The following is a 56,171-nucleotide window of genomic DNA, read 5'->3' on the forward strand; positions in this document are numbered from 1 at the left end:
CCGAGAAGGCCACTTCGCCGTAGCCGTTGATCTCGTCGTCGATCCCCGCGTCGGCGGTGAACGTGGTGCAGCGCCCGCCGAGATAGACCTCGATGTCGGAGTCGGCGTGAGAACCGATCCCCTTCTCGTACGTCTTCCCGGCGAGAGAGAGGGTGTGTCCGTCGGTCGCACCCGACTCGCCGTTGCTGCGGTCGCGCTCGGCCGGCCCGTAGCCGTTGGTCGACTTCAGCCAGACGAGATCGCTCGCCCAGCTGTCCGCGGTCGGGGGCTGGGGCATCACCCCGGCCGCGAACCGCTGGACGGTGGTACGGGCTTCACCCGCCGCCCGGTAGCGGGCGACCGCGGTGATCCGGGCCTCCCCGGCCACGGCGTCCTTCGCCGGAGTGACCGTCAGCTCGACCCGTCGGGTGGTGCCTGCCGGGATCCGGTCCACGGTCTTCGCCGGGGTGACCTGCCACCCCTCGGGGACGTCCAGGGTGACCGCTGCGTCCGTCACATCGGCGCTGCCCGCGGCGACATCGACGGCCACGGTTCCCTCGACTCCCGCCCCGACCTCCTGCGCGTCCGGAGCGGAGACGGCGGCGTTGGTGGACGCCTTCCTGCCGCCGACGGCGCTGGTGCCCTCCAGCTTCAGGCTGAACTTCCGGTCCGTGCTCAGCGGTGCGGTCTTGATCTTCACCACACCGCCGCGGTCGTCCTGGTCGTACCACCAGCCCTGCTTCGCGGTCCTGTACGCGGCCGCGGAACTCAGCCGGGGCAGTGGGCCGTTCAGCTTGACGGCCCTCGGTGCCGACCCGGTGTGCACGCTGAACTCGTACGGTCGCCGGCTCTGCTTGCCGGTGAAGTCCCCCTTGCTCTCACCGATGTTCACGGTGATGTCGCCCGCGCCCCGGGCGGGTGCGTCGACGTCCGCCCGCTGGGTGGCGTACTTGCCGTCGCGGTGCCGGCGGGTGACGCCGTCGTCCTCGTACAGCGTGAAGGAGGACTTGCCCTGCGGGTAGACGTCCCAGGCCAGCGGGGAGTCGCTCGTGCGGTCCTGGTAGGAGCGGATGCCCGGCCACATCGGCACGCTGGCCCCGGCCTTCACGAAGAGCGGGAGGGTGTCGAGCGGGGCACTGTAGTGGTCGACGGTGGTCGGCCCCTCGTACGTCCGGCCGCTCCAGTAGTCGATCCAGGTGCCCTTCGGCAGATAGATCCCGTCGCGCCGGGTGCTGTCCTGGTAGACGGGTGCGACGAGGAAGTCCTCGCCCGACATGAACTCGTACTTCGCCGCGTCCGTCGCCGCCCTGGGGTCGTCCGGGTATTCCAGGACGAGCGGGCGGACCATGCCGACACCGGTCTTGGTCGCCTCGTGTGCGTACGAGTACTGGTACGGCAGCAGCGACTCCTTGAGTTTGAGGTAGTCGCGGTTGATGGTGGTGTACGGCTCGCCGTACCGGTAGGGCTGCTTGTCACTGGCCGCCCAGCCGTCCATGGTCATCGTGGTGCCGAGGAACATCTTCCACTGCAGGTCACGGCTGTACGTCTTGGCGCTGCCGCCGAAGATGCCGTCCACGTCGCCGGTGGTGTAGGCGAGGCCGGACATCGTGGCGCCCGCGTAGGTCGGGATCTGCCAGCGGATGTAGTCCCAGGTGCCGTACTGGTCACCGGACCACTGGACGCCGCAGCGTTGCGCCCCCGACCAGCTCTCGGGAGCATAGGTGAAACCGCGGGCGTCGCTGTTGTCCTCGATGCCCTTGTACGCGTCCTTGCAGCCGTCGAGAGCGAACTTGTAACCCGAGCCGACCCACGCGACGTCGAGCTTGGCCACCCGCTGACCTGCCTTGACCTGGTCGGCGATCTTGTCGATGCCGTCCTCGGTCCACAGCCCGAGCTGCATGCCGCGTTCCTGGAGGCCCTTGGAGGTCTCGGCGAGGTCCTCGTAACCGCAGCCGTAGCCGTCGTTGACGAGCATCCAGCCGTTCGGCATGTCGTGCTCGACGTAGCCGTCGGCGATCCTCAGGGCGTCCAGGGTGCGGCGCTCGCCGCGGTTGGCGTTGTGCAGATAGCAGTCGGCGTCGCCGATCTCCATTCCGTACACGGGCGGCAGGAAGGGCTTGCCGGTGAGCTTCGTGTACTGGCCGATGACGTCCTTGGCGTCGTCGCCGGCGAAGTAGTAGGCGTCGAAGCGCTGTTCCTGTGCGCTGGTGCTCACCGGGTCGGTGAACGCGTACGTGTTGGGTGCGTACGTGTTGCGGAAGACACCGTATCCGGCCGAGGAGAGGTAGAACGGCACGGAGTTGGGGTGGCCCCCGTCGTCCCAGTTGTAGTCGACGCCGACCTCGACGGTCTGGCCGCGGTGCGAGGTGTTGCCGCGGCCGTTCTGCATCCCGGCGCCGTAGAACTGCTCGTCGGCGCCGCGGGCCAGGGTCTGGGTGGTCCGCTTCCCGTCCCAGCTCAGTCCCTTGGCCTCGGACCAGACGAGGCTGCCGTCGGCCCGCCGGAGTTCGAAGCGCAGCGGCGACTTGTAGGCACGCAGGGTGATGCTGCCGGTGGAGAGTTCGTAGCGGTCGCTGCGCTCCTTCCACCGGGTGTGCGGCGGGGCGCCCTGCGGCAGGACTATGTCGTCGCCGGTCGGGTCGGTGAACGTGCCGTCCGGGGCCAGTTCGATACGGAAGGTCTCGGCGGATACGAAGCTGACACGGGCCTCGGCGGTGCCGGCTTCGAGGTGGTAGACGGGCCCGTCGGCAAGGAAGCCGGTGACATCACCGACCGTCGTGGCGTCGGGCTCGGCCGACTCGGCCTGTGCGCTGCCAGGCCCCGCGAAGACGGCGACCAGTCCCAGCAGAGCTGCAACTGCCGCCACTCTGATGCGCGTTGATGATTGCATAGAGCGCTTTTAGCGCAGTCTCAAGCATTTGACCATGGACAAAACAGAACCGGCCCCGAACTTCGTGGAGAAGTCCAAGGCCGGTCACCGGACGGAAACAGACGGGTTGTTACAAGGCGTTAGAGCGCGACACCCAGCAGCGCGTCGACGGTACGCGAGACGAGGCCGGGCGCCCCCTCGTCCGTACCGCCCTCGGCGTTCTGACGCTCGGCCCAGCGGTCCACGGCGGCCAGGGCGGCCGGGGCGTCCAGGTCGTCGGCGAGGGCCTCGCGGACCTCCTCGACCAGGGCGTCGGCGGACAGTCCGTCGGGCCGGGAGACGGCGGAACGCCACCGTCCGAGCCGCTCGACGGCGTCGGCGAGCACCTGATCGGTCCACTCCCAGTCCGACCGGTAGTGGTGCGAGAGGAGGGCCAGCCGGATCGCGGCCGGATCCACACCGTCCCGGCGCAGCGCCGATACGAAGACCAGGTTGCCCCGGGACTTCGACATCTTCTCGCCGTCCAGGGCCACCATCCCGGCGTGCACGTACGCCTTTGCGAACGGGTGCTCGCCGGTCAGCACCTGGGCGTGCGAAGCACCCATCTCGTGGTGCGGGAAGGCGAGGTCGGACCCGCCTCCCTGGACGTCGAAGCCCATGCCCAGGTGGTCCAGGGCGATGGCCACGCACTCGATGTGCCAGCCGGGCCGGCCCAGGCCGAGCGAGGCACCGTCCCAGCTCGGCTCGCCCTCGCGGGCGGCCATCCACAGCATCGGGTCGAGCGGGTTCTTCTTGCCCGGGCGCTCAGGGTCGCCGCCGCGCTCCGCGGAGAGCAGCCGCATCGCCTCGGCGTCCAGGTTGGACACCTCGCCGAAGTGCGGGTCGGCCTCGACGGAGAAGTACACATCGCCGTCGAGCTCGTAGGCGGCGCCGGCGTCCCGGAGGCGTTCGACGAGCGGCACGATGCCGGGTATCGCCTCCACCGCGCCGATGTAGTGCTCCGGCGGAAGCATGCGCAGGGCGGTCATGTCCTCGCGGAAGAGGGCCGTCTCGCGTTCGGCGAGCTCGGTCCAGTCCTGGCCGTCGCGCACAGCCCGCTCCAGCAGCGGATCGTCCACGTCAGTCACATTCTGGACATAGTGAACCTGCCGCTTGGTGTCGAGCCACACGCGCTGAACGAGGTCGAACGCGTTGTAGGTCGCCGCATGACCCATATGGGTCGCGTCGTACGGCGTGATGCCGCAGACGTAGATGCGGGCGACGGGACCGGGGTCAAGAGTGATCCGTCCGCCGGTCGCGGTGTCGTGGATCCGAAGGTCGCGGCCCTTGCCAGGCAGGGCGGGGACCTCAGAAGCGGGCCAGGCATGCATGTCATGAGCGTAACCGGACGTTGCTTCCGGATACGAACCGGATACCGGATCCTGGCCGGAGAGGCGGTCTTGCGTGTGCCGGATGTGCTGTCCCCGCGCCGCGCTTTCCCGAGCCGGAGCACGGCCCACGGCCCCCTGAAGGACGTCCTCGGGCGCCGGCCGCGACGAAAAATATGTCCTCGATCGCCGGACGGCCTCGGGTGTGGCCGTTTCAGCCCGACCGCCAATTCCAGCCAGTCCCGTACCAGCCCCTCCGGCGCCCGCCCCGAGGAGCGGGGCCCGGGGCGGAGCCCCCAGGAACCCAACCCGTCCGGCGCTTGAGGACACCGGGGTCCAGATGGTGGGGCCCGGAACGGTCCAGCCCGTCCGGCGCTCGACCACACCGGAGCCCGGGCGGAGCCCCGGTTCCAGGTGGGTAGGGCAAGAACAACGTCTCGTCCGTCACACCGGCGGCCACGGTATGGACGGCCACCCCCCACTCGGCTCCGGATGCCGCCCCGCCCCCCGCAGCCCGTCCACTCTCCCCCGCAACGCATCGATCTCCACCGCGGTGATCAGCTCCGCCAGTCGAGTGACCAGCGTCGTCCCCGGCACGAGTTCCTCCGCCAACCGCCCCAGCACCTCGACGGCCTCGGCCGTCAGCGGCTCGCCCGCCCACCCCCACAGGAGCGTCCGCAGTTTGTCGTCCGCGTTGAATGTCACACCGTGGTCGATGCCGTACAGCCGTCCGCCGGGCGCGGGCAGCAGGTGTCCGCCCTTGCGGTCACCGTTGTTGATCACCGCGTCGAGCACCGCCAGTCTCCGCAGCCGCGGATCGTCCGCGTGCACCAGCAGGGCCGTCTCCCCCTCGCCCACCTCGGCGAGGGCGACGGCCTTCCACCCGTCCGCCGGCTCCTCGTCCTCGACGAGCGCCAGCAGCGGTGAGTCGCCGTCCGCCGATTCCCCGGCAGGGGCCTCGATCCACAGCTGGCACATGCCCTCCCCGTACGGCCCGTCCCTCAGCACGGTCGGCGGCACCAGCCCCCACCCCATCGCCTCGGAGATCTCGTACGCGGCCACCTCCCGCTGGGCGAGCGTGCCGTCGGGGAAGTCCCAGAGCGGCTGTTCCCCGGCGACGGGCTTGTAGACGCAGGTCCGCTCCTCGCCCTCGTACGCGACGGTGCAGTAGAGCACCGCGTTGGACGCCCCGCGGACCTGGCCGAGGACGGTGAGCTGCCCCTTGGTGAGCAGGTCGACCAGCTCGGTGTCCGTCAGGCTCCCCGGCGGTATCCGTTCTGGCGCGGGCATACATGTCCTTCCGGGTCGAGCGGCAGGCTGCACAGCGGGCACGGCGGACGGCCGGCGTTGACGACGTCCAGGGCGCGCTTGGCGAACGCGCGGGCCTGCGCGCCGCTGAGCCGGACCCGGAGCATCGGCGGACCGTTCTCCTCGTCCTGCAGCATCCGCTCCTCGGCCTCCGCGAGATCGTCGTCGGAGTCCGCGTCCAGCTCGACCAGGGCCTGTGCCTCGACGATCATGCGCTGCTCCTCGCCGTCCCAGGCGAGTGCCATGGTGCCGACCCGGAACTCCTCCTCGACGGGCACGTCGAGCGGCGCGGTGTCGGTGACATCCATAGGTGCCACGGCGGGCACCGGTGAGTTCCCTCCGGTCCGCCGGACCACCTCGTCGAGGAGTTCGTCGATCCGTTCGGCGAGTGCGGCGACCTGGGTCTTCTCCAAGGCCACGCTGGTGACACGTCCGCCTGAGGAGGCCTGCAGGAAGAACGTACGACGTCCAGGCAGCCCGACCGTACCGGCCACGAAACGGTCCGGGGGGTCGTAGAGGAACACCTGACGGGACACGTCCTGTCTCCCTTGAGTATTGACGGCAAATGAGGGGCGGCCGGGGTCCGGGAATTCAGTCCCCCGGAGAGGCGCCTACGGCGCGTCCACCCTACTGCGCGAAGCGATCACGGCGCCCCAGCGCCGCCCCCGACCGTCGCATCCGTATCCGCGTCGGGGCCTGCACTCTGTTCGCGCGGCTCCAGCGAGGCGAAGTCGCCGGTGTCGCCGAGCCGCAGCAGGAAGGGCCGCAGCCGGGTGTACCGGATCGCGGTGACCGAGCAGGGTTCGGCCTGGATCCGCTGGAAGAGGTCGAGGTGCATCCCGAGTGCGTCGGCGACGAGGGACTTGATGATGTCGCCGTGCGAGCACATGACATACACGGCTCCCTCGCCGTGCTCGGCCTCGATCCGGGCGTTCCAGTCCCGTACCGCGCCGACGGCACGCGTCTGCATGGCGCGCATCGACTCCCCGCCGGGGAACGCCGCTGCCGAGGGGTGCTGCTGCACGACGGCCATCAGCGGCTCGTCGGTGAGTTCCGCGAGCTTGCGCCCCGACCAGTCGCCGTAGTCGCACTCGCTGATCCGCTCCTCGGTGTGCAGCGGCAGCCAGGGCCGGGCGTCGAGCAGCGGCTGCAGCGTCTCCAAGCACCGCTGCAGGGGGCTGCTGACGACGGCGGCGAGGGTCAGTGAGGCGAGTCGCCCGGGCAGCGCGGCGGCCTGCGCGGCGCCGCGCTCGTCGAGCGCGACACCGGGGGTCCGGCCCGCGAGCACCCCGGCCGTGTTGGCGGTGGAGCGTCCGTGGCGTACGAGGATCAGGGTCGGCATACGGGCCAGCGTAGGCCGACGTTCCACGAAAGGTGCGCCGGGGCCCGGAGCAGGGAAGAATGCACGCCGTGATTGTGGACTGTGCCATCTACCGGGACGGGCGTCGTACCGACGGACCCGCCGACTTCTCCGATGCCCTCGACGAGGCACGGGCCACCGGGGACGCTTTTCTCTGGATCGGACTGCACGAGCCCACGGAGAAGGAGTTCGACCTCGTCAGCAGCGAGTTCGGGCTGCACCCGCTGGCCGTGGAGGACGCGCTGTGCGCGCACCAGCGGCCCAAGCTGGAGGTGTACGACGACTCTCTCTTCGCTGTCATCAAGCCGGTGGTGTACGAGCCGGAGGGCGACACTGTCACCACCGACGAGCTGATGCTCTTCATAGGCGATTCGTTCGTCGTGACGGTCCGGCACGGGGAGAGTGCGCCGCTCGCCGAGGTACGCCGCCGGCTGGAGGCCGAACCGGAGGTCCTCAGGCACGGGCCGACCGCGGTGCTGTACGCGGTCAGCGACGCCGTTGTCGACCACTACATAGATGTGGCGGCCGAGCTCCAGATCGACCTGGAGGAGCTGGAGACCGAGGTGTTCGCACCGAGCGGCAGCGTGGACACCAAGAACACCGCTTCGCGCATCTACACCTTCAAGCGGCAGGTGCTGGAGTTCCGCCGGGCCACCGGCCCGTTGGGCGCGCCCATGAGCCGGCTGGCGGGCGCCAGTGTGCCGTTCGTCGACGAGCACTCGCAGCCGTTCTTCCGGGACGTGAGCGACCATCTGACCCGCGCCAACGAGCATGTGGAGGGGCTGGACCGGCTGCTCTCCGACATCCTTGCCGCACATCTGGCGCAGACGGGGCTGCGGCAGAACGACGACATGCGGAAGATCTCGGCCTGGGCGGCCATGGCTGCCGTTCCGACCATGGTGGCGGGGATCTACGGCATGAACTTCGACCACATGCCCGAGCTGCACTGGGTGTGGACGTATCCGACGGTGATCGTGCTGATGGGCTGTGCGGTGTTCGGCCTGTACCGCATGTTCAAGCGCCGCGGCTGGCTCTGAGGTGACGACAGAACCCACGACGCGGACCGACGGCTCCGACTGCGCGGCTCAGGCGTACTCGGGCGCCGGGACCGTCGGGCCGCCCAGCGCGTCGGGCCGCTCGGGCGCTGCCAGGCTGACCATGCGCCGCCAGCCGACGAGGCGTTCGTACGCGTAGAGGCCGCGGATCGCGGCGCCCAGCACCGCTGCCTTTGTCCTGGGCCAGCCCAGGATGCGTCCCATGTGGTCCATCACGGCGAGGCTGACGTCGCGGTACACACGGATCTCGGTGAGCGCGCACTCCCGCAGGATGCGCTGGATCGTACGTCCGTGCCCGGACCGGGCGAGGCGGAGCAACTCCTCGTGGCAGTAGGACAGGTGGTTGTCCTCGTCGTTCGAGATCATCTTCACCGCGCGGCCCAGGTCCGGGTGGTCGGCGAAGTACCTGAGAAGCAGTGCCATCTGTTCGGAGGCGCGCTGCTCGGTGACTCTGCTGTGCGCGAGATACGTGATGATGTCCTGCTCGGTGAGCGGTTCGTCGCACCTCAGCTGCTCGTGGGCGAGACCGATGCCGTACTGCTCCAGGAGCCTCGTGTAGTCGGTCTCGTACGGCACCTCGACCGGCCGAAGCCCGCGCCTCTTCAGCAGGGCGTCGAAGATCCGGCCGTGCTTGTCCTCGTCGGCGCCGTGCCGGGCGATCTTGGGGACCAGGGCGCGCTGACTCTCGGGGGCGAGGGCCGCGATGCGACCGTTCTCCCAGCCGCCCTGCGACTCTCCGCCTGCGGCGATGGAGCAGAAGAGCCGGAACGACTCGTCGTTGTCGAGGATCTCCTGGAACAGGTTCTTTGCCGAGAGCATCGCTGGCGCCTCCGTGCCGGTGACCGCAGAAGGAAAGTCAAATGCGGTACGGGGGAGTCGGCAACCGGAGTCCGGTTCGACAGGGCCGAACGGGCGGAGCGTAACCGATGACGGCGTGGCGCGTTGTGCTGCGTGACGGCCGTGGCGGGGAAGACCCCCGAGCCCCCACCACGGCCGTAGTGCTGTCCGCTCAGTTGGTTACGCGAGACCGGACAGCTCCAGGGCGTCCGTACCGGCACGCAGGGCGGCGAGCCGCTCGTCGAGTGTGAAGCCGGCCGGGGCGAGGGTCAGCGTGGTGACACCGGCGGCGGCGTAGGCCCGCATCCGCTCGGCGATCCGCTCGACCGAACCGAGCAGCGTGGTCTGGTCGATCAGCTGGTGCGGCACGGCCGCCGCGGCGCCGTTCTTGTCGCCGGACAGGTACTTGTCCTGGATCTCGGCGGCTTCCTTCTCGTACCCCATGCGCTGGGCGAGCTGGTTGTAGAAGTTCTGCTTGCGGCTCCCCATGCCGCCGACGTACAGCGCGGTGTACGGGCGGAACATGTCGGCGAGCCCGTTGATGTCGTCGCCGACGGCCAGCGGCAGCGTCGGGCAGACGTCGAAGCCCTCCATGGTCTTCCCGGCCTTCTCGCGGCCCGCCCGCAGGTGCTTCACGGCGGTGTCCTCGAGGTGCTCGGCGGACGGGAAGATCAGCAGCGCACCGTCGGCGATCTCGCCGGTCTGCTCCAGGTTCTTGGGGCCGATCGCGGCGATGTACAGCGGAATGTGCTCGCGCTGCGGGTGCACGGTCAGCTTGATGGGCTTGCCCGGGCCGTCCGGGAGCGGGAGCGTCCAGTGCTCGCCCTCGTACGAGAGCCGCTCGCGGGACATCGCCCGGCGGACGATCTCCACGTACTCACGGGTGCGGGCCAGCGGCTTGTCGAACTTGACGCCGTACCAGCCTTCGGAGACCTGCGGTCCCGACACACCGAGACCGAGGCGGAACCTGCCGCCGGAGAGCGAGTCGAGGGTGGCGGCGGTCATCGCCGTCATGGCCGGCTGGCGGGCCGGGATCTGCATGATGGCGGAGCCGACGTCGATGGACTCGGTCTGGGCTGCCACCCAGGTCAGTACGGTCGGGGCGTCGGAGCCGTACGCCTCGGCCGCCCAGCAGACGTCGTAGCCGAGCAGATCGGCCTCCTGGGCGACGGCGAGGTTGTCGCCGTCCATTCCCGCGCCCCAGTAACCGAGATTGATGCCGAGCCGCATAGCCGCTCCCCTTACTGATCAGTAACGTCCCTGTGCCGGGGACTCTAGCGCGCGGCAACGGTATACGGCAGGGGCGACTTGGCCCTGGTTGTCCACAGGCTTCCGCCGAGTGGGGCTCTGGCCAGTAATCTCAGCGCCCATGGAGCAGAGGCATCTCGGCCGCACCGGCCTTCGAGTGTCCAGGATCGGGCTCGGCACCCTCACCTGGGGCCGGGACACCGACGAGCACGACGCTGCCGAACAGCTGAAGGTCTTCTGGGAGGCGGGCGGCACCCTGGTCGACACAGCCGATGTGTACGGCGGCGGCGAGGCCGAGTACCTGCTGGGGCGGCTCGTCGAGGGGCTGGTGCCTCGGCACGATCTGGTCATCGCCACGAAAGCGGGCAGCGTGGCCGATCCGTACCGCCGTTTCAACGGCTCGCGCGGGCATCTGCTCGCCGCACTGGACGCCTCGCTGGAGCGGCTCGGTACGGATTACGTGGACTTGTGGCAGGTGCATGCCTTCGACCCGGTGACTCCGCTGGAGGAGACCCTTCAGGCGGTCGACCTGGCGGTGTCGACCGGCCGCGCCCGGTACGCGGGGGTGTCCAACTTCTGCGGCTGGCAACTGGCCAAGGCTGCGACCTGGCAGCTCTCCTCGCCCGGGGTGCGCACCCGGCTGGCCAGTACGCAGATGGAGTACTCACTGCTGCAGCGGGGCGTGGAGCGCGAGGTGCTGCCGGCCGCGCTCGATCTGGGCGTGGGGCTGCTGCCGTCGTCCCCGCTGGGCCGCGGGGTGCTGACCGGCAAGTACCGGACGGGCACTCCGGCGGACTCGCGCGGTGCCTCGGAGCTGCTGGCCCCGTTCGTCGAGCCGTATCTCGACGACCCGGCGAGCCGCATCGTGGACGCGGTGGCGACGGCGGCCGACGGCCTGGCCACGACGGCCCTGCAGGTGGCGCTCGCCTGGGTCCGGGACCGGCCGGGAGTGGTGGCCCCGATCGTCGGCGCACGCAACGCACACCAGCTCACGGAGGCATTGTCAGTGGAGGCGCTTAGTCTTCCTGACGAGATCTGCCAGGCGCTCGACGATGTGTCGGCGCCCGTGCACCGCTATCCCGACCAGGACTGGAGCACGCTGTGACTGCGCTTCCCCGGGGGGAGACCCCCGGCCCTTCGGCCGCCGCCGACGACGACACCGTTGTCGCGGACACCGCTGCCGCCGCACCCGACCCGTCCGCCGAGGACACGGGAGGCGACCCGAGCGGGGCGGCCACGGATCCTGAGGCGGAGGAGACGGACGCGTCCGGCGCAGCTGACTCCACCGGCACGGCCGACGGCGAGGCGGCCGCCGCGCTCTCCGAGGCCGAGGCCGAACTCGCTGCCCAGCGTGAGTTGCGGGAGCGGATCGAGAAGCGCAAGGCCGAGAAGGGCGGTCCCATCGCGGCCGGCGCCAAGCTGAGCGGGCCGGCCGCCGATCTGCTGGCGGCGGTGCGCGCCGTGGAGAGCGGCGAGAAGCCCGGTGCGGCGTTCTTCGACGCGCCCGCGCCGGCCCCTCGCCGGGCCGCTCCCGCACCCGCACCGCTACGCCCCCGTGCATCCGAGCCGGTCAGGGCTCCGCAGGGCGCCTCCGCGGAGGCCGTGGCCGCGGTGTCGGCCGTGCTGGCCGAGGGCGGGGCACCGGAGACTCTGGCGGGCCCGGCGGCACGGACGCTCGGCGCTCAGGCCGCCGACGTGCTGCGTGAGGACCCGTGGCAGCTGCTGGCCGTCGCCGGGGTCCGGCCTGAGCAGGCCGACGGCTTCGCGCGGGCGCTGCTGGGCGCCGCCTGCGGCCCGGACGACGAGCGGCGGACGGCGGCGCTGGTCGGCTGGCTGCTGGAGCGCGCCGCGCTGCAGGGGCATACCGCGCTGGACGCCTCTGTCGTGCGGGCCGCGCTCGCGGAGCATGCGGTGACCGACCCCGAGGCAGCCGTGCAGCACGCTGTCGCCGAGGGTGTCGTGCTGGTCTTCCAGGAGGGTCCGGGGGAGCCGGCCGACGAGGAGGCGGAGGATCTCACGGAATCCGGCGAGGAGGCCGAGGACAGCGCCGGGCAGGAGCCGCCGCAGGTGCTGCTCGGCCTCGACCGGTACGCGCTCGCCGAGGAGAGTCTCGCCGACGGTATGGCGCGGCTGGTCAACGCCTGTGAGAAGGATGCCGACTGGTCGGAGGCCGCCGCGGCCGCCGGTTCCCCCTCGGCGGCTGAGCTGATCCGCACCGTCGCGGCCGGTGGTCTCGTCGCGCACACCGGCGGTGAGACGGCCAGGGCCGAACCCGCCGCGCTGATCACCGCCGCCCGCTCCCTCGGGCTGCAGGCCGTCGGCGCCACCCACAGCGTGGACGGCAGGAGGCGGCTGGCCGAAGCACTCGGCGACCCGTCGGCGGCCGTCACCCTCGCCGGACTGCTCGCCGGCGCGGAGGGCCCCGGCCGGGACGAGGACGGGGCGATCGCCGTCGACCTGCTGGTCGTGCTGGACGCCCCGCAGCTGGATGTCGAGACGGCCGCGATCCTGGTGGAGTCCCTCGCCGACGGCACCCGGCTGGTGCTGAGCGGCGATCCGGGAGTGCTGGGCTCGGCGGGTGCGGGCCGGGTGTTCGCGGATGTGCTGGCCGCCCGCGCGTGCCCGCAGGTGGCCTCCCGTACGCCGGATCCCGGTCCGATCGGCGAGCTGGTCTCCGGGATCGGCATCGGCGAGCTGAACCAGGTGGAGGCGCCCGGCAAGGAGGTGGTGATCGTCCCCGTGCACGACGCGGGCGAGGCGGTGCACCGCACCGTGCAGCTGGTCGCCGATTCGGTGCCGCGCGCCATCGGCGTACCGTCGGCGGACACACAGGTGATCACCGTCGGGCACGGCGGACCGGCGGGCACCCGGGCGCTCAACGCAGCGCTCAAGCAGCGGCTGAACGCCGGCCCGGGACGGTTCGGCGGCTTCGACCCGGGCGACCGGGTCGTGCACATCCCGACGCCCGGCAGGGCGGTCGCGGGCGTGGTCGTCTCGGCCGACTCCGAGGGGCTGCATCTGGACTGCGCGGGCACGCCGGTCGTCGTACCGCAGGAGCGGGTGGAGTCGTCGGTACGCCACGGCTGGGCCCTCAGCGCTCACCAGGCGGCCGGGATGCGGTGGCCGGCGGTCGTCGTCGTGCTGCCCGGTGACGCCGCGCAGGGGCTGAGCCGGGCGTGGGTGTACACCGCGTTCAGCCGTGGGGAGCGGCATCTGTCCGTGGTGCACGGGGTTGACCAGGCGCTGCCGCGCGCGGTGGCCGAGTCCCCGTCCCAGGACCGCACGACCCGGCTGCGCGCCCTGCTGGAGGCACTGCCGACGGCCACGGTCTAGGCGACCGGACGGCCGGAGGACCGCACACCACGTCGGTCCTCCGGCCCCGTCGGCAACAGGATCAGGAGCTGTCGGTCGCCAGGTCGTCCAGCTCCTCGTCGAGGTCGTCCTCGTCGAAGACGGAGCTGACGTCGAAGCGGCAGACCACCAGCTGCGGGTCGGCCTCGTCGAAGGGGGCGCTGAGCCACTCCCCCGCCTCGGGCAGCTCCTCGGCCGCCGAGACCCAGAGGGTGGAGTCGCCCTCCTCCAGACCGAACTCCTGGTGCCGGGAGGCGATCTCGTCCGGTTCGTACTCGCCGAAGAGCACACCGAGCGCCGCATGGACACTGGTGCCGGCCGCGGTGCCGGTCCCACTGCCGCCGACGCCCGGATCAGCGTCGACGATCCGCTGCGCCTGTGCGAGCAGCCGGGGCGGCTCCACCACCGCGTAGTCGCGGCGGATCAGCACGCTGAGCGCGTTCGGCTCCTCGGGGCCGGCGTACGGCGGCATGGAGTCGTCGACGCCGGGGATCTCGAAGGGGGTGACCTCGTCGTAGCGGTCGTAGAGGAGTTCGTCGTAGACCTCGGCCGCAGCGGCCAGTGCGTTGAACGCGTCGTAGACGGCCGGGTCGTCGTCCCCGGACCGGCGCTCGACCGCCTCGAGGTGATGGTCGAGCGCGGCTTTGACGGCATCGGCGGCGGCGCGTACCTCGGCAGCGGTGGGCTGCGCAGCATCAGACATAGTGCAGACGCTATCCGTACACAGGCTCTGCCCGCACAATAGATGCGATGCCGGAATACGAATTTGTCGACGTGTACGTGCCGCGCGGGGTGTCCCGGAAGGAGACAGCCCGCCTGCTGACCGACCATGCCGAGTACGGGCACTGGGAGTTGGACCGACTGACGCTGCGCCGTGACGGCAGCCGCAGGGTGCGGCTTCGCCGGCGGATCATCCGCCAGCTACGGGCCACCTGGTGACACGGGAGCGGGCCCCGCATCCGCGGGGCCCGCTCGTTTCGTTCCGCCTGTGCCCGTTCGTCCTGCCGCTACGCGGACATGCGGGAGCGGCGGTACAGCACCGTGCCCGCGCCCGCCAGCAGCAGGCCCGCGCTCGCCGGGACGAGCAGGTCGAGCCCGCCCGCGCCGGTGTGTGCGAGCTCGACCGCCTGGGGCTCGGGTGCATTCGGGGTGCTCGGCACTCCGAACCCCGTGAGCCCCATCGGCGGGGTGGGCTTGCCCGGGGTGACCTGCCTGACCGGCGGCGGCGCGACGTCCGGGTCGTTCTCGCAGCTGTTGCCGGAGGACGGGCTGAGGAGTCCGCCGATGGTGATGCTGTTCCCGCAGGCGTTCACGGGGATGTCGATGGGCGCCTGGACGGTGTTGCCCGAGAGGATGCCGGGCGAGCCCTGCGCGTACCCCTCAGCGGTCGCCCCGTCCGTGCTGCCGCTGCCGACGGCCCGGTGCTTGCCGGTTCCCGGCCCGAGGTCGACTGCCGACGGGTCCTGGGCCCTGTGGTTCGATGCCCGGCTGCCCGATGCGGGGGCGGACGAGCCGTGTCGGCTCGCAGTCGCACTTCCCGCAGCGCTTCCCGAACCGCTTCCGCAAGCGTTTCCGGCTGCGGGATTGAGCAGTCCGACGACACTCACGGAGTTGCCACATGCATTGACCGGTACGTGGACCGGGATCTCGATCGAATTCCCTGACAGCACCCCCGGGGAATTCGATGCGTCGCCGGTCGCTCCCGCGTCGGCGTGCGCATAGCCACCACTCAGCGCGAGCACTCCGCCCGCTGCCGCCATGGTGATCAGGCCTTTACGCGTGACCTGTCGCATAGGTTGTTCCTGCCTTCTGCCTTCCGGAAAACCCCCGGACTCGACCGTGCGGGGGGCGGAGTGCCTGGTCGGCCTCGGAGTGCATGGCGTGCACCCCGAGGCCGACCGGGCTCAGACCCTTACGGGTTGATGCACATCAGCCGTTGACGCAGCCGTTGCCGAAGGCGGGGTTGAGCAGCCCGATCACGGAGATCGTGTTGCCGCACACGTTCACCGGCACGTGCACGGGAACCTGGATCGTGTTGCCCGAGATCACACCGGGGCTCCCGACAGCGGCACCCTGCGCGCCCGAGTCGGCGACGGCCATGCCCGCACCCGCGAGCACCAGACCGCCAGTGACTGCCGCAGCAGCGACGACCTTCTTGATCATTATTCCTCCTAGTTGGCAATGCGGCCCCAGCCGCGGACCGCATCACCTGTAACGAGGAGGAAGTAATGGGGCTACGAGCGTATGGTTCCTTTCACTCGTTCCGGTCACATACGCACACGCTGGCGATTACCGGCGTGATGATTCAGCAGTTGTCGATGAAACGGTCGAGCACCCGCACGCCGAATTTCAGACCGTCGACCGGAACTCGCTCGTCCACACCGTGGAACATGCCTGCGAAGTCGAGCTCCGGCGGCAGCTTCAGCGGCGCGAATCCGAAGCAGCGGATGCCGAGGTCGTCGAAGGACTTGGCGTCGGTGCCACCGGAGAGCATGTACGGGACGGCGCGGGCGATCGGGTCCTCCGCCTTCAGTGCGACCTGCATGGCATCGACCAGGGAGCCGTCGAAGCTGGTCTCCAGCGCCTTGTCGCCGTGCACGTCCTCGCGCCTCACCCGCGGGCCGAGGATCCGGTCCAGGTCTGCCAGGAACTCGTCCTCGAAGCCGGGCAGGAAGCGGCCGTCGACATGGGCGACGGCCTGGCCCGGGATCACGTTCACCTTGTACCCGGCGCCCAGCATGGTCGGGGCGGCCGAGTTGCGCAGGGTGGCGCCGATCATCTTGGCGATGCCGCCCAGCTTGGCAAGCGTGGCGTCCATGTCCTCCGGGTCGAGCGGGGTGCCGAGCGCGTCGGACAGCTCGTCCAGGAAGGACCGTACGGTCTTGGTCACCCTGACCGGCCAATTGTGCCGTCCGAGCCGCCCGACGGCCTCGCAGAGCTCGGTGATCGCGTTGTCGTTGTTGGTCATCGAGCCGTGCCCGGCGGTGCCGTCCACGGTGAGCTTCATCCAGTGCATGCCCTTCTGGGCCGTCTCGACGAGATAGAGCCGCAGCTTCTCGTTGACCGTGAAGGAGAAGCCGCCGACCTCACCGATCGCCTCGCTGACGCCGTCGAAGAGGTCCGGGTGCTTGTCGACGAGATACCGCGCACCGTACGTACCACCGGCCTCCTCGTCGGCCAGGAACGCCAGCACGATGTCGCGCGGGGGCTTGCGGCCGCTGCGCATCCGGTCGCGGACGACCGCCAGGGTCATCGCGTCCATGTCCTTCATGTCGACCGCGCCGCGCCCCCACACGCAGCCGTCCGCGATCTCACCCGAGAACGGGTCGTGCGTCCAGTCCTGGGCATTCGCCGGCACGACGTCGGTGTGGCCGTGGATGAGCAGCGCGGGCCTCGACGGGTCCTCGCCCTCGATCCGGGCCACGGTAGAGGCACGGCCCTTGTGGGATTCGAAGATCTTCGGCTCGAGCCCGACCTCGGCGAGCTGCTCGGCGATGTACTCGGCGGCCACCCGTTCACCCGGGCCCGAGTGGTCTCCGTAGTTGCTGGTGTCGATCCGGATCAGCTCGCGGCAGAGGTCCACGACCTCGTCCTCGCCGGACGGGCTGCCGACCGTGTTCGTCTCGCTCACACTGCTTCCTTCCACTGTCACCCTGGTGCTCCCGCCCATCCTCCCGCGCCGGGCCCGCTCACCCAAGGCCGCCCGTCCCCCCGTCATGCGCCGTTCGCACGGCCAGTGGCGTGATCGAGCACCCCCGAATGTTTGCTATTGTTTTCCACGTCGGAACGGGCACGGCCCGCGAGACAGACACCTTGTCCGGGTGGCGGAATGGCAGACGCGCTAGCTTGAGGTGCTAGTGCCCTTTATCGGGCGTGGGGGTTCAAGTCCCCCCTCGGACACCAGCGGTCTTCCGGCTTTGCGCAGGAAGACCGAGCAGAGGCGGATCGAGTACCCACTCGATCCGCCTCTTCTTTTCGTGGCCCTACGCCGGTCTCACCATGGCCCCGGAGCGGGTGGCACAGCGGGGCGATCGGTGGAGGCGGGAGCCAGCAGGACGGCGAGGTCACCCGGTCCGGGCAGCGGACGGTTCGCCTCGGTGACCGGATCGAGCCGGCCGTCGCCCCGGACCAGGAACAGCACGTCCCAGCCGGCCGGTGCGGCCTGATCTGCGGGTCTTGTCACGATGGACGCCCCCTTCTCGTACCTCCGGGTCAGTGCCATCCCGGTCAGCTCCGTGCTGAACAGGACCTCGCCCCCGATGAACGGGGCCACCACACCGACGCTCTCGCGCGGAGAACCGACGCGATGGACGGATCCCTCCACGCTGCCGCGCAGGACGGTGGCCGCCAGCGCGTTGAAATCGTCCTCGGCGGTCAGGAGGAACACCGCCGTGATGCCCTCCAGCTCGGCGCCCTCCCCGGTGGCGGCAGCCAGCAGCTCCCCCGGCGCGAGTTCGAGTCCCGCCTGTCGGATGCGCTCACGCTGCTGGTCCAGGCCGGCCCACATCAGCACCTGCAGCCCCGCCGCTCCCAACGCTCGCCCGAGGTCCACCACCCATGGCTCGCCGCCGACCAGCAGCGGACGTGAGCGGGACGGTCTGACGACGCCGAGGCGCCTGGCGACCGCCGATGCCGTCAGCCCGTACAGCGTCACCGTGGCTACGATGACGACGAAGGTGGTGGGGAGAATCTTCGAAGCGCCGCCGATCCCCTTCGCGACCAGGGTGGCGGAGAACGTCGAGGCGGTCGCCGCCGCGACGATGCCGCGCGGTGCCAACCAGCCGATGAAGCCCCGCTCGCCCCTCGTCAGGTCCGTGCCGAGCGTCGACACGATCGCGACCAGTGGCCTGACCACGAGCACCAGGACAACGGTGAGGCCCAACGCGGGAAGCACCACGTGCCGCAGCGACTGCGGGGTGACTGTGGCCGAGATGGAGATGAAGAGCAGGCCGAGAATCAGGCTGACCAGAGTCTCGAAGAAAGGCCGGCATTCCGGGACGTCGAAACCCGGGTGGTTGGCGACTGCCAAACCCATCATCACGGCGGCGATGAGTCCGGAGTCCTCGCGCACGACGTCGCAGCAGGCCGCCACCGCGATCACCGCGGCGAGCTGGGCCGTGGTCCCGAGGATCTCGCCGGGCCGGAGCCGGCGGAACACCACCCACAGCAGCGCGGTTCCGACGATGCCGCCCGCCACCCCGACCCCGACGCTGCCGAGGAAGTTCAGCGCTCCGCTGCCGAGGTGACGACCGGTGCTCGCCGAGATGAAATGGAAGACGAGCGCCCCCAGGATGCCGCCGACCGGGTCGATGAGGGAGCCCTCCCAGACCAGGATGTGCTGCGGCCGTTCCTTGGGCCGGACGAAGCTGAGGAGCGGCCCGACCACGGTCGGTCCGGAGACCACGAGGATCGCGCCCAGCATGACGGCCGCCCGCCGGTCCATACCCAGCAGCGGCATGGCGAGGAGTGTGCCGAGCACCCAGGTGATCAGGACCCCGATCCAGATCAGCCTGATGACGACGCGGCGGAGATGGCCCTTCAGTTTTCTGAGATCGAGCCCGAGGCCCGCGTCGTAGAGGATCACCGCGACAGCGAGCGACACGAGAGGGGAGAACGCCGGACCCAGCAGCCGGTACGGGTCGAGCTCGTCCACCAGCGCACCGGCGGCGAACCCTACCGGCAGCAGCACGATGAGTGCCGGGATACGCAGCCGGCCTGCCAGGACCTGCGATCCGACGGCGAGCACCAGGGTCAGTCCCACGCCCATGAGGACCTGATCCGTCGTCATGCAGCGCCTCCGCGGTGCCGGATCGTCCGACCGGCCGGTGGACGCTCCTGACACCGGCGCCCCGGCGGACCGGGCGGCATCGAGCATCGCCGCGCCACCGTCACTCCTGCCACGGGGTGATCCCCCAGCGGACCGTGTGCTCCTCACCGGGCCGCAGAGTGACAAGTCCCGTGCCGCTGCGGAACGCGTCCGGAGGGCACGACATCGGCTCGATGGCGACGGAGCGGCGCCGCTCCCCTTCGGGCAGGGTGTCACCGGTGTACAGCTGGACGTGATCGGCGCCCTCGCCGAGCCATACGTCGGTACCCCAGGCGCCGGACGAATGGGCGAGGCTCACCACGGCCCGCCCGCGCGCATCCCGGTCGAGGTCGCAGAACGGGGTGTCCAGCAGCTGGGTCCCGATGGCTCGAGGCGTACGGAAGTCGTACGGAGTGTCCTGGACCGGTTCGGCGGCCACCGGCAGCCCCCGCTCGCCCGTGCGCAGCCGTGTCCGCGCCGGTACGGTCAGCAGCGCGTCGTCCACGGTCCCGGTGCCGACCGTGAGGTAGGGGTGCTGGCCGACCCCGTAGGGTGCGGCGTTCTCGCCGAGGTTGCGTGCGATGACGGCCACACCGAGGCCCTCGTCATCCAGGGTGTACTCGGCGCGGACCCGGAGGTGGAAGGGGTAGCCGGGCTGGGGCCACAGGGAGACATCGAGCACCGCTCGGTCCTCCTGCGCCTCGACGATCCGCCACGACGTCCAGCGGAGCAGGCCGTGGATGGCGTTTCCGTTCACCGGTTCGGTCAGAGGCAGTTGTTGGTCCTGCCCGTCCCAGCGGTAGCGGCCGTCCTGGATCCGGTTGGGCCACGGCACGAGGAGCTGACCGCGCCCGCCGGTGATCCGGTCGTCCGGCGCGAATCCGTCGAGTACGAGCCGGTCGCCCACGGCGTAGTGGCGCAGGGCCGCTCCGAGTTCGACGACGACCGCGCTCCGGTCCCCATGACGGAGGGTCAGTTGTCGGCCGGTCCGGCTTTCGTGCACGCGTGGCCTCCTCGGTCTGCTCGAAGGCGGACGGCCCGCAAGTCCGGGCTGGGTGGCGGCCGGGCCGTCGGCCGCCTCTCGGGAGCGTGCGGACAACGACCTGGCGAGTCAAGCGGGACACGAGCGTCCTGCTCCGATGGCCGGGCAAGTTCGCCCACGGGGGGCATGCGTGGCGGTCCACGGCCCGGTCGTCCGTCCACTGCACCAGGGCCAGGTGTGGTCGAGCGGTCATGCCGTGGCACCGGCCGGGCGGCCCGACGCCGGTACTCCGTGCAGGCCAGGCGCGGGAATCCGTTCTGTCGGACAGTGGTGGGTGGGCTCGGGGCTTCCTACCACCGGAGCCACTATGAACGAACGCTATCCGCTGATCGCCGAGCACGGGCTGGTCGGCGATCCGCAGACCGCCGCGGCGCTCGGGCGGTCGGCGGACCCGGCGGAGACCCCCGCCGGGTCCGTCTCCCGGCGAGGCGCGGCCCGGGCTGCCGGCGGGGGTCAGCCTCCGGTGGCGAAGCCGGGGAAGAGTGTCATTCCACCGTCCACGTACAGCGTGGCGCCCACGACGTAGTCGAGCAGATCGGATGCCACCGCGACGACGGCGTTGGCGATGTCCTCCGGCTCCCCGACCCGGCGGTACGGGATCAGCCGCAGGAGGTCGGACTCGGCCTCGGGGGTGTCCCAGGCACTCGTGTTGATGGGGGTGCGGATGGCGCCTGGCGCAACGGCGTTCACCCGGATTCCCTGGGGGGCCAGCTCCTGTGCGAGGGTCTCCATCATCATGCCCACGCCGCCTTTGGAGGAGGCGTAGTTCACATGGCCCGCCCAGGGGATGATCTGGTGGACCGAGCTCATGCAGACGATTTTTCCGGCGGACCGGGAGACCTCCGGCACGACGCCGCGCCGCACGAACTCCTTGGCGGACTCCCGCGCGCAGAGGAACTGGCCGGTGAGGTTGACGTCGATGACCTTCTGCCACTGGGCGAGCGTCATCTCCACACTCGGCGCATCCCGCTGGAGACCCGCGTTGGCCACCATGATGTCGATGGTGCCGAACTCCTCGACCATGCGGGCGACCATGCCGACGACCTGGGCCTCGTCGGAGACATCGGCCTGGTGGGCGTAGGCACGGACTCCGAAGCCCTTGATCTCCGCGACGACCTGCTCGGCCTCGTCCTCACCGACGACGTAGTTGACCACGACGTCCGCACCGGCCCGTCCGAGTGCGATCGCGGTCGCCCTGCCGATACCTGAATTGGCCCCGGTCACCAGCGCCTTCTGCCCTGCGACGAGCCGCGCGGACATCGCACCCCGGACCTCACCGGTACTTCCAGCCACCACGACTTCTCCTTCGCCACTCAGGCGGCCCGTCGGCAGACATGGCCGCCGCGGGCCGCTGGACCGGCGGTCGCTTGCGGGAGGGGCGTCACGGCGTCACCGCTCCGTCCTGCCGGGAGCAGAAGCGAGCCCTTCCGCACCGCACCACCTTCCCCAGGAAGGGAACACCGAGCGCGGCGAGCGGCCCGGACCCGGCGCGCAGAGCGGTCCGGGCCGGGCGGGAATGTCACACAACCGGACCAAGGCCCCCCCGGGACGCCTGGCGCCGCCGGCCGCGCAGGCGCGGTCCCGTCCGGAGCCGGCCTGCCGCGCGCCGACGCCTCGCGCACGCCGGGCGGCTGTGGCCGCTCCTCAGTCCGACGCCGCTCTCCGCCCCCTTGTTGAAACGGTTCATCCCTGGCTAACGTCCAGCAGCGAAGCGGGCGTTGCCGAGCAAGGAGAATCATGAGCCGTAAGGACAGCCACTCTCTCCCCTGGTACATGGACGTGTCCCCCGGATCGGGCGGACTGCCACCCCGGTCCTGGTACGCCGGGTCGGACGCACCGCGGATGTCGTTGAACGGGGAGTGGCGGTTCCGGCTCGCCCCGACCGCGACCGCCGAGGACATGTCGTTCGCACGGTCCGGGTTCGACGCGTCCGGCTGGGAGACGGTCGCGGTGCCCGGGCACTGGGTGCTGCAAGGGGCCGGCGGAGCGCCCGCGTACACCAATGTCGTCTACCCGTTCCCGGTCGACCCGCCGCACGTGCCGACCGAGAACCCGACCGGTGACCACCTGCGGACCTTCGATCTTCCCGACGGATGGCCGGCGGGCGCCGACGTCGTGCTGCGCTTCGACGGGGTGGAGTCCGCCGCCCGGGTCTGGCTCAACGGCGAGGAGCTGGGGGATTTCAAGGGGTCGCGACTGCCGCACGAGTTCGCGGTCGGCGCCATCGTGCGGCCCGAGGGCAACGTCCTGGCCGTCCGTGTGCATCAGTGGTCGTCCGGGAGCTATCTCGAGGACCAGGACCAGTGGTGGCTGCCGGGGATCTTCCGGGACGTCACGCTGCTGCACCGGCCGCAGGATGCGCCCCGGGACTTCTTCGTGCACGCGGGCTACGACCACCTCGCCGGGGCCGGCACCCTGCGGGTGGAGTGCGACGGGGCCGGGGGCCGGGTGGTCGTGCCCGAGCTGGGGGTCGACGTCGCGACCGGTGAGGCGGTGACCGTGCCGGTCGAGCCGTGGACCGCCGAGACGCCCCGGCTGTACGACGGCGAGCTGGTGACACCGGGCGAGCGGATTCCGTTGCGGATCGGCTTCCGGACCGTCGTCGTCGAGGACGGGATCGTCCAGGTCAATGGTCGGCGCGTGCTGTTCCGTGGCGTGAACCGGCACGAGTTCCACCCGGAGACCGGGCGCGCTGTGGACGCGGAGACCATGCGGCGCGATCTGGTACTGATGAAGCGGCACCACATCAATGCCGTGCGGACCAGCCACTATCCGCCGCATCCGGCGTTTCTGGATCTCTGTGACGAGCTCGGGCTCTGGGTGATCGATGAGTGCGATCTGGAGACTCATGGCTTTGTCGACCTGGAATGGCGCAACAACCCGGTCGACGACGAACGGTGGACCCCAGCACTCCTCGACCGGGCCGCGCGCATGGTCGAGCGCGACAAGAACCACGCGTCGGTGATCATCTGGTCGCTGGGCAACGAATGCGGGTCGGGGCGCGGACTGACCGCGATGGCCGACTGGATCAAGGGCCGGGATCCGGACCGGCTGGTGCACTACGAGGGCGATCTGTCCTGCAAGGACGTCGACCTGTACTCACGGATGTATCCGACGCACGCCGAGGTCGAGCTGATCGGGAAGCGGGCCGAGGACCCCTGGGGCGACCCGGAACTGGACGCCCGGCGGCGCGCCATGCCGTTCATCATGTGCGAGTACGGGCACGCGATGGGCAACGGTCCCGGCGGGCTGAGCGAATACCAGCGGCTCTTCGAGCGGTACGAGCGCTGCCAGGGCGGGTTCGTCTGGGAGTGGATCGACCACGGTCTCGCCCACCCGGAGCACGGTTTCGCCTACGGCGGGGACTTCGGCGAGGAACTCCACGACGGCAACTTCGTCTGCGACGGGCTGCTCTTCCCCGACCGCACTCCCTCCCCCGGGCTGATCGAGTACAAGAAGGTCATCGAGCCGGTACGGATCGAGGCCGGGACGTCGGCGGGCACGGTCAGGATCGGCAACGGGTACGACTTCGCAGCGCTGGACCACGTGGAGTTCGTCTGGTCGCACGAGGTGGACGGCGAGGTCCGCGGCTCGGGCCCGCTCACCGTGCCCGACGTGGCACCCGGAGCCCACACCGAGGTGCGACTCCCCGGAGAGGGCGCGGGCGTGTGGACCGTGCGGGCGCTGCTCGCCGAGGACACCGCGTGGGCGGAGCGCGGGCATGTGGTGGCGTGGGGGCAGGTGGAGGTCGATGCGGCGGTTCCTGCCGTGGCCGCGGTGCGACGGCGTCCGGAGGCGGCTGAAGGGGTGATCACGCTCGGGGACGGTGTCTTCGACGCACAGAGCGGGGCGCCGGTGCGGATCGGTGGCGTGCCGGTGGAGGGCCTGCGGCTCGATGTGTGGCGGGCGCCGACCGACAACGACAACGGTGCGTCCTGGCAGCCGGACGACCGGTACGGACTGCGGTGGCGGGAGTTGGGGCTGCATCGGATACGCCATCGGATCGACGCCGTGGAGGTGGGCGAGGACTCGTTGACCGTACGGACGTGGGTGGCGCCCGCGGGGGTGGACCTGGGGCTGCGTACGGAGTACCGGTGGACCGCCCACGGGCAACGGCTCGGGCTCACCGTGTCCGCGGCACCCGAGGGGGACTGGCGGGTGCCGCTGCCCCGGCTCGGGGTCCGGTTCGGGCTGCCTGCCGCGTACGGCAGGGCGCGGTGGTTCGGCGGGGGGCCCGGCGAGGCGTATCCGGACACCCGAGCCGCGTCGGTGCTCGGGCGGTGGGAGATGCCCGTGGACGCGATGCAGACCCCGTACGTCCGGCCGCAGGAGAACGGCGCGCGGGCCGACGTCCGGTGGGCGGAACTGACGGACGGCGGCGGTGCGGGGCTGCGGGCCGAAGGGACCACGCCCTTCTGGTTCACCGCCCGGCGGTGGACCAGCGAGCAGCTGGATGCGGCGGAGCATCTGCCGGACCTGGTGGCCGGGGAGACCGTCTGGGTCAATCTGGACCACGCGATGCAGGGCATCGGTTCGCAGTCGTGCGGTCCGGGCGTGCTGCCGCAGTACCGGCTCGCCGCGGCGGCGGCACAGTTCTCGTTCGTGTTCTCCACCGTGGAGTGAGCAGGAGGCGAGCAGGGCCCGTTCCTCCTCGCTGGCCGCGCGGCCGAGCACATCGGCTGCGGCCACCGGGGAGAGGGCCCTGCCGCCCGCCGGATGCCTGTGGAACGTGACCGCGCAGCCGCCGGTGACCTGCGGCGACGCTGTGACAGGATTGCCGCACCATGACCACCAGCACCTCGCGCCGCCGCGCCCCGGGCGCCGACGGACAGGCAGGGCCTGAGCGATGAGGGGCCGTGCGAAGCCTCCGCCGGCACCCCTGCCGCAGCGGGACGGGATCGATCCGGTCAGGGTGCGCCTCCCCGAGGATCCGGGTGAGGAGTGGGCGACGGTCCGCGACCATCTGCTGGCGCGGTTCGCCGGTGCGATCGGGGCGGACCGGGTGGACGCCATGTTCGCCGACGGCCGGTTCGTATCGGTGCAGGGGCCCGTGGCCCCCGACGAGCCGTACACAGCAGGCCGTTTCCTCTGGTTCCACCGGGACTTCGCGCCCGAGGAGCCGGTGCCGTTCCCGGTCGGTGTGGTGTACCGCGACGCCCGGCTCGTCATCGCCGACAAACCGCACTTCCTCGCGACGACACCGCGCGGCCGGCACATCACCGAGACGGCCGTGGCGCGGCTCCGCCGGGAACTGGGGCTGCCGTCGCTGCAGCCGGCGCACCGGCTGGACCGGCTGACCGCGGGCCTGGTGCTCTTCGTCGTACGGCCCGAGGACCGTGGTGCGTACCAGACGCTGTTCCGGGACAGGCTGGTGCGCAAGGAGTACGAGGCGGTGGCACCGTACGACCCCTCGATCGTCTTCCCCCGTACGGTCCGGAGCCGGATCGTCAAGGAGCGCGGGGTGATCGCCGCCCGGGAGGAGCCGGGCGAGGCCAACAGCGAGAGCCGGATCGAACTGCTGGAGCACCGGGAGGGGCTCGGCCGCTACCGGTTGCTGCCCGCCACCGGCCGGACCCACCAGCTGCGGGTACACATGAACGGTCTGGGGCTGCCGCTCGTCCACGATCCGGTCTATCCGGTGACCGAACCGGAGGGTGCGGCGGACGACTGGACGCGTCCGCTGCAACTCCTGGCCCGAGTGCTGGAGTTCACCGATCCGGTCACCGGCAGGCCGCGCCGCTTCGAGAGCGGGCTGCGGCTGTCGGCGTGGCCGGACCGGTGAGTCCCGGCGCGGTCAGTGGCCCCGGGCGATCCACTCGTCCAGGTGGGGTGCCTCCGCACCGATCGTGGTGGAGTCGCCGTGTCCGGTACGGACGGTTGTCTCGGCCGGAAGGGCGAGCAGCCGGTCCCTGATCGACGCGACGATCGTGGGGAAGTGCGAGAACGACCGTCCGGTGGCGCCGGGCCCGCCCTGGAAGAGGGTGTCCCCGGTGAAGACGGTGGCCAGCTCGGGGGCGTACAGGCAGACCGCTCCCGGGGCATGACCGGGCGTGTGCAGGACCTGGAGCGCGGTCCCGGCGATCTCCAGCTCCTGCCCCTCGGCCAGTTCGGCGTCGGGGGTGCGGTCCGGGTGGGTCTGCTTCCACAGCGGCAGATCGTCCGGGTGCAGCAGGATCGGTGCACCGGTGGCGTCGGCGAGGGCCGGAGCCGCGTCGATGTGGTCGTTGTGAGCGTGCGTGCAGACGATGGCGCGCAGCGTGCGGCCCGCGAGCGCGGCCTCGATGGCGGCGGCGTCATGGGCGGCGTCGATGACGATCGCCTCGGTGTCGTCGCCGACGATCCAGACGTTGTTGTCGACGTCCCACTCGCCGCCGTCGAGGGCGAACGTGCCGGAGGTCACGAGGTGGTCGATGCGGGCGGCCATCAGAAGACCACCACCGAGCGCAGCACGTCGCCTTCGTGCATCCGGGTGAAGGCCTGTTCGATGTCGCCGAGTCCGATGGTCTCGGTGACGAATGCGCCGAGGTCGATACGGCCCTGCTGGTGCAGATCGATGAGCATCGGGAAGTCGCGCGAGGGCAGGCAGTCGCCGTACCAGGAGGACTTGAGCGAGCCGCCGCGGCCGAACACGTCGAGGAGCGGCAGTTCGAGCTGCATCTCCGGGGTGGGGACCCCGACCAGGACGACAGTGCCGGCGAGGTCGCGGGCGTAGAACGCCTGCTTGTACGTCTCCGGGCGGCCGACCGCGTCGATGACGACGTCGGCGCCGTTGCCGCCGGTCAGGGAGCGGATCGCCTCGACCGGGTCGGTGGAGCGGGAGTTGACGGTGTGCGTGGCGCCCATCTTCTTCGCCGTGTCCAGCTTGCGGTCGTCGATGTCCACCGCGATGATCTTCGCCGCTCCGGCCAGCCGCGCGCCGACGACGGCCGCGTCGCCGACGCCGCCGCAGCCGATGACGGCGACCGAGTCGCCGCGGCCGACCTCGCCCGTGTTGATGGCGGCGCCGATGCCCGCCATGACCCCGCAGCCGAGCAGTCCGGCCACGGCCGGGGAGACATCGGGGTCGACCTTGGTGCACTGGCCCGCGGCGACCAGGGTCTTCTCCGCGAACGCACCGATGCCGAGCGCGGGCGACAGCTCGGTACCGTCCAGCAGCGTCATCTTCTGCTGGGCGTTGTGGGTGTTGAAGCAGTACCAGGGGCGGCCGCGCAGACACGCCCGGCACTGCCCGCAGACCGCACGCCAGTTGAGGATGACGAAGTCGCCGGGCTCGACGTCCGTGACGCCGTCGCCGACGGATTCGACGATGCCCGCGGCCTCATGGCCGAGCAGGAACGGGAAGTCGTCGTTGATGCCGCCCTGCTTGTAGTGCAGGTCGGTGTGGCAGACGCCGCACGCCTGGATCTTCACGACGGCCTCACCGGGGCCGGGGTCCGGGATCACGATCGTCTCGACGCGCACCGGCTCGTTCTTCCCCGGTGCGATGACCCCTTGTACCTGCTGCGCCATACCGCGGCTCCCTTTTCGTGACGGTCCGGGCTGCTGTGACGTACGACCGATGCCCGGTGATCGAACGCGAACAACCGTACGCGGTGGGTGGGTGTCACGGCAGCGGTGGCAGGGCGGCGCGCGGCAGGGCGGCGCGCGGCAGGGCGGCGCGCGGCAGGGCGGCGCGCGGCAGGGCGCCCCCACCGGTGGTTCAGCGGGGCCCGCCCTGCCGGTGCGTCAGGCCTCCGTGTCGTGGACCCGGCGCCCGCCGACGTACGTCTGGAGGATGCGGGTGGCGCCGATCTCCTCGGGCGGGCCCGCGTACACGTCGCGGTCCAGGACCACCAGGTCGGCGAGGGCTCCGGCACGGATGGAGCCGGTGTCGTCCAGGTGGTTCACATGGGCCGAGCCCGCCGTGTACGCGGCGATGGCGGCCGTGAGACCGATGCGCTCCCCGGGCAGGAAGACCGGTCCTTCGCCGTCCGGGGCGATCCGGTTGACCGCGGTGTGGATGCCGTGCAGCGGTTCGGCGCTGCTGACCGGCCAGTCGCTGCCCGCCGCGACGGTTGCGCCGGACCGCAGCAGCGCGCCGAACGGGTACTGCAGCGCGGCGCGTTCGTCACCGAGAAAGGGGATGGTCAGCTCGTCCATCTGCGGTTCGTGCGCGGCCCACAGCGGCTGGATGTTGGCTGTGGCACCGAGCTCACGGAACCGGGGGATGTCGTCGGGGTGGACGATCTGGAGGTGGGCGAGGTGGGGCCGGGTGTCGGTGCGGCCGTTGGTGCTGCGGGCGGCCTCGACGGCGTCGAGTGCCTCGCGCACGGCGCGGTCGCCGAGGGCGTGGAAGTGGGTCTGGAAGCCGAGGGCGTCCAGTTCGGTGACGTACCGGCGCAGCTCGACGGGGTCGACGAAGCTGGTGCCGCTGTTGGTGGTGGCGCAGCCGCAGGCGTCGAGGTACGGGGTGAGCAGGGCGGCGGTGCCCGTCTCGGCGACCCCGTCCTGCATGATCTTCACCGAGCCGGCCCGGAACCGTCCGCCTGTCAGCTCCTTCCGCCTGGCGACGAGTTCGGGTATCTGCTCGGCGCCGCGCTCACGGTCCCACCACAGGGCGCCGACGACACGGGCGGTCAGCGACCCGTCGCGGGCCGCGGTCAGATAGGCGTCGGACGCATCGTCCATCGAGCCGTAGACGCCGACGATGGCGTCCTGCCAGGCGGTGATCCCGTACGAGTGGAGGAGGCGCTGGGCCCGGAGCAGGGCGGCGAGCCGGTCGGCGGGCGTGGAGCGCGGGGTGTGCCGGGCGACCAGGTCCATGGCGCCCTCCTGGAGGAGTCCGGTGGGTTCGCCCCGGTCGTCGTGCTCGATGCGGCCGTCGGCCGGGTCGGGGGTGTCGCGGGTGATGCCCGCGAGCATCAGGGCGCGGGTGTTGACCCAGGCGCCGTGATGGTCGCGGTTGACCAGGAAGACGGGGCGGTCGGGTACGACGGCGTCGAGCCGGTCCCGGGTCGGGCTGCCGCCGTCGAAGGCCTCCATCGACCAGCCGCCGCCGGTGATCCACTCCTGGTTCGGACGGCTGTCGGCGTAGGCCCGTACCGCGGCGAGGGTGTCCGCCGCCGTACGGGACTCCGTGAGGTTGCACTGCGCGAGTTCGAGGCCGGCGGTGACCGGGTGGATGTGCGCGTCCTGGAAGCCGGGAACGAGCAGCCGGCCGGAGAGATCGACGACTTCGGTCCTCGGACCGATCAGTTCACGCACCTCGTCGTGGCCGACGGCGGTGATGCGGTCGCCGGTGACGGCCACCGTGGTGGCGCGGCTGCGGGCCGGGTCCATGGTGAGGACGGGGCCGCCGGTGAGGACGAGATCGGCGGGGGTGCGGTGCATGGGTGGTTCCGTTTCCGTGGGAGTCGTGGGGTGGTGTGCTCGGGATCAGGCCGCTTCGGTGACAGCGGGTTCGGCAGGGGCGAGGGAGCGGCCCGTGACGAAATACGGGGACTTCCTCACCCACTTGGCCCAGGCCGCCGCGCCCACGCCGGTCAACAGCATGGCCGCCGGGCAGAAGAGCATGAACCAGCCGTTGTCCGGGCTGATCTCGAAGTGGTCGGCGGAGGTGTAGAAGGACCAGCAGAGATAGCCGCCGAGGCCGAGCAGTGCGGCGGCGCTGAGCACCGGGAGTACGACGGCACGCAGCGCCTCGGAAGGGCTTTCGCGCAGCAGGCCGCGGAAGCGGGCGGCGGCGGCCAGCGCGGTGAGCGCGTAGTAGACCGAGACGACGACGCCGATCGCGTTGACGGAGGCCAGGATCAGGTCGCCGACCTTCGGGATGACCAGGGACAGGACCGCGACGGCGGCGGCGACACAGCCGATCGCGACCGTTCCGGCCGCCGGTGTGCCGAAGCGCGGGCTGACCTTGGTCCAGAGCGGGCCGAGGGTACGGTCCCGGCTCATCGCGAACATGCCGCGCACGGTCGGGATCACCCCGGACTGGAGGGAGGCCACGGCGGAGAAGGTGAGGGCGATCAGCGGGAGCGCGGCGAGCGGTTGGTCGGCCAGCCGGTCACCGAAGTAGGTGAGCCCCTGGGCGCCGTGACCGGTCAGCTCGTCCAGCGAGAGCACCCGTTGGAAGGCGAAGGAGCCGAGGAGGAAGAGGCCGAGCATGGTGAAGAGGGTGATGAGCCCGGCCCTGGAGGCGTCCTGCGGGTCGCGGACCTCCTCGTTGACGCTGAACGAGGACTCGAATCCCCAGTAGCAGAAGACCGAGAGGAGAAGCCCCTGGGCGAGCTGCTGTCCGGAGGGGATGGTGAACGGGTTGATCCAGTCCAGGCTGAACGGGTGCGGGCCGACGGCCAGTCCGTACCCGCAGAAGCCGAGCAGCACGACGTACTCGAAGACGAGCAGGTACTTCTGCAGGTTGGCGGCGGACCGTATGCCGGTGATCGCGGTGAAGGTGACGGCGATCAGGACGGCGATGCCGAGGGCGGTCGACTGGGCGGTGGAGTCCGGGTCGAGGTGGAGCCCGGCGAGGGTGTGCAGCCCGCCCTCGCCCGCGAGTTGGAGCAGCGCGGATCCGGTGACCGTCGTGGTGTACGAGAGGAAGACGACGGTGGAGACGATGCCGATCCAGCCGACGAGGAAGCCGAGCCACGGGCTGAGGGAGCGGCCGACCCAGACGTAGCCGCTGCCCATGTTCGGCTCGACCCGGTTGAGCCGGGAGTAGGCACTCGCGATGCCCAGGACGGGCAGGGCGCCGAGCAGCATGATGATCGGCAGATGGAGGCCGACGGCGCCCGCGGTGACGCCGAGACCGATGCCGATGCTCGTGGTTGCGGCGGTGGAGGACGCGGCGATGGCGAAGCCGTCGACGACGCCGAGGCTCTTCCTGAGGGACGCGGCTCCTGGTGGGTCACTGCCGTAGGGGGTGGGTGAGTCCGTCACGGTGGCTCCTTCGCCGAGGGGCACTCTTCGGCCCCGATGGCGGCACATCGAACTCCCCGGGGGTTCCACACGTCAACGCTGTTGTCATAAGGTGCCCCGCATGAGTGCGAGCGAGCGGGTGGTGGCGGAGGGGGCGCGGCGCCGCAGGCGTCCCACCAAGCAGGGCACGGTGCTGTCGGAACAGCTGATCGTGGAGACTGCGCTGCGGCTGATCGGCGAGCACGGGGCGGCGGCGCTCACCGTGCGCCGGCTCGGCGCCGCCCTGGGCTGCGATCCGAGCGCGATCTACCGGTACTTCCGGGACACGGACGAGCTGCTGCTCGCGGTGGCCGACGAGTTGATCGGCCGTACGCTGTCCGGCTGGCGGGCGACCGGTGACTGGCGGGCCGACCTGCGTGACCTGGGGTTGCGCATGCATGCCGACTATCTGGCACATCCGCAGGCGGCCCTGCTGACGTGTGCCCGCGTCACCGGCCGTACGCACGAGATCCAGGCGGTGGAGACCATCCTCGGGATTCTGCGCGGGGCGGGCTTCCCGGACGGCGAGGCGGTGCGGATCTACCACGTGTTCGTCGACCAGACCCTGTCCTTCGCGGCGCTGGACGCGTCGACGCTGGTGCTCTCGGAGCGGGCCCGCGCGCTGGAGGTGCGGACGTGGCCGCAGACGTATGCGCGACTGGAGCGGACCACGCATCCGCACATCGCGGCGACCGCGCCTGTGCTGGTGGCGGAGATGGGCCGCAGTGGCTATCCGGCGGCGCTGGAGATGATGCTCGCGGCGGCCGCGGCGCGCCTGCAGCATGTGACGGCGGGCCCGTCCGGCGCCTGAGGCCGGGCCCGCCGGACCTCGGGGCGCGGTGGACGACCGGATCTGCCCGGCGCCTCGCGGACGGCCTCAGGGTGCGAGGACGTCCAGCTCGTGCAGGGCGCCCACGGCGATCTCCTTCGTCAGCCGCTCCGACTCCACAGCGTCGCCCTCCCGTACCGCCTCCGCGAGCCGTACGTGGAGGGTGACCGCGGCCGGGTCGGGATCCTCGAACATCACCTGGTGGTGGGTCCGCCCCGCCAGGACCTCGGCCACGACGTCCCCGAGCCGGGCGAACATCTCGTTCCCGGAGGCGTTGAGCACGATCCGGTGGAACGCGATGTCGTGTTCCAGATACCGCTCCAGCTGCTGGCCGCGTGAGGTCGCGACCATCCCGAGCGCGCACTCGGTGAGGGCCGCGCACTGGTCCGGCGTGGCGTGCCGTGCCGCGAGCCCTGCCGCGACCGGTTCGATCGCCGAGCGCAGCACGGTCAGGGAGCGCAGCTGGCGCGGCCGGTCGGCGCCCGCCAGTCGCCACCGGATGACCTGCGGATCGTAGACGTTCCAGGCCTCGGTCGGCTGCACGGTCACACCGACCCGGCGCCGGGACTCGACCAGGTGCATGGACTCCAGGACCCGGATCACTTCGCGTACGACCGTCCGCGAGACGTCGAAACGCTGGGCCAACTCGTCGGTCCGCAGCACCTGGCCCGGCGGGCAGTCCCCCGCGGCGATCTCCAGGCCCAGGGTGTCCAGCACGTGTGTATGCAGCCCGGGGCCCTGTGTGGTCATGGGCAAAGCCTACGGGCACCCCGCAGGAACAAAAAGTACGACGTTTATGTCACACCATCTTGAATAAGTCGTACGTATGGGTTTCAGTAGCGCGACGGACCGATGTCGAGGAAGACGTCGACGGAGACAGCGAGGCACCACCAATGAGCACCCCCCACGTCGTCGTGGTGATGGGCGTAGCAGGGACCGGCAAGACCACGATCGGCCCCCTGCTCGCAGCCGAACTCGGCGTTCCGTACGCCGAGGGCGACGACTTCCATCCCGCGGCGAACATCGCCAAGATGTCGGCCGGCACCCCGCTGGACGACGCCGACCGGTGGCCCTGGCTCGATGCGATCGGGCAGTGGGCGCACAACCGGGCCGGACTCGGCGGCGTCGTCAGCAGTTCGGCGCTGAAGCGGGTCTACCGCGACCGGCTGCGGGCCGAGGCCCCCGGGGCCGTCTTCCTCCATCTGACCGGCGACCGCGCCCTCATCGAGGAGCGGATGGCCGAGCGCAAGGGCCACTTCATGCCGACCGCACTGCTCGATTCGCAGTTCGCCACCCTGCAGCCGCTGCAGGACGACGAGGCCGGCGTCTCCGTCGATGTGTCCGGCACCCCCGAAGAAATCACCCAGCGAGCCGTCGCCGCGTTGCGCCGGCTCGAAGTCTAAGGATCATCACCGTGACCAGTCTCAGCGTCGAGATGCTGGCAGCGGACGCCGTCGAACCCATAACTTCGGCCGGTAACGCGCAGCTGGGCATCGCCGTTCTGGCGGGCATCGCCGTCATCGTTCTGCTCATCACCAAGTTCAAGTTGCATGCCTTCCTGGCGCTGACCATCGGATCGCTCGCGCTCGGCTCCTTCGCCGGCGCCGCTCCCGCCAAGACGATCGCCAGCTTCACCGCCGGCCTCGGCTCCACGGTCGCGGGCGTCGGTGTCCTGATCGCGCTCGGCGCCATTCTCGGCAAGCTGCTCGCCGACTCCGGCGGCGCTGACCAGATCGTCGACACGATCCTCGCGAAGGCGAGCGGCCGAACCATGCCGTGGGCCATGGTCCTGATCGCCTCGATCATCGGTCTGCCGCTCTTCTTCGAAGTCGGCATCGTGCTTCTGATCCCGGTTGTGCTGCTCGTCGCCAAGCGCGGCAACTACTCCCTGATGCGCATCGGCATCCCGGCGCTCGCCGGTCTCTCCGTGATGCACGGACTGATCCCGCCGCACCCCGGCCCGCTGGTCGCGATCGACGCCCTCGGCGCCAACCTCGGCGTCACGCTGGCGCTCGGTGTGCTGGTCGCCATCCCGACGGTGATCATCGCGGGCCCGGTCTTCTCCCGGTACGCCGCCCGCTGGGTGGACATCAAGGCGCCCGAGAAGATGATCCCGCAGCGCCCGTCCGAGGAGCTGGAGAACCGTCCCAGCTTCGGCGCCACGCTGGCGACCATCCTGCTGCCCGTCGTGCTGATGCTGGCCAAGGCCCTCGTCGACATCGTCGTGGACAACCCGGAGAACCACGTCCAGCGGGTCACCGATGTCATCGGCTCGCCGCTGATCGCTCTCCTCGCGGCCGTCATAGTCGGCATGTTCACGCTGGGCCGGGCCGCCGGCTTCACCAAGGCGCGGCTCTCCACCACCGTCGAGAAGTCCCTCGCCCCGATCGCGGGTGTGCTGCTGATCGTCGGGGCGGGCGGTGGCTTCAAGCAGACCCTCATCGACGCCGGTGTGGGCCAGATGATCCTGGACTTCTCCAAGGACTGGTCGATCCCGGCGCTCCTGCTGGGCTGGCTGATCGCCGTCGCGATCCGGCTCGCGACCGGCTCGGCGACCGTGGCCACGATCTCGGCGGCCGGCCTGGTCGCCCCGCTCGCCGCCGACATGTCGACGTCGCACGCGGCGCTGCTGGTCCTCGCCGTCGGTGCGGGATCGCTCTTCTTCAGCCACGTCAACGACGCCGGTTTCTGGCTGGTGAAGGAGTACTTCGGGATGAGCGTCGGCCAGACGGTGAAGACCTGGTCGGTGATGGAGACCATCATCTCCGTGGTCTCGCTGGCCTTCATCCTGCTGCTGTCGCTGATCCTCTAGCCGGACAGCCCCTGGCGACGCGCCGGATCATCGTCCGGCGCGTCGGCGGATTCACCCCACAGCGGGTGCTCGGTCCGCGCCCAATGGCGCTCGACCGACCCGGTGCGCATGCCACGGCGTGCCTCCGGGTCGGCGAGCGCCATTGCCATGTGTCCGGCCAGCACGATCCCGATCGCGAGCGCCAGCCAGTCGTGTACGAAGGTGGCGCCGGTACGCCACATCAGCGGGGCGAGACCGGTGAACCACATCAGCACCCCGGTGCCGATCATGACCAGCACGGCGCCCGCGATCCAGGCCGCGTACAGCTTCTGGCCCGCGTTGAACTTCCCGGCCGGGCGGGACCCGGGGCGGTGGTCACGGTGGCGTACCGCCCGTAGCCACACCCGGTCGTGCGGGCCGAACCGGTTGAGCCGGGACAGGTCGGCGCGCAGCGCCCGGGAGACGAGGCCGGCCAGCAGCGGTACGGGGATCAGCAGCCCGGACCATTGGTGCACGGTGACCACGAGATGGCGGCGGCCGACCAGTTCGGCGAGCTGGGGTACGTACAGGCAGGCCGCGGTCGCCACGCACACCAGCACCAGCCAGGCCGTGGTGCGGTGCACCCAGCGCTCCGCGCCGCTGAAGCGGCGCATCCGTGCGGCGGGATCAGCCGGTGGGGTCGTCGTCGCGGCCGTTGGACCGCCCGACCCAGGCATCGACGTCATATCCGAGTTCCTCCCAGTAGCCGGGCTTCACGGAGTCGGTGACGGTGATCCCGGAGAGCCATTTCGCCGACTTGTAGAAGTACATCGGGGCGACATAGAGGCGGACCGGACCGCCGTGCGAATGGGCCACCGGCTTGTCCTGCATGCGCAGCGCGACCAGCACATCGGGGCGCCGCGCCTGGTCGAGGGTGAGGCTCTCGCTGTACGTGCCGTCGAAGCAGGTGAAGCGGATCGCCTTCGCTTCGGGCCGCACCCCGGCCGCGTCGAGCAGAGCGGAGAGCCGGACGCCCTCGAACGGGGTCTCGGGGACCCGCCAGCCGGTGACGCACTGGACGTCGCGGACCAGCCTGGTCTGCGGCAGGGCGCGGAGCCGGTCCAGGGTGTACGTGGAGGGCCGGTCGACGAGGCCGTCGATCTTCAGCCGGTAGTCGGCGGCGCTCTTCCTCGGAACGGAGGAGGCGACGGAGTAGTAACGGAAGCCGCCGCCGTTGGGCAGCAGCCCGGTCAGGCCGGTGGGGTCCTTGTCGGCGACCGCGCCGAGCCCGGATTCCATCATCCGCTGGAGGGCGGGCGCCGCCACGACTGCGGCGGCGCCGAACCCGAGCATGGTCAGGACCAGGCGGCGGCCGACGGGTGTGCCTTCGGCATCGGGAGGGCGACTGTTCACCCGACCATTCGAACACCCGCAGCCGCCCGTCACCAGGGGCTGCGGGTGTCCGTCACACTTCGGTAAGGCGACCGGGCTCAGTGGTGGACCGCACCGCTCTCGGCCGCCTTCTCCAACTGGAACGCCTCGTTGCCCAGGCCGATCCTGGCGTGCACCTCCGGCTTCGCGGATCGCAGGACCGCGCCGTACACCAGCCCGACGACGAGCGAGGCGACGACAACGCCGGGCAGCACCCAGTTGAGCACCGAGCCCGGGCCCGAGCCGACCAGCACGTCGAAGTCGCGGACCGTGAAGACGGCGATCGCCAGCAACGCCACCCCGGCCAGACCGGAGGCGATCAGCCGCGGCAGCTGCGCCCGGCCCGCGCCGCGCTTCACGAAGAAGGCGATCACGGCGAAGGAGGCCGCGGCCATCAGCAGGATGACGCCGAGCGCGCCGACGTTGCCCATCCAGGTGAACAGGTGCAGCACGGGGGCGGTCGGGTCACCGACCGGGTTGTCGTCGGTGAACGCGAAGGCCAGCACGATGACCAGGGAGACGACGGACTGCAGGAGCGAGCCGGTGGCGGGGGCCCCGCTGGACTTGTTGGTACGGCCGAAGGCGGCGGGCAGCAGGCTCTCGCGGCCCATCGCGAACGCGTAGCGGGCGACGACGTTGTGGAAGCTGAGCAACGCGGCGAACATGCCGGTGACGAAGAGCACGTGCAGCACATCGGTGAAGGTCGTGCCGAGCCGTTCCTCGGTGAGACCGAACAGCAGCGCGGGCCCCTCCTTGAGCGAGCTGTCCGCGATGAACCCGGGGCCCGCGGCGACGGTCAGAGCCCAGGAGCTGAGCGCGAGGAACAGCGCGGCGTAGCCGACGGCGAGGAACATCACCCGGGAGACGACGATCTGCGGGCGGCTGGTCTCCTCCGCGTACACCGGGGCCTGCTCGAAGCCGACGAACGCGGCGATGCAGAAGCAGAGCGCGGTGCCGAGTCCGGCGCCGGTGAGGGTGTCGAGGTCGAAGGCGTGCAGGGACAGGCCCTCAGGTCCCGGCTTGGAGACGGCCGCGATGTCGAAGATCACGACGAGGGCGCATTCGACGACCAGCAGCACGCCGAGGACCTTGGCGTTGAGGTCGATCTTCAGCCAGCCGAGGACACCGACGACCAGTACGGCGACGGCGGCCGGTATCCACCAGGCGACGTCCATGTCCAGGTACGTGGAGAAGAGCCCGGAGACCTCGAATCCGAGGATGCCGTAGATGCCGACCTGCATGGCGCTGTACGCGACGAGCGCGACGAGCGAGGCCCCGGCGCCCGCGGTCGGGCCGAGTCCACGGGCGATGTACGCGTAGAAGGCACCGGCATTGTGGACGTGCCGGCTCATCTCCGCGTAGCCGAAGCTGAACAGCATCAGGACGACGCCGAGGATGACGTACAGCAGGGGCTGGCCCACGATGCCCATCACGCCGAAGACGGTGGGCATCACCCCGGCGACGACCATCAGGGGGGCGCTTGCGGCGAGCACCGAGAGCAGCAGCCCCGCGGTGCCGAGCCGGTCCGCACGCAAGGCCCGCTCCTCACCCTTGTAGGTGCTGATGCCGCCCGTATCGCCGGTCACGCCGGTCTCACTCGTTCTCGAACTGCCCGTCGACATGGCGGGGATGGTCCCTTCGTTGAGGAGAAACAGGTAAGAAACACTGGGAGTTGCACAGCAGCGGGTGGATCTGCGGCGGGTGACTCCTCAAGGCGTACCGAGCGCGGTGCCGCGCGCCGTGAGGAAGGCCTGGTACGGGTCCCGGCCGGAGTACGACCAGGGCGCGGCCGTCGCGTGGGGCCCGATGCGGAGGAAGAGGGCCGCGGCCTCGGCCGGCCTGCCCTCGCATACCTTGGCGTGGGCCAGGAAGTTGAGGTCGGCACAGTTGCGCGGGTGGTCCTCGCGCTCCCATTCCAGCCACCAGTCGAACGCGGCCTTCATCACCTGCCGGGCCCGCCGCCCCGACCAGTGCCCGGAGCGCACCGGGTCGTCGGACTCGCTGCCCGCGGCGACCAGGACGCGGTAGCGCTCGGCGTGGGCGACGACGGGGAGGACGGCGAGCGGCGAATCGGCGGGCGCCTGTTCGGCGGCCCAGGCGGCGAAGTCGTAGACCTCGTGCAGCGGGTCCTGGCCGCTGTCGGGGTGGTTCTCGGCGAGCCGGGCCGTCATCAGGTGATGCGCGTGGTGGTGGTCGGGGTGGCGGATGCGTACCGCGTCGAAGAGCTTCCCGGCCTCCTCCTGGGTGCCGTACGCACGGGCCAGCATCAGCTGTCCCAGCCAGGGCGTGGGATCGTCGGGGGCCAGTCGTGCCGCACGCAGACAGGCCTCGCGGGCCGCCTGGGGCGTGTCCTTGCCGTGCAGGGCGCGAACCACGGTGGCGCAGGCCAGCAGGGTGGCGGCGTCGGCGCTGTCGGGTTCGGCGAGCAGCCAGTCGCGGGCCCAGCCGGCGGCGGACGGAGTCTCGGCGAGGGCGACGACGCGATGGCCGCGGCGGTCCCAGTCGTTGCCGGTGCCGACCAGCAGCAAGCGGGCTCCGGTCCACCGTCCCTGGGTGAACTGCCCTCGTACCTCGCTGAGTTCGGTGTCGTCGAGCGCCGGGTCGAAGGGATGGCCGGAGCGTCCGCCCCGTCTTCGGGAGCGGCCCAGGGGAGGCGGGGGCGGGGACACCGCTGGCTTCCTTTGCGAAACGGGTACGCGCTGGTACGGGCTGGAAAGGACGGCGGTGGGAGCTGAGGTGGGAGCCGTGGTGCGCGGGCATTCCTGATCGCGGACAGCCAAGCGGTAGGCAAGGCTCCGCGTCAAGCGTTGACCTTGATCAACTGCATTCATTTACAGAAGAGTTGGCCGGAACCCGGCATTCATCAGCCCTCGTCACGTACGTGACGGGGCATGCCAGACTTGCGCCATGTCGAACCGTGAGCCTCTCAAGCCCTTTCTCCTCGCCTTTCCCGGGCCGCTGCGCGATCAGCTGGTGAGGGCGGTGCTCTCGGGCGCGAAGGTGTCGACGACGGGACTGCTGGCGGAGTACGAGGCGGAGAAGGAGGAGCTGCCTCCGGTGGGTGAGCGGTCGGCGGTGATCGACTCGTCCGGCCGGGAGGTCGCGGTGGTGGAGGTGACCGAGGTACGGATCCTGCGGCTCGGCGACATCGATCTCCAGCACGCGATCGACGAGGGCGAGGGCGACACCTCGGTGGCCGAATGGCGCGCGACCCATGAGCGGTTCTGGCAGGGCGAGGAGATGCGGGAGGCGCTCGGCGACCCGAAGTTCACGGTCGGCGACGACACACTGGTCGTCGCCGAACGATTCCGGGTCGTCGAGCTGCTCGTCCCCGTTCCCGGGGTGGAGGACCGGCCGGCCGGCGGTACGCAGGACTGACCTCCGCCCGGCCGCCGTCGAGGCACTGCGCATGGACCTGACGCGCCGCTGTGCGGACGGTCAGCAGAACCAGCCGTCCTGTACCCAGCCGTGACGGTTGATGTCTCCGTAGGCGAACCCGTACGCCCAGCCGCTCTGCTTGCTCTCCACCGTGAAGGTCTGGCCCTTGTAGAGGGTCCCCGTCCAGGCCCCGCCGGGGTCCGTGCGCACATACAGGTCCTGGGCGCACACGGTTTCACGCCGGCCGATGGTGCCGTTCGCGGCCTGGGCCGGACCGGCGGCCATGAGCAGGCCCGCGGTCAGGGCTCCCACGGCTGCGACTGCTCGGACGAAACGGAGTGCGGGCATGACGAATCCTTCCGGAGATCGGCGTGCGGGTATGACGTTCGGGACTGCGTCACCAGGAGCCGTAGCCGCCGAGGCATTCGTTGCGCACGTAGCCCCAGTCGCCCTTGCCGAAGTCGAAGGTGGCGGCCCAGCCGTTGTAGACGGGGTGGGCGCCGCGGGTGTGGCCGACCTTGTTGCCGTACCCCAGGACACGGATCAGTCCGGTGGGCCCGGAGGAACTGTCGTAGTTGGCGTAGAAGCTGGCGCTCTGACACACGATCACAGCATGCTCGGGCGGCACCACCGCCTGCGCCGGTGCCCCCAGGGCCAACACGGCGGCGGAGGCCGTGGCGACCAGCACCTTGGTCACGATCCTCATTGCTCATCCTCTCCTGTCACGTGGGAGGTCCGATCTGCGAACGGGGCTTCGTTCCGTGCGTGGACAGTGGAGCGTGGCGCTCGGCCCTCATACGAGGAGGCGCCGGTCGAGGTACGCGATCAGGATGACGCCCTGCGGTCTATGCGAGTAGATCCCGAGGAAAGACTTTACATGAACATGACATTTCAATCGCGCCGAAGGTGAGAGCGGTGACCACACGGCCGGCCGCAACCTCCGCGGACGGTCCTCAGCCGACCGCCTCCGCCGCGGCCCGGCCCGCCGCCCGCCCGGAGAAGATGCAGCCACCGAGGAACGTTCCTTCGAGCGAGCGGTAGCCGTGCACCCCGCCGCCGCCGAACCCTGCCGCCTCCCCCGCCGCGTACACACCGGGCAGGGGCGTACCGTCCTCGCTGAGAACCCGTGACGACAGGTCCGTCTCCAGGCCGCCGAGCGACTTCCGGGTCAGGATGTTGAGCCGTACGGCGATCAGCGGACCGGCCTCGGGGTCCAGGATGCGGTGCGGGGCCGCCGTACGGATCAGCTTGTCGCCGAGATAGGTGCGGGCGCCGCGGATCGCCGTTATCTGAAGGTCCTTGGTGAACGGGTTGGCCGTCTCGCGGTCCCGCGCGGTGATCTCGCGACGCAGCTCCGCCGCATCGATCAGTGGTTCGTCGGTGAGCGCGTTCATGCCGCGGACCAGCGATTCGAGGTCCTTCTCGACGACGAAGTCCACGCCGTTGTCCATGAACGCCTTCACCGGACCCGGCACGTCCGCACGCGCCCGGCCTATCACGCCCCGGATCGACTTGCCGGTCAGGTCGGGATTCTGCTCCGAGCCGGAGAGCGCGAACTCCTTGCCGATGATCCTCTGGTCGAGAACGAACCAGGTGTAGTCGTAGCCGGACTTCGTGATGTGCTCGAGGGTGCCGAGTGTGTCGAAGCCGGGGAAGAGCGGAACCGGCAGCCGCTTGCCCCGGGCGTCCAGCCAGAGCGAGGACGGTCCCGGCAGGATCCGGATGCCGTGCTTGGCCCAGATCGGGTTCCAGTTCTCGATGCCCTCGGTGTAGTGCCACATCCGGTCGCGGTTGATGTGGTGGCCGCCCGCTTCCTCGGTGATGCCGAGCATCAGCCCGTCGACGTGGGCGGGGACCCCGGAGAGCATCTTCGCGGGCGGGGTGCCGAGCCGTTCGGGCCACTGCTTGCGTACGAGGTCGTGGTTGCCGCCGATGCCGCCGGAGGTGACGATCACCGCCTGGGCCTTCAGCTCGAAGGCGCCGGTCGCCTCGCGGCTGCTCGCGGTGCCGCGCTGGGCGCCGCTCGGTTCGAGGAGTTCACCGGTCACCGTGTCGATCGCACCCGCGGTGCGGCCGAGGCCGGTGACCCGGTGGCGGAACCTCAGCTGTACGAGCCCCTTGGCGACGCCCTCGCGGACCCGGCGTTCGAAGGGGGCCACGACACCGGGGCCGGTGCCCCAGGTGATGTGGAAGCGGGGTACGGAGTTGCCGTGGCCGTTCGCGTCGTAGCCGCCACGTTCGGCCCAGCCGACGACGGGAAAGATCCGCAGCCCCTGGGCGTGCAGCCAGGACCGCTTCTCGCCGGCCGCGAAGTCGACGTACGCCTCGGCCCACTTCCGTGGCCAGTGGTCCTCCTTGCGGTCGAAACCCGCCGTACCGAGCCAGTCCTGGAGGGCCAGCTCGTGGCTGTCCTTGATCCGCATGCGGCGCTGCTCGGGCGAGTCGACGAGGAAGAGGCCGCCGAAGGACCAGTGCGCCTGGCCGCCGATCGACTGCTCGGGCTCCTGGTCGAGCAGGATCACCGTGCGGCCCGCGTCGACGAGCTCGGCGGTGGCCACAAGACCCGCGAGCCCTGCCCCGATCACGATCACATCAGCGTCGTACGCCATGGGTTCCATCCTTGTCGGGGAGTCGGGGAGTCTGGGTGAGCGGGGTGGGTCGGTGTCCGGAGGGAGCGCCGGAAGTTACTCGTGCGTCAGATCTTGGGCACCGGCCGCTGCGGCGTCAACCGCCCGGTCGGACGCGCTCCGGCCGCACCGTCCGCCCGGAGGCGCTATCGTCGAAACAAATCACCCTCTCCTGGCCGGACTTGAGGTAGAGAAGCGTGTCGGTGCTGGTGCTCGTACTCGCCGTGAGCGCCGCCTGCTGTCTGGGATTCGGCTTTGTCCTGCAGCAGGCCGCCGCCCGGCACGCCCCGAGGAGGGACTATCTGTCCCCCCGGCTGCTGCTCGACCTGATGCAGGTCCGGAGCTGGCTGGCCGGGATCGGCCTGATGGTCAGCGGCATGGCGCTGGGGGCACTGGCCCTGGGCAAGGGCGAGGTGTCCGTCGTAGAGCCTCTCCTGGCCACCAATCTGCTCTTCGCCATGGCCCTGTCACGCCATCGCACCGGCCAGCGGCTCGGCCGGCAGGGCTGGGCCGGGCTCTGGCTGCTGGCAGGCGGCGTCACCGCCTTCCTGCTGGGGGGCCGGCCGCAGGGCGGCGAGATGATCACGAACGCGCTGCGGCACTGGCTGGTGGTCGGCGTGGTCGTGGGTATGGCCCTGCTGCTCACCACCTTCGCCAAGCGCTCGCAGCAGGGAGCGGCCGCGGCGCTGCTCGCGGTGGCGGCCGGGCTGCTGTACGGCCTCCAGGACGCACTGACCCGGATGAGCGGGCAGCTGCTGTCGGACGGGGGGTGGACGACACTGCTGACGAGCTGGCAGCCGTACGCGGTGGTCGTGCTGGGTGTGACGGGCCTGATCCTGGTGCAGAGCGCCTTCGAGACGGCGCCGCTGCGGATGTCGCTGCCCGCACTGACCGCCGCCCAGCCGTTGGCCGGGATCGCCTGCGGGATCGGTTTCCTCGGCGACCAGGTGCGCACCGACACGGCTGCGCTGGCCTGGCAGGCGGCCGGGCTGGTGGCGATCGTCATCGGGATCGTGCTGCTGGGACTGCATCCGGCGATGCCGACGGGCCACGACCACCGCCGCCGGAAGCGCAGCCTGCAGCCGCACTGACCGGCGGATCGCCGGACGGGCGGATCGTGCGTCCACCCGCCCGGTGGCGCCCGGTCGGTGATCCCCGGCCCGGGAGCTGGGGTTGGATGGGCCGCATGACTGCTGCTGACGAAATTCTGGACATCGTCGACGAGAACGACGAGGTCGTCGGTCAGGCCCCGCGCGGTGAGGCGACCGCGCGGGGCCTGCGCCATCGCTGTGTCTTCATCGAGGCCAGGGATGCCGAGGGCCGGCTCTTCGTGCACCGCAGGACCCCGACCAAGCTGGTCTTTCCCTCGCACTACGACATGTTCGTCGGCGGGGTGGTCGGCGCGGGCGAGTCGTACGACGAGGCGGCGCTGCGCGAGGCCGAGGAGGAACTCGGTGTCACGGGGCTCCCCCGCCCCGAGCCGCTCTTCAAGTTCCTCTACGAGAGCGCGGAGCACACCTGGTGGTCGCACGTCTACCAGGTGCGGTGCGAGCTGCCGGTGAACCCGCAGGTGGAGGAGGTCGCCTGGCACACCTTCCTCAGCGATGACGAGCTGACGGAGCGGCTCGGCGACTGGGTGTGGGTGCCGGACGGACTGGAGACGTATCACCGGCTGCTGGAGTTCCGGGCAGGCCGGGCCCCGGCAGGCGACCGGCAGTGCGCTGGTTAGGGTTCGGGCGTGAACGACTTCGTACAAGGTCTGAGGCTGTGGTTCGCACCGGAGCGGATCCGTGACGAGGGCGACACCCCCGACTACCGCTTCTCGCTCGCCAACGAGCGCACCTTCCTCGCCTGGATCCGGACGGCTCTGGCGCTCATCGGCGGCGGCTTCGCCGTCGACCAGTTCCTGCCCGACCTGGCCTGGGGGGTCAGAGCGGGGCTGGCCCTCGCGCTGCTCGCGGCCGGTGTCCTGTGTGCGCTGCGGGCGGTCAACCACTGGGTGCGGTGCGAGCGGGCGATGCGGCGCGGCGAGGACCTGCCGGTCTCCCGCTTCCCGGCGCTGCTCGGCCTTGCGGTCGCCGTCGTCGCCGTCTCGATGGTGGTGGTGGTCGTCTTCGGCTGGGAGGCCCGTTGACGGCCGCCGTCCGGGACCCCGGACTGCAGCCCGAGCGGACCCGGCTGGCGTGGCGGCGTACCACCCTGTCGTGCACGGTGGTGGCTCTGCTGGCGGGCAAGCAGGCCCTGCACCACGGTGCGACCCCGGCCGGACTCGTCGCCCTGTCGCTGAGCGTGCTGGCCTGGCTGGGTTTTCTGCAGGTGTCGCACCGGCGGGTACGAGGGATGGGGATCGCTCAGCCGCGCCCCCTGTCGTCGCGTGGCGCGCTGACAGCGGCGGTGTGCACGGTGGCGCTCGCGGTGTTCGCAGCGGCGATGATCTTCTGAGGAGCGGTGCCGGGGCCGTCAGCTCTCCCAGGGGACGGTGACGACGATCTTCCCCCGGGTGCGCCCCTCCTCGTTCAGCCGGTAGGCGTCCGCGGCCTGTTCCAGCGGGAAGGTCCGGTCGACATGGACCGAGATGACGCCCTCCTCGGCCAGGGCGCTCAGCTCGGAGAGGTCGTCGGCGTCGGGCCGTACGAAGGCATAGCGGCCGCCGTACGAGAAGACCTCGCCGTCCGCGATGGACACCAGCCGGCCTCCGGGCTTCAGCACTTCCGCGGAGACGCGCAGGGCCTCGCCGCCGACGGTGTCGAAGGCGGCGTCGACCCCGTCGGGGGCCAGGGCCCGGATCCGGTCGGCGAGCCCTTCGCCGTACGCCACCGGTTCGCCGCCGAGCCGGCGCACATGGTCGTGGTTGTGCTCGCTGGCGGTGCCGATGACGCGGGCGCCCGCGTGCCGGGCGAGCTGGACGGCCAGTGAGCCCACCCCGCCCGCGGCCGCGTGGACCAGCACGGTGTCGCCGTCCTGGATCCGCAGCGAGCGGTGCAGCACCTGATAGGCGGTGAGCCCGGCCAGCGGCAGGCCCGCCGCCGCCTCGAAGCTCAGGCTCAGCGGTTTGCGGGCGAGGGTGCGGACGGGGGCGGCGACGTACTCGGCGAAGGTGCCGCGGGACAGGAAGTCCTCCCGGACATAGCCGATGACCTCGTCGCCGACGGCGAATTCGTCGACGGCGATCCCGGGCTGTACGACGACTCCGGAGACGTCCCAGCCGGGGATCACCGGAAAGACGGCCTCCAGTCCCGACTGGAGATGGCCCTCCCTGGCCTTCCAGTCGACCGGGTTGACCGCCGCTGCCCGCACCTTCACCAGCACAGTGTCCGGGCCGACCTTCGGGTCGGGCCGCTCGCCGTACTCCAGGACCTCGGCCCCGCCGTACCTGCTGTAGCTGATCGCCTTCATCATCCGACCTTCCGGGCTGCTCAGGCCGGACGCAACTCAGACGGTGGCGGCCGCGGACGGCGGCCGCGGCGTGGGCGCGCCGCGGCCGGGCGTCCGCCCCCGGACCGGGGCCGCGGTGGCGGCGTCCCGGCGCCTGGCCCGCCCCGCGCTCACCAGCGCGGGATGGTCGGCGTCACCCACTCCGGCTCGGCCTTGCGCATGGCCGCCGCGTCGTCGCGCTCGCGCATCGTGCCGTCGTCGGCGAGCCAGCGCCGGTGCAGTACCGCCAGGCGTTCCCGGTCGAGTTCGACACCGAGTCCCGGGGCGTCGGAGACGGTCAGCCGGCCGTCCTTGAACACATGACGGGTGGTGATGACGTCCTCGGTCTGCCACGGGTAGTGGCTGTCGCAGGCGTAGTCGAGGTTGGGGACGGTGGCCGCGACATGGGTCATCGCGGCGAGGCTGATCCCCAGGTGGGTGTTGGAGTGCATGGAGAGGCCGACTCCGAAGGTGCGGCAGATCGCGGCCAGCTCCCGGGTGCGGTGCAGGCCGCCCCAGTAGTGGTGGTCGGAGAGCACGACCTGGACGGCGCCGCGGGCGAAGGCCTCCGGGACCTCGGCGAGGGTCGTGACGCACATGTTCGTGGCGAGGGGTACGTCTGTGCCCGCGGCGACGGCGGCCATCAGGTCCGTGCCGGTCGCCGGGTCCTCCAGATATTCGAGTACGTCCTTCAGCTGCTCGGCGACGTACAGCGAGGTCTTGACGGACCAGGCGCCGTTCGGGTCCAGCCGCAGCGGCTGCCCGGGGAACGCCTCGGCGAGGGCGCGGATCGCGGCGATCTCCTGATCGGGTTCGAAGACGCCGCCCTTGAGCTTGAAGGAGGAGAAGCCGTACTCGCCGGCGAACCGGCGCGCCTGGGCGACGACTCCGGCCGGGTCGACGGCCGCACCCCAGTCGTCCTGTTCGCCGCCTTCGGGGTGGGCGGCCCAGCGGTAGAAGAGGTACGCGCTGTACTCGACGCTGTCTCGGACCTTGCCGCCGAGCAGCGCGTGCACGGGCAGGCCCAGGGACTTGCCCAGGGCGTCCAGGCAGGCGACCTCGAAGCCGGCGACGACGGAGAGCCGGAGCTTGTCGGCGGTCTGGACGCCGCGCAGCCCGCCGGCCTCCACGCGCTCGTCGGCGGCGCGTGAATCACCGCACACCTCCTCGGCGAGGGCGAAGAGGCCGTTCAGATCGCTGACCGAGCGGCCGACCAGGGCCCGGGCGAGCGGCTCGGCGAGTTCGAGGTACTTGCCGTCCCCGTAGGTCTCCCCGATGCCAGTCGTCCCACCGCGCGTGATGACCTCCACGACGAGCCGTGGGGTGTACGGCTGGTGGACACCCTGGGTGTTGAGCAGCGGCGGGTCGGCTATGAGGATCGGGGTCAGCCGGACTTCGTCGATCAGCAACGCAGGATTCATACGTGAACCATATTCAGGGACAGGACCAAGCGCCAGGGCCCGGGACCACTGGGGCCGTAGTCCGCACAGGGGAATCCCGGAGTTCACTGGACGACATACCGACTGGTCGGCATCATGAGCTTCGACGTCTTTTCACCCCGGAGGTGCGCACGATGAGCTCAGTCCACCCGCCAGGCCTCGATCTGGACCGGCTCCGCGGACATCTCGACCGCGAGCGGCCGGGTCTGGTGAGCGGACCGCTCGAAGCCCGCCTCATCGAGGGCGGTCGCTCCAATCTGACGTACATCGTCACGGACGGCACCGGCCACTGGGTCGTCCGCCGGCCGCCGCTCGGCCATGTCCTCGCCACCGCGCACGACATGAAGCGCGAGCACCGGGTGATCAGCGCACTGCATCCGACCGCCGTGCCGGTGCCCGAGCCGGTGCTGCTCTGTGAGGACGACTCCGTCATCGGGTCGCCGTTCTACCTCATGGAGTACGTCGAGGGGACCCCGTACCGCACCGCCGAGCAGCTCGCTCCGCTCGGCTCCGAGCGCACCCGGGCAGCCGTCCTCGGGCTGGTCGACACGCTGGTGGAACTGCACGCGGTGGACCCCGAGTCGGTGGGGCTCGGCGACTTCGGACGTCCCGAGGGCTTCCTCGACCGGCAGCTGCGCCGCTGGGGCAAGCAACTGGACGCCTCCCGCAACCGCGAGCTGCCCGGTATCGACGAGCTGCACGCCGCGCTCGGGCGCGAGCTGCCCGCATCCCCCGCGCCCACCGTCATCCACGGCGACTACCGCCTGGACAACGTGCTGATCGGCTCGGACGACGAGATCAAGGCCGTCCTCGACTGGGAGATGTCGACACTCGGCGACCCCCTGACCGACCTCGGCCTCCTGGTGATGTACAGCTCCGATCTCGGTCTGCCCAAGTCCCCTGTGTCCACCACCAGCGGCGCGGCCGGCCACCCGGCTCCCGCCGAACTGATCGAGCGCTACGCCGCCCGCTCCGGCCGGGACACCTCCGCCATCTCCTGGTACACGGCGTTCGCGTGGTTCAAGCTCGCCGTGATCCTGGAGGGCATCCACTACCGCTACACCCTCGGCCAGACGGTCGGCGCCGGCTTCGACCGGATCGGCGACCTCGTCCCCGTCTTCATCGAGCACGGCCTCACCACCCTTCAGGAAGGCTGATCAGCCCATGGATTTCGCATTCGACGCCCGCACGGAAGAGCTGCGCACCAAGCTGCTCGCCTTCATGGACGAGCATGTCCTCCCGGCCGAGAAGATCGCGGACGAGCAGCGCGCGCTGCTCGCCTCCCCGTGGGACACCCCGCAGGTCGTCGAGGACCTGAAGGCGGAGGCGCGCAAGCAGGGCCTCTGGAACCTTTTCCTGCCCGACGCGGAGTACGGCGCCGGGCTGACCAACCTCCAGTACGCTCCGCTCGCCGAAATCACCGGCCGGTCCCCTCAGTTGGCGCCCACCGCACTGAACTGCGCGGCGCCGGACACCGGGAACATGGAGGTGCTCTTCCAGTTCGGAACGGAGGAGCAGAAGAAGCAGTGGCTGGAGCCGCTGCTCGCCGGTGAGATCCGGTCGGCGTTCGCCATGACGGAGCCCGAGGTGGCCTCGTCGGACGCGACGAACATCGAGACCCGGATCGTGCGGGACGGTGACGACTACGTCATCAACGGCCGTAAGTGGTACATCTCGGGGGCGATGAACCCGGACTGCCGGATCTTCATCGTGATGGGCAAGACCGATCCGGACGGCTCCGACATCCGCCGCCAGCAGTCGATGATCCTGGTCCCGCGCGACACGCCCGGCCTCGAAGTGCGGCGCGCGATGCAGGTGTACGGGTACGAGGACCACTACCACGGTGGTCACGCGGAAGTCGTGTTCACCGATGTGCGGGTGCCCGCCGCGAACCTGATCGGCGAGGAGGGCGGTGGCTTCGCCATCGCCCAGGCGCGGCTCGGACCGGGCCGGATCCACCACTGCATGCGGCTGATCGGGATGGCCGAGCGGGCCATCGAGCTGATGTGCAGGCGGGCGGTGTCCCGTACGGCCTTCGGCAAGCCGCTCGCCCAGCAGGGCGTCGTGCAGAACTGGATCGCGGACGCGCGGGTCACGGTGGAGCAGCTGCGGCTGCTGGTGCTGAAGACGGCGTGGCTGATGGACACGGTCGGCAACCGGGGCGCCCACACGGAGATCCAGGCCATCAAGATCGCCACCCCGCGCGCGGTGGTCGACATCCTCGACCAGGCGGTGCAACTGCACGGTGCGGGCGGCGTGAGCCAGGACTTCCCGCTGGCGGAACTGTGGGCGGCGGCGCGGACGCTGCGACTGGCCGACGGGCCCGACGAGGTGCACCAGAGGTCGCTGGCGCGGCGCGAGATCAAGCAGTACCTGTAGGCGGTGGCCGGGGCGGGCGGTGGCCGGGGCGGGCGGTGACCGGGTGCGCCCGGTTGCCGCCTCAGTCCTGGAACGCCGCAGGGACTCGATCGTGGGTGCCCCTCGGGCATCACAGGACCGTCCGGCGACGGAGGGCGAACGGGTCGGCCACGAGCGGGGAGAACCGGGCCCGCCCGGCGAGTGCGGACGGAGCGGCAACCACCGCGCCCCGGTGCCTACGGTCGCAGCGCGCGCAGCAGCAGGTCGGCCAGATGGTCGGCGACCTCCTGCTGGCTGAGCGGGCCGTCCGGGCGGTACCACGTCGACAGGTGGTGCACCGAGCCGAAGTGGTAGTCCACCACCAGATCCGCCGGCGTCGCCGTCGAGAACACCCCGCTCTGCTGCCCCTCTTCGACCAGCGCCCGGAACCGCTCGTGGTAGCGGCGCCGCTCCACCCGTACCTGCTTGTTCTTCTCCGGGCTCAGATGGTGCATGGACCGGAAGAAGATCGACGCGTCGTCGAGATTCTCGATCGTCGTGACGACGACATCCGCCGCCGCGTCCCGCAGCCGCTGCTCGACCGGCGCCTCGGCATCGGCGAAGGCGTCGAGCCGCTCCTGCTGGAGCCGCAGCACCCGGGCGTAGACCTCCTGGAGGAGATCCTCCTTGGACCCGAAGTAGTGGTACAGCGCCCCCTTGGTGACGCCCGCCGCCTCGACGATCTCCTGGACCGACGTGCGGTCGTACCCCTGCTCGGCGAAGAGCCGGGTGGCGGCGGCCAGCAGCCGCTGCGGGACCGGGGCATCGTTCCCGTCCGTCGTTCTGGCCATTGCCGCCACCTGCCTTCCGTACGATGTATCCGCTGCTCTACTGCGCTGAACGCAGTTCCCGCCTGAGGATCTTCCCACTTGCCGTCTTCGGGAGTTCAGCCAGGATCTCGACCTCGCGCGGGTACTTGTAGGCGGCGAGCCGCTCCTTGCAGTACGCGCCCAGCTCTCCGGGCTCGACCACCGCACCGGGCCGCAGGCTGACGTACGCCCGGACGGTCTCCCCGCGGTAGGCGTCGGGGACGCCGACGACGGCCGCCTCCCGTACCGCCGGGTGGGTGTAGAGGACATCTTCCACCTCGCGCGGCCAGACCTTGAAGCCGGAGGCGTTGATCATGTCCTTCTTGCGGTCGACGACGTACAGCCAGCCGTCGCGGTCCATGAAGCCGATGTCGCCCGTCCGCAGCTCACCGTCCGGGAAGGCGGCGGCGGTGGCGTCGGGCAGCCGCCAGTAGCCGGAAACGACCTGGGGGCCGCGGACGGCGATCTCGCCCTGTTCGCCGAACGGCACCTCGTCGCCGTTCTCGTCCAGGATCCGGACGATTGTGTCCGGGCCGGGAACGCCGACGGAGAGCGTCCCGGAGACCGGGTCGACGGGCGCTTCCCGCTCGGGCGGTACGGAGGCGCAGGGCGCCGTGCATTCGGTGAGGCCGTAGCCGTTGCGGATGTACGGGCCGAAGCCCGCACGGAACTTCTCCACGAGCGCGGGCGGCAGCGGTGCACCGCCGGAGGAGATCACCTCGAACGAGGCGAAGTGCTCACGGGTCACATCGGGGTGAGCGGCGAGCGCCATGAAGGCGGTCGACGGGCCGACCGTGTACGCGGGGCGGTGCTCGGCGAACGCGTCGAGGACCACACCGGGGTGGAAGCGGTACGCGAGGACGAGGGTGCCCGCGTTGGTGAGACAGGCGGCCAGCTGGCACACCATGCCGGTGATGTGGAAGAGCGGGGCGAGCGCGAAGTACGAGGATCCCTCGGCGACCGGGTGTCCGGTTCGCTGGCGCTCGGCGTTGACCATGATGTTGCCGTGGGAGTTCATGGCGCCCTTGGGGGTGCCGCTGGTCCCGGAGGTGTAGCTGATCAGTGCCACATCGGCGGCGGTGAGTTCACGGCCTTCGGGGGCGGCGAGCCCGCGGCGGGCGACGGCCACCAGGTCGTCGGCGTCCTCGGGGGCCGGCAGCCGCTCGAAGTCCAGGACCCGGTCGTCGTTCTGGCTCTGGAGGTCGAGCTCACAGGCGGTGACGGCGATCCTTACGGCCGGGGCGGCGGCCGCGGTGTCCCGCAGATACGACTCCCACGCCCGGTCCGCGCAGATCAGCGCGGTGACCTCGGCGTCCTTCAGTACATGGCCGACCTCGCCGGACTTGTACATCGGGTTGAGCGGGACGACGGTCGCCCCCGCCTTCCAGGCGCCGAGGAGGGCGAGTACGAACTGCGGGGAGTTCTGCAGCATGATCGCGACCCGGTCACCGCGCTCCAGGCCCTTCGAGGCGAGATGACCGGCCACCGAGTCGGAGAGCGCATCGGTCTCGCGGTAGCTGAGGCGCCCGTCGAAGTAGGCGAGCGCCGGGTGCTCGGGGGCGCGGGCGACGGAGGCGCGAAAGGCGTGCACCAAGGTCTCGGCGGGGCTGACGGGGGCCCGCTGGGCCTCGCTGAGCAGGGAGATCCAGGGCTTTGCCGCGTAGCCGGACCCGGTGGCGGCGTCGGTGTCGGACTCGGTCATGCGCCGGTCTCCTCCCACTTCTGCTGAAGGTGGTTCATGTTGGCGAGCCAGTGGTCGGTGTCCTTGGTGCGCGCCCGGTAGTACCCGGCGACCTCGGGGTGCGGCAGGACGAGGAAGCGGTCCTCGGCCATGGCGTCGAAGAGCGCGTCGGCGACGGCCTCCGGCTCGATGGCGCTGGGGGCGAGCACGAGCTCACCGGCCGAACCGGCGGCGGTGAGCATGTCCGTACGTACGCCCTGCGGGCAGATCGCGTGGACCTTGACGCCGCGGTGGCGGTAGGTCAGCGAGAGCCACTCGGCGAAGGCGACGACCCCGTGCTTGGTGACGCTGTACGGCGCCGCGCCGATCATCGTGAGCAGACCGGCCGCGGACGCGGTGGAGACGAACCGGCCGCTGCCGCGCTCCAGCCAGTCCGGCAGCAGCGCCCTGGCCGCGCGGACGTGGGCCATCACATTGACGTCCCAGGCGGCTGCCCAGACCTCCTCGTCGGCGAAGACGTCGCCGGGCGAGGCAAGGCCCGCGTTGGCGCAGTAGATGTCGACGGTGCCGTCCAGGGCGTCCCGGGCGGCGTCCACGATCCGTGAGGCATCACCGGCGACGGCGGTGCCGCCGATCTCCTCGGCAAGCGTCTTGATCCGGGCCTCGTCGAGGTCGTTGACGACGACCCTGGCACCTTCCGCGGCGAATCTGCGGGCCAGAGCGGCGCCGATGCCGCCTCCGGCTCCGGTGACCACCACGCCCGCGCCCTGCACCGTACTCATCGGGTCCCGCCTCTCTCAGCCGACTTCTCCAGCAGACTAACCAGTCGGTATGTCCTCGGGGAAGGGGGTCGGCCCGGGTTGTCGCCACTCCTGTCCCAGCAGTCGCGTCCGGCACGTTCCACGGAGCGCTTGAGCGCGCTAGCGTGCGTGACCATGACAGTCGGAGCGATCATGGAGGTAGCCGAATGAGCCTGTCCAGACGTGGTTTGCTGGCCGCCGGCAGTGCGGTGGGAGCCCTCGCGGCGACCACTGCGGGAACCGGGACCGCGGCAGCGGGACCCCTGGCCGGGAAGGGGAACGGCGCCGGGCGGAACCGGCTCCTCACCGGCTTCGACCGGCTGGCCGCGGACGGCTACGCACTGCTGAAGGGGCAGAAGGTCGGGGTCGTCACCAACCCGACCGGGATCACCTCCGATGTGCGCCACATCGTCGATGTGATGCACCCGGACGAACGGGTCGACCTGGTCGCGGTCTTCGGACCCGAGCACGGCTTCCGCGGCACCGCTCAGGCGGGCGGCTCCGAGGGGCGGTACGACGACCCGGCGACCGGACTCCCCGTCTACGACACGTACTTGAAGAGCGGGCAGCCGCTCGCCGATGTCTTCACCGCGTCCGGCGTGGACACGATCGTCTTCGACATCCAGGACGCGGGCGCACGCTTCTACACGTACATCTGGACGCTGTACGACTGCATGGAGGCGGCGGCGCTCGCGGGCAAGCGGTTCGTCGTGCTGGACCGGCCGAACCCGGTGACCGGGCGGGCGGCGCTCGGACCGGTCCTCGATCCGGCGTTCTCGACCTTCGTGGGGCGCCGGGAGATCGCGCAGGCGCACGGCATGACGGTCACGGAGCTCGCGCTGCTCTTCAACGCGGAGTTCCTGGCCGAGCAGCCGGTCGAACTGGACATCGTGAAGATGTCGGGATGGCGGCGCTCGGACTTCTTCGACGAGACCGGACTGCCGTGGGTGCCGCCGAGCCCCAACATGCCGACGCCGGACACCGCACTGGTGTACTCCGGGACCTGCCTCTTCGAGGGCACGAACCTCTCCGAGGGGCGCGGCACCACGCGGCCGTTCGAACTGCTCGGCGCGGAGGGCATCGACCACCGGTGGGCGGCGGCCGCGAACGCGCTCGACCTGCCCGGAGTCGCGTTCCGTGAGGCGTACTTCGCACCGACGTTCTCCAAGTTCCAGGGGAAGACGGTCGGCGGCGTGCAGCTGCATGTGCAGGACCGGGAGGTCTTCGACCCGGTACGCACGGGGATCGCTCTCCTGGTGACGGCGAAGCAGACCTGGAGCGGGTTCGCGTGGCGCTCGGACAACTGGATCGACAAGCTCACCGGCAACACGCGGGTCCGCACGATGATCGACTCGGGCGCGGACACGGATGAGGTGGTGGGGGCCTGGGAGGCGGATCTCGCCGCGTTCCGGGCGGTACGCAAGAGGTACCTGCAGTACCGGTGAGTCGGACCGGGCGGGTCCGGGAGTTCGGACCCGCCCGGCGAACCGGTGCCCCCGGGCACCGGACGGAGTGGAACGCATGCCTACCGGTGGGTGGGGAATTCCACCACCTGCTGGTACGTGGGGCGGTTCTGCCAGTGGATCGCCTTCTGGCTGATTCCGCCCAGCGCGCGGTGGATGATCGAGTCCGTGCACCACTGCTCGCCGGCGCCGCAGTTGTCGTCACCGGGGTAGACCTCGGTGGCCGGTTCGGACGCCGCCTGCTTCAGCGAGGCGAGCAGGATGTCCCGGCAGCTGCTCAGGTCACCGTTCCCGCAGTACGTCCTGGCGAGCGGCCCCTTGACGGGCCGGCCGAGGACCTGGCGCAGATCCTTGTCCACAAAGCCCCACCAGCCGTACTGGAACGCCGATCCGCTGTGTGCCCCGCTCGGGCCGTGGCTGGCCGCCGGTGACTCGTCGGTGGCGAGAGCGGTGGTCAGCGCCCCGTACAGACTGTCGCCGAGACCCGGCTCGAACTCGGCCTCGACCAGCTTCGGCCACCACGCGTCCATGATCCGTACCGCGTCCGCGTCGGTGTACGTGTGCGAGCCGGGGCTGCTCTCCCTGCGCTGCGACCCCGAAGCCCGCCAGGACTCCAACTGCTGGATGACCGCGTTCAGTTCCGGGTCGGTGACCGGCCGGGACCGGAGCACCTGCAGCAGTTCGGGGAGCAGCTGCTCGCCGCGCAGGTCGGTGAGTGCGGCTTCCGCCATGGCCCGGGTGAGCGAGGCACGGGTCACGCCGCCCTGCTCCACCAGCTTCGCCACCCGGTCGTCGAGCAGATCCGCCCGGTGCACCGCGCTGAGGCCGAAGCCCGCGGAGGCGTACCCCTCCGCCTGCTTGTTGTTCCAGGAGACGTAGTAGTCCTGGCCGCTGGAGTGCGGGTGCGCGGCGAACGGGGTGTAGGCGGCGGTGTCGGCGACCGGGTCGTAGCCCTGCCATTCGTACGCCTTCTCGGCCTTGACGGGCAGGGCCGGGTCGACGCCCGCCGCGCGCACCGGGTTCATGCCGCTGTTGTAGTAGGCGGCGGTCCGGGAGTCGGCGTAGAACCAGTTGAAGGCGTAGTCGATGTTGCTCGCCGCCTGCTGGAAGGAGGCGGCGTCCTTCACGTACTCCGGGTCGTTGAGCATCTGGAAGCCGATGATCGAGTCGGCCTCGTGGCCGTAGGTGGTGCGCAGCGAGGTGTACGCGACGGGCTTGCCGCCCACTGTGGCGCGGTGGGTGACGATTCCGTACGCGGTCCGCCAGACCTGCATCCGGTAGGAGCCCTTCGCCGTGGAGTCGGCGACGGTCGGTTTCCAGGAGTTGGTGCGCTCCAGCTTCTCCATCGCGGTGCAGGTGCCGTGGTGGAGGTAGTGCGTCGAGTCCTTGGTGGGCGCGGAACCGTCCGGCTCGCACAGTTCGACGGCGTACGTGTCGGTGATGTCCTGGCCGGCCGAGGTGGCGCTCCACGCGTAGTCCTGGCCGCGTCCCATCTGGACGTACATGCCGACACCGGCGAAGGCGACCCCGCGGGCGCTGATGCCGGGGCCCTGGAGCTCCTGGAGCATCATCAGCTGCGGCGCGAAGTAGCCGGTCTGCGGGCCGAAGACGGCGATCGGGTTTCCGCTCGCGGTGTGCTTGCCGGAGACCAGCAGGGCGTTGGACATGCCGCGCTTCTGGGCGCCGGAGCCCGAGCCGGGCAACGAGCCCTCCGGGATGACGCCGTCGTCGTAGATGCCCTGGGCCTTCCGGAGCGCGGCCGGGGCCTTGACCGGGGCCTTCCGGTCGGTGCCCGCCGATCCGGTGCGGTCGTGGACGAGCGGCTCGGGGGTGACCGAGCCCGGGTCGGGAAGGGCGGTGCCGCGCGCCTGCGCGGGCTTGCCGGCGTAGGGGAAGGAGGTTCCGTCGTGGATGGTCAGCACGGCCTCGGGGTCGTTCCGTTGCCGGAAGGACTCCCAGACCTTGGTGCCTTC

49 protein-coding genes and 1 tRNA gene (2 of these 50 cut by a window edge) are annotated in these 56,171 nt (G+C 70.7%); 18 read left to right on the plus strand and 32 right to left on the minus strand.

Annotated elements, in window-relative coordinates:
• The 5 genes from ACFYP5_RS14620 to ACFYP5_RS14640 all read right to left on the minus strand — a co-directional run.
• On the minus strand, positions 1-2,869 hold the 5' portion of the coding sequence (locus ACFYP5_RS14620) for an NPCBM/NEW2 domain-containing protein (RefSeq protein WP_389035061.1). Its footprint begins 179 nt before the window's first position; the window shows 2,869 of its 3,048 coding nt (coding positions 1-2,869); it begins with the start codon at positions 2,867-2,869; its stop codon lies beyond the left edge, outside the window.
• A gap of 119 nt (positions 2,870-2,988) precedes the next feature.
• A complete protein-coding gene (gene mshC, locus ACFYP5_RS14625) occupies positions 2,989-4,218 on the minus strand; it encodes a cysteine--1-D-myo-inosityl 2-amino-2-deoxy-alpha-D-glucopyranoside ligase (protein ID WP_389035063.1) in 1,230 nt (409 codons plus the stop codon).
• 441 nt (positions 4,219-4,659) lie between these two features.
• Positions 4,660-5,505, minus strand: coding sequence for an SCO1664 family protein (locus ACFYP5_RS14630; RefSeq protein WP_389035066.1), 846 nt, complete (start codon positions 5,503-5,505; stop codon positions 4,660-4,662).
• A complete protein-coding gene (locus ACFYP5_RS14635; protein WP_030918365.1) occupies positions 5,469-6,059 on the minus strand; it encodes a DUF3090 domain-containing protein in 591 nt (196 codons plus the stop codon). Before ACFYP5_RS14635 ends, ACFYP5_RS14630 begins: the two co-directional genes overlap by 37 nt.
• 107 nt (positions 6,060-6,166) lie before the next feature.
• The gene (locus tag ACFYP5_RS14640; RefSeq protein ID WP_389035068.1) at positions 6,167-6,865 is read right to left on the minus strand and encodes a histidine phosphatase family protein; all 699 of its coding nucleotides are present in this window, start codon (positions 6,863-6,865) and stop codon (positions 6,167-6,169) included.
• 59 nt (positions 6,866-6,924) lie between these two features.
• On the opposite strand from ACFYP5_RS14640, the gene corA reads away from it, so the two are divergent.
• Positions 6,925-7,920 (plus strand): magnesium/cobalt transporter CorA, encoded by a 996-nt coding sequence (gene corA, locus ACFYP5_RS14645; RefSeq protein WP_389035071.1) that lies wholly within the window; start codon positions 6,925-6,927, stop codon positions 7,918-7,920.
• 48 nt (positions 7,921-7,968) lie between these two features.
• Here the strand turns inward: corA and ACFYP5_RS14650 are convergent, their stop codons facing one another.
• A complete protein-coding gene (locus ACFYP5_RS14650) occupies positions 7,969-8,757 on the minus strand; it encodes a ferritin-like domain-containing protein (protein ID WP_389035073.1) in 789 nt (262 codons plus the stop codon).
• A gap of 198 nt (positions 8,758-8,955) precedes the next feature.
• Positions 8,956-10,005, minus strand: a complete 1,050-nt coding sequence (locus tag ACFYP5_RS14655; protein WP_389035075.1) for an LLM class F420-dependent oxidoreductase — start codon at positions 10,003-10,005, stop codon at positions 8,956-8,958.
• Positions 10,006-10,144: 139 nt separating this feature from the next.
• Between ACFYP5_RS14655 and ACFYP5_RS14660 the strand changes: the two genes are divergently transcribed.
• Positions 10,145-11,128: an aldo/keto reductase gene (locus ACFYP5_RS14660; protein ID WP_389035078.1), complete on the plus strand. Its 984-nt coding sequence runs from the start codon at positions 10,145-10,147 to the stop codon at positions 11,126-11,128.
• Positions 11,125-13,356 (plus strand): ATP-dependent RecD-like DNA helicase, encoded by a 2,232-nt coding sequence (locus ACFYP5_RS14665; protein ID WP_389035081.1) that lies wholly within the window; start codon positions 11,125-11,127, stop codon positions 13,354-13,356. Before ACFYP5_RS14660 ends, ACFYP5_RS14665 begins: the two co-directional genes overlap by 4 nt.
• A 61-nt stretch (positions 13,357-13,417) precedes the next feature.
• Here ACFYP5_RS14665 and ACFYP5_RS14670 read toward each other — a convergent pair whose 3' ends face one another.
• The gene (locus ACFYP5_RS14670; protein ID WP_389035084.1) at positions 13,418-14,077 is read right to left on the minus strand and encodes a hypothetical protein; all 660 of its coding nucleotides are present in this window, start codon (positions 14,075-14,077) and stop codon (positions 13,418-13,420) included.
• A 47-nt stretch (positions 14,078-14,124) separates the two neighbouring features.
• Between ACFYP5_RS14670 and ACFYP5_RS14675 the strand changes: the two genes are divergently transcribed.
• Positions 14,125-14,313 carry a DUF5703 family protein gene (locus ACFYP5_RS14675; protein ID WP_030918345.1) on the plus strand — a complete coding sequence of 63 codons (189 nt, stop codon included), beginning with the start codon at positions 14,125-14,127 and terminating at the stop codon, positions 14,311-14,313.
• A 68-nt stretch (positions 14,314-14,381) separates the two neighbouring features.
• On the opposite strand, the gene ACFYP5_RS14680 is transcribed toward ACFYP5_RS14675, so the two are convergent.
• From ACFYP5_RS14680 to ACFYP5_RS14690, 3 genes are all read right to left on the minus strand, one after another.
• Positions 14,382-15,167 carry a chaplin gene (locus ACFYP5_RS14680; RefSeq protein WP_389035087.1) on the minus strand — a complete coding sequence of 262 codons (786 nt, stop codon included), beginning with the start codon at positions 15,165-15,167 and terminating at the stop codon, positions 14,382-14,384.
• A 136-nt stretch (positions 15,168-15,303) separates the two neighbouring features.
• Complete coding sequence (gene chpH, locus ACFYP5_RS14685) at positions 15,304-15,537, minus strand: chaplin ChpH (RefSeq protein WP_030918339.1); 234 nt, start codon at positions 15,535-15,537, stop codon at positions 15,304-15,306.
• Between the two features lie 142 nt (positions 15,538-15,679).
• A complete protein-coding gene (locus ACFYP5_RS14690; protein ID WP_389035345.1) occupies positions 15,680-17,044 on the minus strand; it encodes a M20/M25/M40 family metallo-hydrolase in 1,365 nt (454 codons plus the stop codon).
• A gap of 145 nt (positions 17,045-17,189) precedes the next feature.
• On the opposite strand from ACFYP5_RS14690, the gene ACFYP5_RS14695 reads away from it, so the two are divergent.
• Positions 17,190-17,277: transfer RNA gene (locus tag ACFYP5_RS14695), tRNA-Leu, on the plus strand.
• Positions 17,278-17,368: 91 nt separating this feature from the next.
• Here ACFYP5_RS14695 and ACFYP5_RS14700 read toward each other — a convergent pair.
• The 3 genes from ACFYP5_RS14700 to ACFYP5_RS14710 form a co-directional block, all read right to left on the minus strand.
• Positions 17,369-19,162, minus strand: a complete 1,794-nt coding sequence (locus ACFYP5_RS14700; protein ID WP_389035089.1) for a cation:proton antiporter — start codon at positions 19,160-19,162, stop codon at positions 17,369-17,371.
• 100 nt (positions 19,163-19,262) lie between these two features.
• Complete coding sequence (locus tag ACFYP5_RS14705; protein ID WP_389035092.1) at positions 19,263-20,183, minus strand: aldose 1-epimerase family protein; 921 nt, start codon at positions 20,181-20,183, stop codon at positions 19,263-19,265.
• A 492-nt stretch (positions 20,184-20,675) separates the two neighbouring features.
• A complete protein-coding gene (locus ACFYP5_RS14710; RefSeq protein WP_389035348.1) occupies positions 20,676-21,482 on the minus strand; it encodes an SDR family oxidoreductase in 807 nt (268 codons plus the stop codon).
• Positions 21,483-21,959: 477 nt separating this feature from the next.
• On the opposite strand from ACFYP5_RS14710, the gene ACFYP5_RS14715 reads away from it, so the two are divergent.
• Both ACFYP5_RS14715 and ACFYP5_RS14720 read left to right on the plus strand, forming a co-directional pair.
• The gene (locus tag ACFYP5_RS14715) at positions 21,960-24,845 is read left to right on the plus strand and encodes a glycoside hydrolase family 2 TIM barrel-domain containing protein (RefSeq protein ID WP_389035095.1); all 2,886 of its coding nucleotides are present in this window, start codon (positions 21,960-21,962) and stop codon (positions 24,843-24,845) included.
• A 223-nt stretch (positions 24,846-25,068) separates the two neighbouring features.
• Positions 25,069-26,004 carry a pseudouridine synthase gene (locus ACFYP5_RS14720; RefSeq protein ID WP_389035097.1) on the plus strand — a complete coding sequence of 312 codons (936 nt, stop codon included), beginning with the start codon at positions 25,069-25,071 and terminating at the stop codon, positions 26,002-26,004.
• 12 nt (positions 26,005-26,016) lie between these two features.
• Here ACFYP5_RS14720 and ACFYP5_RS14725 read toward each other — a convergent pair whose 3' ends face one another.
• The 4 genes from ACFYP5_RS14725 to ACFYP5_RS14740 form a co-directional block, all read right to left on the minus strand.
• Positions 26,017-26,646, minus strand: coding sequence for an MBL fold metallo-hydrolase (locus tag ACFYP5_RS14725; protein ID WP_277325299.1), 630 nt, complete (start codon positions 26,644-26,646; stop codon positions 26,017-26,019).
• On the minus strand, positions 26,646-27,731 hold the full coding sequence (locus tag ACFYP5_RS14730; protein ID WP_389035100.1) for an S-(hydroxymethyl)mycothiol dehydrogenase: 1,086 nt from the start codon (positions 27,729-27,731) through the stop codon (positions 26,646-26,648). Before ACFYP5_RS14730 ends, ACFYP5_RS14725 begins: the two co-directional genes overlap by 1 nt.
• Positions 27,732-27,947: 216 nt before the next feature.
• Positions 27,948-29,591 carry an amidohydrolase gene (locus tag ACFYP5_RS14735; protein WP_389035103.1) on the minus strand — a complete coding sequence of 548 codons (1,644 nt, stop codon included), beginning with the start codon at positions 29,589-29,591 and terminating at the stop codon, positions 27,948-27,950.
• Between the two features lie 45 nt (positions 29,592-29,636).
• On the minus strand, positions 29,637-31,190 hold the full coding sequence (locus tag ACFYP5_RS14740) for an APC family permease (RefSeq protein ID WP_389035106.1): 1,554 nt from the start codon (positions 31,188-31,190) through the stop codon (positions 29,637-29,639).
• A gap of 52 nt (positions 31,191-31,242) precedes the next feature.
• On the opposite strand from ACFYP5_RS14740, the gene ACFYP5_RS14745 reads away from it, so the two are divergent.
• Positions 31,243-31,971, plus strand: coding sequence for a TetR/AcrR family transcriptional regulator (locus tag ACFYP5_RS14745; RefSeq protein WP_389035108.1), 729 nt, complete (start codon positions 31,243-31,245; stop codon positions 31,969-31,971).
• A 66-nt stretch (positions 31,972-32,037) separates the two neighbouring features.
• Here ACFYP5_RS14745 and ACFYP5_RS14750 read toward each other — a convergent pair whose 3' ends face one another.
• The gene (locus ACFYP5_RS14750) at positions 32,038-32,739 is read right to left on the minus strand and encodes a FadR/GntR family transcriptional regulator (RefSeq protein WP_389035111.1); all 702 of its coding nucleotides are present in this window, start codon (positions 32,737-32,739) and stop codon (positions 32,038-32,040) included.
• A gap of 143 nt (positions 32,740-32,882) precedes the next feature.
• On the opposite strand from ACFYP5_RS14750, the gene ACFYP5_RS14755 reads away from it, so the two are divergent.
• Together ACFYP5_RS14755 and ACFYP5_RS14760 are read left to right on the plus strand one after the other, a co-directional pair.
• On the plus strand, positions 32,883-33,392 hold the full coding sequence (locus ACFYP5_RS14755) for a gluconokinase (RefSeq protein ID WP_389035114.1): 510 nt from the start codon (positions 32,883-32,885) through the stop codon (positions 33,390-33,392).
• An 11-nt stretch (positions 33,393-33,403) separates the two neighbouring features.
• A complete protein-coding gene (locus tag ACFYP5_RS14760; RefSeq protein ID WP_389035117.1) occupies positions 33,404-34,801 on the plus strand; it encodes a gluconate:H+ symporter in 1,398 nt (465 codons plus the stop codon).
• Here the strand turns inward: ACFYP5_RS14760 and ACFYP5_RS14765 are convergent.
• The 4 genes from ACFYP5_RS14765 to ACFYP5_RS14780 form a co-directional block, all read right to left on the minus strand.
• Positions 34,798-35,433: a cytochrome b/b6 domain-containing protein gene (locus ACFYP5_RS14765; RefSeq protein ID WP_389035120.1), complete on the minus strand. Its 636-nt coding sequence runs from the start codon at positions 35,431-35,433 to the stop codon at positions 34,798-34,800. The two genes, ACFYP5_RS14760 and ACFYP5_RS14765, sit on opposite strands and share 4 nt — an antisense overlap.
• A 13-nt stretch (positions 35,434-35,446) precedes the next feature.
• A complete protein-coding gene (locus ACFYP5_RS14770) occupies positions 35,447-36,112 on the minus strand; it encodes a molybdopterin-dependent oxidoreductase (protein ID WP_389035350.1) in 666 nt (221 codons plus the stop codon).
• A 137-nt stretch (positions 36,113-36,249) separates the two neighbouring features.
• Positions 36,250-37,812 (minus strand): APC family permease, encoded by a 1,563-nt coding sequence (locus ACFYP5_RS14775; RefSeq protein ID WP_389035123.1) that lies wholly within the window; start codon positions 37,810-37,812, stop codon positions 36,250-36,252.
• Between the two features lie 87 nt (positions 37,813-37,899).
• Positions 37,900-38,859, minus strand: a complete 960-nt coding sequence (locus tag ACFYP5_RS14780; protein ID WP_389035125.1) for a hypothetical protein — start codon at positions 38,857-38,859, stop codon at positions 37,900-37,902.
• A 238-nt stretch (positions 38,860-39,097) separates the two neighbouring features.
• Between ACFYP5_RS14780 and ACFYP5_RS14785 the strand changes: the two genes are divergently transcribed.
• Positions 39,098-39,568 carry an ASCH domain-containing protein gene (locus ACFYP5_RS14785; protein ID WP_389035128.1) on the plus strand — a complete coding sequence of 157 codons (471 nt, stop codon included), beginning with the start codon at positions 39,098-39,100 and terminating at the stop codon, positions 39,566-39,568.
• A 60-nt stretch (positions 39,569-39,628) separates the two neighbouring features.
• On the opposite strand, the gene ACFYP5_RS14790 is transcribed toward ACFYP5_RS14785, so the two are convergent.
• The 3 genes from ACFYP5_RS14790 to ACFYP5_RS14800 form a co-directional block, all read right to left on the minus strand.
• Positions 39,629-39,916, minus strand: a complete 288-nt coding sequence (locus ACFYP5_RS14790) for a hypothetical protein (RefSeq protein WP_389035131.1) — start codon at positions 39,914-39,916, stop codon at positions 39,629-39,631.
• Between the two features lie 49 nt (positions 39,917-39,965).
• Positions 39,966-40,274: a hypothetical protein gene (locus tag ACFYP5_RS14795; RefSeq protein WP_389035133.1), complete on the minus strand. Its 309-nt coding sequence runs from the start codon at positions 40,272-40,274 to the stop codon at positions 39,966-39,968.
• Between the two features lie 247 nt (positions 40,275-40,521).
• Entirely contained in the window at positions 40,522-42,177 is a 1,656-nt protein-coding gene (locus ACFYP5_RS14800; protein ID WP_389035135.1) for an FAD-binding dehydrogenase, read from the minus strand.
• Between the two features lie 215 nt (positions 42,178-42,392).
• On the opposite strand from ACFYP5_RS14800, the gene ACFYP5_RS14805 reads away from it, so the two are divergent.
• The 4 genes from ACFYP5_RS14805 (at position 42,393) to ACFYP5_RS14820 (ending at position 44,637) form a co-directional block, all read left to right on the plus strand.
• The gene (locus ACFYP5_RS14805; RefSeq protein WP_389035137.1) at positions 42,393-43,286 is read left to right on the plus strand and encodes a DMT family transporter; all 894 of its coding nucleotides are present in this window, start codon (positions 42,393-42,395) and stop codon (positions 43,284-43,286) included.
• A 95-nt stretch (positions 43,287-43,381) separates the two neighbouring features.
• Positions 43,382-43,924: an NUDIX domain-containing protein gene (locus tag ACFYP5_RS14810; RefSeq protein ID WP_389035139.1), complete on the plus strand. Its 543-nt coding sequence runs from the start codon at positions 43,382-43,384 to the stop codon at positions 43,922-43,924.
• 9 nt (positions 43,925-43,933) lie between these two features.
• Positions 43,934-44,329: a YidH family protein gene (locus tag ACFYP5_RS14815; protein WP_389035140.1), complete on the plus strand. Its 396-nt coding sequence runs from the start codon at positions 43,934-43,936 to the stop codon at positions 44,327-44,329.
• Entirely contained in the window at positions 44,326-44,637 is a 312-nt protein-coding gene (locus tag ACFYP5_RS14820) for a DUF202 domain-containing protein (RefSeq protein ID WP_389035142.1), read from the plus strand. The genes ACFYP5_RS14815 and ACFYP5_RS14820 overlap by 4 nt, the downstream gene beginning before the upstream one ends.
• A gap of 18 nt (positions 44,638-44,655) precedes the next feature.
• Here the strand turns inward: ACFYP5_RS14820 and ACFYP5_RS14825 are convergent, their stop codons facing one another.
• Both ACFYP5_RS14825 and ACFYP5_RS14830 read right to left on the minus strand, forming a co-directional pair.
• Positions 44,656-45,591 (minus strand): NADP-dependent oxidoreductase, encoded by a 936-nt coding sequence (locus tag ACFYP5_RS14825; RefSeq protein ID WP_389035352.1) that lies wholly within the window; start codon positions 45,589-45,591, stop codon positions 44,656-44,658.
• A gap of 149 nt (positions 45,592-45,740) precedes the next feature.
• A complete protein-coding gene (locus ACFYP5_RS14830; RefSeq protein ID WP_389035143.1) occupies positions 45,741-47,030 on the minus strand; it encodes a glucarate dehydratase family protein in 1,290 nt (429 codons plus the stop codon).
• A 152-nt stretch (positions 47,031-47,182) separates the two neighbouring features.
• On the opposite strand from ACFYP5_RS14830, the gene ACFYP5_RS14835 reads away from it, so the two are divergent.
• Both ACFYP5_RS14835 and ACFYP5_RS14840 read left to right on the plus strand, forming a co-directional pair.
• Positions 47,183-48,205 carry a phosphotransferase family protein gene (locus tag ACFYP5_RS14835; protein WP_389035145.1) on the plus strand — a complete coding sequence of 341 codons (1,023 nt, stop codon included), beginning with the start codon at positions 47,183-47,185 and terminating at the stop codon, positions 48,203-48,205.
• A 7-nt stretch (positions 48,206-48,212) separates the two neighbouring features.
• Positions 48,213-49,427, plus strand: a complete 1,215-nt coding sequence (locus tag ACFYP5_RS14840) for an acyl-CoA dehydrogenase family protein (protein WP_389035147.1) — start codon at positions 48,213-48,215, stop codon at positions 49,425-49,427.
• A gap of 215 nt (positions 49,428-49,642) precedes the next feature.
• On the opposite strand, the gene ACFYP5_RS14845 is transcribed toward ACFYP5_RS14840, so the two are convergent.
• Genes ACFYP5_RS14845 through ACFYP5_RS14855 form a run of 3 tightly spaced genes read right to left on the minus strand, consistent with a single transcriptional unit; the run spans position 49,643 to position 52,717 of the window.
• Entirely contained in the window at positions 49,643-50,236 is a 594-nt protein-coding gene (locus ACFYP5_RS14845; protein ID WP_030918241.1) for a TetR/AcrR family transcriptional regulator, read from the minus strand.
• Positions 50,237-50,273: 37 nt separating this feature from the next.
• Complete coding sequence (locus ACFYP5_RS14850; protein ID WP_389035150.1) at positions 50,274-51,956, minus strand: AMP-binding protein; 1,683 nt, start codon at positions 51,954-51,956, stop codon at positions 50,274-50,276.
• Positions 51,953-52,717: an SDR family oxidoreductase gene (locus ACFYP5_RS14855; RefSeq protein WP_326602737.1), complete on the minus strand. Its 765-nt coding sequence runs from the start codon at positions 52,715-52,717 to the stop codon at positions 51,953-51,955. The genes ACFYP5_RS14850 and ACFYP5_RS14855 overlap by 4 nt, the downstream gene beginning before the upstream one ends.
• Before the next feature lie 185 nt (positions 52,718-52,902).
• Between ACFYP5_RS14855 and ACFYP5_RS14860 the strand changes: the two genes are divergently transcribed.
• A complete protein-coding gene (locus ACFYP5_RS14860) occupies positions 52,903-54,180 on the plus strand; it encodes an exo-beta-N-acetylmuramidase NamZ domain-containing protein (protein ID WP_389035152.1) in 1,278 nt (425 codons plus the stop codon).
• Positions 54,181-54,260: 80 nt separating this feature from the next.
• Here the strand turns inward: ACFYP5_RS14860 and ACFYP5_RS14865 are convergent, their stop codons facing one another.
• Positions 54,261-56,171, minus strand: partial view of a penicillin acylase family protein gene (locus ACFYP5_RS14865; RefSeq protein ID WP_389035156.1) — the 3' portion only. Its footprint extends 918 nt past the window's final position; the window shows 1,911 of its 2,829 coding nt (coding positions 919-2,829); its start codon lies beyond the right edge, outside the window; its stop codon occupies positions 54,261-54,263.

This window comes from Streptomyces sp. NPDC005262 (genome assembly GCF_042872425.1).
GTDB lineage: Bacteria > Actinomycetota > Actinomycetes > Streptomycetales > Streptomycetaceae > Streptomyces.

Coding starts and splice junctions, on each gene's coding strand:
- mshC (WP_389035063.1), bottom strand. CDS start 4,218: ATGCATGCCTGGCCCGCTTCTGAGGTCCCCGCCCTGCCTGGCAAGGGC.
- ACFYP5_RS14630 (WP_389035066.1), bottom strand. CDS start 5,505: ATGCCCGCGCCAGAACGGATACCGCCGGGGAGCCTGACGGACACCGAG.
- ACFYP5_RS14640 (WP_389035068.1), bottom strand. CDS start 6,865: ATGCCGACCCTGATCCTCGTACGCCACGGACGCTCCACCGCCAACACG.
- corA (WP_389035071.1), top strand. CDS start 6,925: ATGCACGCCGTGATTGTGGACTGTGCCATCTACCGGGACGGGCGTCGT.
- ACFYP5_RS14650 (WP_389035073.1), bottom strand. CDS start 8,757: ATGCTCTCGGCAAAGAACCTGTTCCAGGAGATCCTCGACAACGACGAG.
- ACFYP5_RS14655 (WP_389035075.1), bottom strand. CDS start 10,005: ATGCGGCTCGGCATCAATCTCGGTTACTGGGGCGCGGGAATGGACGGC.
- ACFYP5_RS14660 (WP_389035078.1), top strand. CDS start 10,145: ATGGAGCAGAGGCATCTCGGCCGCACCGGCCTTCGAGTGTCCAGGATC.
- ACFYP5_RS14670 (WP_389035084.1), bottom strand. CDS start 14,077: ATGTCTGATGCTGCGCAGCCCACCGCTGCCGAGGTACGCGCCGCCGCC.
- ACFYP5_RS14675 (WP_030918345.1), top strand. CDS start 14,125: ATGCCGGAATACGAATTTGTCGACGTGTACGTGCCGCGCGGGGTGTCC.
- ACFYP5_RS14680 (WP_389035087.1), bottom strand. CDS start 15,167: ATGCGACAGGTCACGCGTAAAGGCCTGATCACCATGGCGGCAGCGGGC.
- chpH (WP_030918339.1), bottom strand. CDS start 15,537: ATGATCAAGAAGGTCGTCGCTGCTGCGGCAGTCACTGGCGGTCTGGTG.
- ACFYP5_RS14690 (WP_389035345.1), bottom strand. CDS start 17,044: ATGGGCGGGAGCACCAGGGTGACAGTGGAAGGAAGCAGTGTGAGCGAG.
- ACFYP5_RS14700 (WP_389035089.1), bottom strand. CDS start 19,162: ATGACGACGGATCAGGTCCTCATGGGCGTGGGACTGACCCTGGTGCTC.
- ACFYP5_RS14710 (WP_389035348.1), bottom strand. CDS start 21,482: ATGTCCGCGCGGCTCGTCGCAGGGCAGAAGGCGCTGGTGACCGGGGCC.
- ACFYP5_RS14715 (WP_389035095.1), top strand. CDS start 21,960: ATGAGCCGTAAGGACAGCCACTCTCTCCCCTGGTACATGGACGTGTCC.
- ACFYP5_RS14720 (WP_389035097.1), top strand. CDS start 25,069: ATGAGGGGCCGTGCGAAGCCTCCGCCGGCACCCCTGCCGCAGCGGGAC.
- ACFYP5_RS14725 (WP_277325299.1), bottom strand. CDS start 26,646: ATGGCCGCCCGCATCGACCACCTCGTGACCTCCGGCACGTTCGCCCTC.
- ACFYP5_RS14730 (WP_389035100.1), bottom strand. CDS start 27,731: ATGGCGCAGCAGGTACAAGGGGTCATCGCACCGGGGAAGAACGAGCCG.
- ACFYP5_RS14735 (WP_389035103.1), bottom strand. CDS start 29,591: ATGCACCGCACCCCCGCCGATCTCGTCCTCACCGGCGGCCCCGTCCTC.
- ACFYP5_RS14740 (WP_389035106.1), bottom strand. CDS start 31,190: ATGTGCCGCCATCGGGGCCGAAGAGTGCCCCTCGGCGAAGGAGCCACC.
- ACFYP5_RS14745 (WP_389035108.1), top strand. CDS start 31,243: ATGAGTGCGAGCGAGCGGGTGGTGGCGGAGGGGGCGCGGCGCCGCAGG.
- ACFYP5_RS14750 (WP_389035111.1), bottom strand. CDS start 32,739: ATGACCACACAGGGCCCCGGGCTGCATACACACGTGCTGGACACCCTG.
- ACFYP5_RS14755 (WP_389035114.1), top strand. CDS start 32,883: ATGAGCACCCCCCACGTCGTCGTGGTGATGGGCGTAGCAGGGACCGGC.
- ACFYP5_RS14765 (WP_389035120.1), bottom strand. CDS start 35,433: ATGCGCCGCTTCAGCGGCGCGGAGCGCTGGGTGCACCGCACCACGGCC.
- ACFYP5_RS14770 (WP_389035350.1), bottom strand. CDS start 36,112: ATGCTCGGGTTCGGCGCCGCCGCAGTCGTGGCGGCGCCCGCCCTCCAG.
- ACFYP5_RS14775 (WP_389035123.1), bottom strand. CDS start 37,812: ATGTCGACGGGCAGTTCGAGAACGAGTGAGACCGGCGTGACCGGCGAT.
- ACFYP5_RS14785 (WP_389035128.1), top strand. CDS start 39,098: ATGTCGAACCGTGAGCCTCTCAAGCCCTTTCTCCTCGCCTTTCCCGGG.
- ACFYP5_RS14790 (WP_389035131.1), bottom strand. CDS start 39,916: ATGCCCGCACTCCGTTTCGTCCGAGCAGTCGCAGCCGTGGGAGCCCTG.
- ACFYP5_RS14795 (WP_389035133.1), bottom strand. CDS start 40,274: ATGAGGATCGTGACCAAGGTGCTGGTCGCCACGGCCTCCGCCGCCGTG.
- ACFYP5_RS14800 (WP_389035135.1), bottom strand. CDS start 42,177: ATGGCGTACGACGCTGATGTGATCGTGATCGGGGCAGGGCTCGCGGGT.
- ACFYP5_RS14810 (WP_389035139.1), top strand. CDS start 43,382: ATGACTGCTGCTGACGAAATTCTGGACATCGTCGACGAGAACGACGAG.
- ACFYP5_RS14825 (WP_389035352.1), bottom strand. CDS start 45,591: ATGAAGGCGATCAGCTACAGCAGGTACGGCGGGGCCGAGGTCCTGGAG.
- ACFYP5_RS14830 (WP_389035143.1), bottom strand. CDS start 47,030: ATGAATCCTGCGTTGCTGATCGACGAAGTCCGGCTGACCCCGATCCTC.
- ACFYP5_RS14835 (WP_389035145.1), top strand. CDS start 47,183: ATGAGCTCAGTCCACCCGCCAGGCCTCGATCTGGACCGGCTCCGCGGA.
- ACFYP5_RS14840 (WP_389035147.1), top strand. CDS start 48,213: ATGGATTTCGCATTCGACGCCCGCACGGAAGAGCTGCGCACCAAGCTG.
- ACFYP5_RS14845 (WP_030918241.1), bottom strand. CDS start 50,236: ATGGCCAGAACGACGGACGGGAACGATGCCCCGGTCCCGCAGCGGCTG.
- ACFYP5_RS14850 (WP_389035150.1), bottom strand. CDS start 51,956: ATGACCGAGTCCGACACCGACGCCGCCACCGGGTCCGGCTACGCGGCA.
- ACFYP5_RS14855 (WP_326602737.1), bottom strand. CDS start 52,717: ATGAGTACGGTGCAGGGCGCGGGCGTGGTGGTCACCGGAGCCGGAGGC.
- ACFYP5_RS14860 (WP_389035152.1), top strand. CDS start 52,903: ATGAGCCTGTCCAGACGTGGTTTGCTGGCCGCCGGCAGTGCGGTGGGA.